Raw genomic sequence first — 57,671 nt, 5'->3', positions numbered from 1 at the left:
GGCAAATACCTGTTGACAGCCTCTATGAGAGCGGACGGCTCATCAAAATTCGGTTCTAACAATCGATGGGGTTATTTTCCATCAGTATCAGCAGGATGGAGATTATCGGACGAAAACTTCGTCAAAGCGATCGATTTTATTTCCGATCTGAAATTGAGAGCCAGTTATGGTCTGACGGGTAATTTCAAAATTCCGAATTATGGCGCATTGGGTTCCTTATCATACTATGCTTATGTTTTTGGTGGTGCCACGCCGGGCGCAACAAACGGAGCAGCTCCAAGCAGTCAGCCTAATCCCGACTTAAGCTGGGAAAAAACGGCTCAGATCAATTTAGGTGTAGATGGTACAATTTTCGGTAACAACCTTAACTTCTCGGTTGACTATTATAATAGTAATACAACAGATCTTTTACTGAATGTGCCGGTTCCGCTCTCTACGGGATTCAGCACGCAGTTAGTGAATATTGGAAAAGTAAATAACAGTGGATTTGAAATAAACCTCGGCACACAGCAAAGGTTTGGAAGCCTTATCTGGAATGCATCGGCAAACTTCTCAACCAATAAAAATGAAGTGATCGAACTGGGACCTGGCAATGCAGACATTATCAATACGGGTTCGGTGGCCAACGCATATTTCATCACAAAGGTTGGTGAAGAAATCGGTTCTTATTATTTGCCACAGCAGGCTGGTGTTTTCAAAACCCAGGCCGAAGTAGATGGATACCCGCATTTTGTAGATGCAGCAAGTAATTTTGACCTGGCAACAACCAAACCTGGGGACTTCAAATTCGTGGATGCAGACGGAGACAAAGTTATTGATCTCACAAAAGATCGCGTGATCGTTGGAAGCTATCAGCCAAAATTTACATATGGTTTCTCAACAGATTTCCAGTTTAAAGGTTTTGATCTTTCAGCCTCTTTACAGGGAGTATATGGCAATGAAATTCTAAACCTTGGGCGTCGTTATTTTTATAATCACGAAGGTAATATGAACAATTATGCAGGTGCAGCAAACAGATGGAAATCTGAATCTGATCCCGGTAGTGGAGAAAATGTAAGGGCAAACAGGGTTGGTAAAGGTCAGAATGGTATCACCAGTTCCTGGCATGTGGAAAGCGGAAGCTACCTTAGAATCCGGAATATAACATTTGGTTATTCTTTGAGCGGAAGTGTAATGGAGAAAACAGGTTTTACCAAAGCAAGATTTTATGTAACCGCACAGAACCCGTTTATTTTTACCGGGTATGAAGGATATAATCCGGAAGTTAGCAACCGAACAGCTACTACAACCAATGGGGAAGATTATGGCGTTTACCCGACATCAAAAACCATTTCAGTAGGCATTAATGTCACCTTCTAAACTACCTGGCAATGAAAAATTATAAATACCAAATATACTTTTCAATAGTTGCGATCCTTGCGCTCAGCTCTTGCAAAAAATTCCTCGATCTTAAACCTATCGATTCTCCGACAGAGGATAATTTTTATGTGGATGAGAAAGGTTTGCAGGGTGGCCTCGTCAGTTGCTATGATGCCTTGCAGGACAATGGCCTTTATGGCAACACTTTTCTTTCGCTCACCGAAATCCGGAGCGATAATATGGAAGACAATGACCAGGGTGCCAGTGGCGGTGTTCGCTACCAGATCGAATCTTTTGCAGAAAGGCCGGACAATACCCTTGTTACTGAAGCCTGGCTTGCATCATTCAAAGCTATCTACCGCTGTAATGTAATCCTGAGCAGGGCTCCGGAAATTACAATGGATAGTGTGAGAAAAAAACAGATTATCGGGGAAGCATCTTTTCTACGTGGACTGAATTATTTTAACACCACCAGGTTATGGGGCAAACTTCCATTAATCACCACACCGCAAAAAAGTGAAGAGGCCAGGAATAACACGAGAGCGGATACTGCGGCTATTTATGCCCAGATCATTACAGATCTTACTACTGCAGTGAATAACCTGCCGGAAAGCTGGCCTGACCCACAAAGAGGCCGTGCGACCATCCATGCAGCAAGGGGCCTGTTAGCAAAAGTATACCTGTATCAGAAGAAATACGACCTGGTTTTGTCTACCCTACTACCACTTATCAATTCGATAAACATGAGACAAGGTGTAGGTCTGGTTTCGCAACCGGCCACATTTCCAAATGCAACAAAAACAAGCCTCGACATCATCTTCTCTGCAAGATTTCTCCTCGGTGGCATCGGGGAATCGGCGAGTCAGAATAATCGGCTTCGGAATGTTGGTGGCAATAATGCAGTGATCCTACCGCCGGCTTTGTTTGAACCTAATGATAACAGGCGCGCATTGGCTGCCCCCACAAGTGCCGGTGGTGAACGTCCCGGAAAATACAACGGACCACAGGTGAACAATGAAACAAGTGCGGACATTCCGATTCTGCGTGCTGCCGAAGTGATGCTTATATATGCAGAGGCCCTGAATGAAATTGCTTATGGAAACGCAACAGCTTTCACTGCGCTGAATGCAGTGCGTGTCAATGCAGGTATCACACCACTCACTGCCGCTACGCTGACAAACCAGGCCAGCTTTCGCACCGCTGTTTATAAAGAGCGGAGACTTGAGCTTGCGCTGGAATGTGATCGTTGGTTCGACATAGTACGTACCGGTCAGATGCAATCAATTTTTCCTTTAGTTGCTCCGTTTAGAAAAGTATACCCTGTACCACAAACAGAAATACAAAATATTACAAACCAGTCTGGCTGGCAGAACGAAGGATACTGAAAGAGAGATATGAATTATGAGTTATGAGTTATGAAAGGAGTTATGAGATATGAATTGTTGCTTTTTAATTAAAATTTTTCACTTTGCCATCTTCGATTCGAAACATTATTTTGGTGGCATAGCGCCAGTTTAGGGCTTCAATAATATACATTATGATGAGTTTAAGATAAGCGCCATGTTACATGCTGAATGACAATTCAAAATTTATTAGTTGTTGTATTTAGCTAACCATTTGGCTTTTATTTCAGCCCTTGCATTGATAAATTCAACATCTGTTCCTTCAGCAATTGCATCTAAGGGTAAACGTAATGGCCGGGTACCTTTTTGCATATTAATCAGTTTGAGTACCCCATCTGCTATAGTCTGGGGATCCATCTTAAACGCTGCCATCTTACCAAACAAAGCACCGCCTATAGCATTGAATTTATCTGTAGCAGCCTCTCCGTATTCTGCCGCAATGGCTGCTTTATCACCACTGAATCCAGTCTTGCTTCCATTATTCATTTCTGTCGGATAAACACCGGGTTGTATACTAACATTCTCAATACCATAGTCGCTCAGTTCATCCTGCAAACCTTCAGTAATACTTTCGACTCCAAATTTTGAAGCCAGGTAAGGAATCATAAATGGCAATGTGTGGCCACTTGCTCCCGAAGTAAGATTGATGATAAGGCCATCCTTATTTTTTCGCATGGAAGGAAGTACTGCCTGGTAAGTCCGTATCACACCATAAAAATTCACTTCGAATAGATTCCTGATCTGGTCCAGAGAATATGATTCCAGTAAACCAAAACCTGAAACGCCGGCATTGTTTACCAGAACATCAATTTTTTTATGTTTCGCCAATACTATGTTGACTGCTTGCTGTACGGATGCGTCATTTGTTACATCCATTTCTATCACTTCAACTCCTGGCAAGGCAGCCAGTTCTTTAGCAGCGGCTTGATTTTTACTTGTAACACCGCGCATTCCTGCAATCACGGTATGACCTGCTTTCGATAGTGTGGCGACCATTAATTTTCCAAAACCGGTGCTTGTTCCTGTAATTAAAATTTTCTTTGACATTTTGTATCGTTTTTCTGTAAATAAATTTGAGATACAAAACTACTTTGGTTCAACGCACTACCCCATTGACATTTGATACAATGTTTCTTGATAAATGTCAAAAGGCGTAAATCAATTGCATCATGTAAAATGACTGCACAAGTAAATAAAACAGCTAAGTCATCACTTATGGGTTGAAAATGGATGAAGAAAAGCAAAAGGAATTTGTATTAATGCGCTCTTTACAAAATGCGCTCTTTACATAGCAAGGTTTATTTGCCGGTTATTTGTTTTCTTACCCTACTGAGTGTTTCAGGAGTTATACCAAGATAGGAAGCCAGCATATGGCGTGGTATACGGTTGGCAAGATTGGGAAATGAATTTAAGAATTGCAGGTATTTTTCTTCCGCAGTAAGGCTGATAGCCGAATGGATTCTTTCCTGCGAAGCATTGAGACTTCTGGACAGGATATCATTGATAAAATTATTAAACAATGGTATGTTAATAAGTAATCTTTCGAAATCATCTTTCCTGATAAGTATTACAATAGTATCTTCAATGGCATCTATATTGTATTTGGAAGGGGTGCTGTTCATAAGGCTTTCCCTGTCACCTGCCCACCAGTTTTCAACTGAAAATTGAATAATATGTTCAATTCCTTTTTCATCTACGCGGTATCTTCTGACACAGCCCTGGCAAATAAAAGCATGATAACGCCAAATCTCGCCTTCCTGCAACAGAAATTGATGCCTGCGTAGTTTCTTTATAACGCAAACCTGCTCAATTTTTTCCCAATCGGCAGAAGTAAGATTGATTTTCGCAGCAATATATTTTTCAAAAATTTCAATCATTAACGAACGCAAAATATGCATTTAATTTAACTCGTTTAATATCGCCCATAAATCTAAAATACATGCCAGCCAGATTATTCCGCCGCCCGCAAACTTTTCACAGGATTTGCCGCTGCAGCCCTGATAGCCTGAAAACTTATAGTCAGTTGTGCTATGCACAAAACAATAATGCCACATAAAGCAAATAGCCACCAGGCAGTATCTGCGCGGTAAGCAAAGTTTTGCTTCCAACGATTTATGACCAGTAATGAAACCGGGATTGCCGCAACAATACCCATCAGGACCAGTTTGAGAAAATCACCGGATAATAAAAATAAAATGCTATGGGCTGTCGCACCGAATACTTTTCTTACTCCTATTTCTTTCACTCTTCGTTCTATGTTAAATGCCGCGATCCCGATGATGCCAAGGCAGGCAACGACAAGTGACAAAGCCGTAAAAACAACAGCATACTGGCTTATCTGCTTATCAGATTGATATAGGTTTTCTAATTGTTCGTCGAGGTAATTGTATGAGAATTGCTGGTTCGGCAGAAACTCCTTCCACACTCGCTGAAGGCCTTCAATCACTTTCCTTTTTCGCGTCTGGTCCAGGCGAATTGACAGATCAGAGAAATAATATTCATTTTGATACGTGATACAAGCCGGCTCTACTTTTTGATGAAGTGAATTAAAGTTAAAATCCCGCACGACTCCTACAATCGTTCCCATTGAGTCATCAAAATTATAACGTATAGGCTTACCAATGAGATTTGAGTAAGAACTACCGGAGTCGGAAGCATTCTCCATAAGTCTATGCGCCAACGATTCATTGATCACAAAAGACATACGGTTACGATCATTGGCAAAAGCAGGCGAAAGGTCGCGGCCGGCAAGAATAGGAATCTGGTAGAAAGCGCAATAATTGAAATCCACAAAGAGATTGGTACAGGATATTTCGCGATTTCCTTGTTCACTATAAAATACTATACTGTTGCGATCCAGATTGTTGTTTCCCAGTCTTCTCAGGGAACCAGTAAGGTCCTGAACACCCGGGACCATTTTCATATCACGCATCATAATTTGCTCCCTTTGCATTTCTGTATAACTAACGGGCAAAACAATCACAGCCTCTTTATTGAAACCCATATCATAGTCACTTATGAAATTTAGTTGACGAATAACATGTAGCGTAACCATCGATAAAGTAGTGGAAATCGCAAATTGCAGAACCACGAGGATGCTCCTGATCTGCGATCGGTGTGTTGTAAATATTTTTCCTTTTAATGCATTTACGGGTTTAAGATTTGCCAATGAAATCGCCGGAAAAATTCCGGATAACAAGCCGGTAAATAAAGTCAGACCAATAAAGGCCGGGACCAAAATTGGTTGATCAAGTGGGTTGAAATCCATATTCCGATTCGTTACCCGGCTAAATAAAGGAGTAAACAACAACGCAATGGCGAAACTGATAATAAAAGCCACGAAAGAGAAACAAATAGTTTCAATTAGAAACTGTATAACTATCTGAAAGCGGCCCGCGCCGATTGATTTCCGTACTGCAACTTCCCTGGCCCGTGTAAAGGAACGCGCAGTACTCAGGTTGATATAATTGATAATCGCCAATGCGAGCACGAATAGCGCTATAGCAATCAATACCGGAAGATAGCTACCATTGAACTTTTTTTTGTTCAACGCATCTCGGGTTATATCACCTGAATTAAGATGGGTTTCATGAAGCGGTTGTAAAAAAAGGGCTATCCCATTTTCCGGAACCCTGGCCATATGTTTGTCAAGAAAAGAGGGAAGCCTGGATTCAAATTCGGATACCCGGGAATCCTTTGCCAGTTCAACATAGGTAAAGAGCCAGTCCATTTCCCAGTCACTGATTGTGTCGAGTCCTACATGCGTACTCATGGAGTACAAAGCATCGAACTGCAGGTGTGATTGTTCGGATACATCTTCCATTATCCCCGTGACCATGTATTCTGTAGTATCCCGCCCTTCATGTCTGATCCATCTCCCCAAAGAATTGACCGAACCAAAGAGCGATTTGGACAGTGCCTGAGTCACAACGATACTATTGGGCTGCTTCAGGGCAGTAGCAATATCACCAACTACTAGAGGAAAATCGAATACCTGGAAAAATGTGGAATCTGCACCATATAATGTTGCCATCACAACAGCCCTACCCTTTGATTGTAAGGGAATTTTGTCTGCTGAAATGATTCTCGTAAAATTCCTGACCTGGGGAAATTCGGATTTAAGTGCCGGGCCAACCGGAGATGCCGTTTGCGCTACTTTTCTGGTAACTGCTTCTCCTTTTTCCTGTTTTAGTTCGAGTACCCGGTAAATATTCTTCGAATGAAGTTTATCGAAACCTTTTTCATAGTTAATAAATATGAAAACTTGCAGACAAACTGTAATTCCTACTGTAAGACCTACCAGGTTGATAAAAGCAAACCATTTATGACGTCTGACGTTTCGAATAAATATAGAAAAATAATTTCTGAACATAGTTTATAATTAGTATCAATCCGTACTAAATATAAATTTGTCAAAACTTAAAAGAAATGATGAATTCTTTACACCAGATTATAATAATCCTTGACAAACTACGATGATCTACTTCTCCAGGAGCTTTTTTAGACTGTCAAGCATCAAATTCCAATTTTGTTCGGCTTCTTTTTTGCTTTTTTCGGAGCCATTTTTATCTTGTGTCAGTTTTATAACAGTCTGATCTTTTTCAGCCTTCAGCGTGATGTCAACAGTATGATAGTTTTCCGGTTTGTCAGGCTGTCCCGATAATGGACTAAAATGACTGTATTTTAATTCCTTTTCGGGAATAACCTCAAGGATTTCCCCCTTGTCTTCATACTTTTTGCCCTTCATCTCTCCTTTCCATGTTATGGAGCTTCCTTTTGTCCAATCCGAAATGACTGTTGTACCAAACATATAGTCTTTAATCAAGGCAGGGTCAATCAGTGCTTTCCAGACAGTGTCAATAGAAACTTCAATAGTTCTTTCTGCTTCTGCAATTAAATTTTGAGTACTCATAGTTTTAAATTTAAGCTTCTGTTATAAAACCAATAATATAACCATCCGGGTCAGCGATATAAAACTCCTTTCCATAGGGCATGTTGCGTAGCGGTTGGAGAATCTCTATGTTCTTATTTGAAAGTTCCTGATATAAATCTTCAATACCATCAACTGAAAATACCAGGTCAAGATCTTCCTTATTGTTCCTGTTTTTTCTTTCTTCTATTGAAGAACTTCCAGATTTAAGATGAATCGAACAATTGCCCTGTGACATCCCGGCATAAAATTGTTCATATTGGAAATCCAGGTCGAAATTCAGGATTTTCTTATAAAATTCAATGGAATTCTTAATGTCAGCTACAAGCAGTTGGGGACTCATTTTTTTGACCTTATATTTTGCGTATGTGGCCATATGCTTATTTTGATTTTGTAAGGCTGTTTTGCCATTTTTACTAATTCGAAAAAGCGAATCACTTCCCCTTCGGTGTCTTGCTGAAACTCCACCTTAAGATTGTCGAACAACAATCTACGCAATGATCTGTACAAATCGATTGCCTATTCGTTTCGCCGATCAATAATTTCAGTTGTTTCTTCAATTAACGACTGCATCAGTTCCCATGCTTTTGTATGATGGAGTATCGGTGCGATCTGTCCGCTCCAGAAAAGGATCATGTTCCAATTCTGTTGATCTATGGCGGCTTTCCTTAAGGATGACATAAAATTGGCCTGCAAGGGAAAAGGTAATAATTGTTTTTCTTTACCAACCAGGTCAGTAGCGAGAGTTGTTGTGATGCCACGGCCAAGCCTGCCAGTAAAGACCCGGGATAAGCTGGTATATTTTGAAGCATCTGATAACAACATGCGCCTATGTACCGGTAAGGCCCCGGACTCATCGCAGGCTAAAAAAGCAGTGCCTACCTGGACTGCATCGGCGCCCAGCGTAAATGCAGCTGCTATACCCCGGCCATTGGCTATACCACCTGCAGCTATAACAGGTGTCTTCACTTTATCTTTTATCAATTGCAATAACACAAAAGTACCTATAGTGGATTGTTCTGCAGCTGCTAAAAATGATGGACGATGCCCCCCGGCTTCAAAACCGGAAGCAATGATCATATCCACACCAGCTTCATCAAGGGCTATCGCTTCATCCAGGGTTGTAGCGGCCCCGGCTGTTCTGATTCCAGATTTCCTGCATTGCTCCAAAATATCCGCGGATGGTATACCGAATACAAAACTGAATAGCCTGGGACGAATATCCAATATTGTCTGAACCTGGTTTTCGAATCTTGATCTGAAAGGTCCCGGTTTTCCAGGCATTTCAATACCCGCCCGATCAAAATAGGGTTCGAATATCTTTTTGACTCCTTCGTATTGATCATTGGTTACGGTCCCATCCAGGGTATCGGAATCCGAAACCCATAGATTGATATTATAAGGTTTATCGGTTGAAGCCCTGATCCTGGTATCTAGTTCAACAATTTCGTCGGGACTCAAAGTATAAGCCCCATAGCCGCCCAGCCCCCCGGCGTTCGATACTGTTGCCACCAGTTCGACAGAAGAAAGATTGCCACCAAAAGGACCCTGCAGGATCGGGTAATCGATACCCAGTAATTTTGTGACCTTCGTATTGTACCACATGATTTTTGAAGTTATTAATTTAGATCACAAATCATTTATTTAAATCACTCATCATTTTATTTACTATCACCCACCTGCCCTCAAACTTATGGAAAGAAAGGAACTCATGATAGTAAAAATCGTACATCGAGACTTTTAGTTCAGCAATTGCAATTGAGTTTACCATCCTGATGGAAATAATTTCTCCCTTAAAAGGTTTTCCTGAATCTTTCGGACTTTGCCGGTTTTTAACAGCATGGAAATACTGGTCAAGCGTTCTGAAATATGGCTCACCTTTCACATCTCCAAAAAGCAAAGTGCCGGGATAATAAATATGGGTTAGCAATTCTAAATCGCCTTCATAAATTCCTTTGAAATAATAATCTTCCAGCACCTGCGAAATGACAGCTGAATTTGTATCTATCGTTTCCATATCTTGTGTTTTTTGCCTGCTTCCTCACGATAGAAGTCAGCAAAGCTATTAATGACTGTTTTGAAAATATCAATTAAGGTTATAGCCGGCTGCCAAACCACCATCTACATTTATAATAGCACCGGTTATGAACCTGCTTTTTGCTACAGCAAAGACCATTTCGGCCACATCTTCCACTTCACCTACCCGATTAACAAGATGCAGCCCGGCGCTCTTATCAACTTCAACACCATGCATTGGCGTGCGGATAGTTCCCGGGGCAATTGTATTCACCCTTATATTATCCCGGCCAAACTCAGCTGCCAGTTGTATTGTTAAGGAATGAACAGCTCCCTTGCTTGACATCGCCGCTGTAATTGGAATACCACCAAAACCCTGGTTAACCAAAGGGGTACCAATATTAATGACTACTCCATCCTGCTGTTTTATCATTTGGGGAAGGACAGCCTGCGTTGTAAAGAAAGTCCCTTTCAGATTTGTGTTCAAAAAGCGGTCAAGGTAAACCTCGTCCACTTCAAGAAAGGGTTTCGTTTCAAATATGCCGGCATTATTAACTAAAACATCGGCAGATCCGAATTTTTCAATTGCTATTGATATAAGCTGTTCACCGGTGCTCCTGTCTCTTATGTCGCCCGCTACCATGGCCAGGTTTGGCCCTGCTCCCAGTTCGTAATATACCTTTTCCAACTTTTCCGCAGTAGTTGAATTTATCACGACATTATCGCCGTTTTTAAGAAAATGTTTTGCTACTTCTTTACCAATTCCCGAAGAAGCCCCGGTTATAATTATAGTTTGCTTTTTCATTTTATTATTTTTTATCAGCAGTTATCCCATGTTCACGCAATACAGATACCTGTTCTCCTGCATAGCCCCAATCATCCAGGTTTATCTCTTGTATAACAACATGCGTCAGGTGCGGATCTTTGTTTAGTACGTCCGTGATCAGGTCGGTAACTCCTTTTATTAATTGTTGTTTTTGTTCGCGGGTAACACCTTCGCGGGTCAACTCAATTTTTACGTATGGCATTGTATTAATTTTTGAGCCAAAACTGACTATGCAGCTTTGGCGGTGATGTTTACATTAAGATCAAAATCATTGTAGATAAGCGTATCTCCGAGGTTTTTGAAGAAATTTCCTGAGCGAAACTTTATACCATATTTAGTACGATCCACCACGATCACACCTGAGGCATTTAAGATTTCGTCCCCGATGTTAACGCTGGCATCGAATCCAATTGGATGCGTAATTCCTTTGATGGTTAGATTTCCCTCGATGTGATTGTTGTTTACCTCCGTAATTTCAAATGTAGCTTCAGGATATTGCGCTGTCCCAAAAAAGTCTTCCGAGGCAAGGTGATCCGCAAACTGCGCACTTGTACCCGGATCAGCCAGGTCAAGAATTTTAATCGAAGCAATATCAATAATAAATCTGCCTCCAGTTAGTTTGCCGTCATCTACAGTGAATTTGCCATGTTTAAGGGATATTGTTCCGAAATGGGCCCCGGTTATTTTGCGGCCTGTCCATTCAATGTTGCTTTGAGCAACTGCGATTTCAAAATTTTGCCTTTTCATTTTAATATGTTTTTATTACATCACAAAGATGTATAGGAAATGAGGAGTCATTACGTGACCTATATCACATTTAAAAAGAAGGATTGCTTTTGTGATCTATGTCACTTTTCAGGAGTATAAAGACGGCTTAGCGTTTCCCTGGAAACCCCCAGGTAAGCCGCGATCAGATGTTTGGGAACGATATTGTACAATTCGGGGTATAGAAGGATGAGTTCTTCATAACGATGTTTCGCATCGCTGTTCATAAATGACAATAGCCTTTTCTGTAAAGCCACAAAACCTTTATTGGTGCGCCATCTGAAGAAGTATTCCGCTTCATGAATTTCTTTACACAATTTTTCCCGGTCAATACCGGAAAGACCTAATACTTCAGCATCAGTAATACAGTCGACATTAATCGTTGCCCGGTTGCCATTATATAGGGCATTATAATCGGAGGTCCACCAGGTTGGCATTGCAAATTGAAGAATGAACATTTTTGCCTCGTCATTTATATAAAATGATTTGAGGCAACCGCTCAATACAAAATACTCATAATCCACCTTATCACCTTCGGATATAAGAGCCTGCCCTTTCGTGAAAGACAGAAGTTTGAAATGCGAAAAAAAATATTCGAATTGTTCCCCTGGGAAGGTTGTGGTTTTAGAAATATGCAATCTCAATACTTCCGCTGCGTTCATCGTAGTATAATTTCGGGTGGTTAATGCTGTTATTACGAAATTACGAAAGGCCGCGGCTATTGTGCACACTATCTTCCCTGTAAGTGGATAAACAGGCGCAGCTACCGCAGACCCTTTATTTATTCAGGATCTATTCAAAAAAAACAGCAACACAGGAGAATACAACTGCATTGCTGAGACTATATAAATGTGAAACCGGCCTGGTTTGAAATTAGCTAATTATTTCGTCATGACTAAAAGTGGCTTTCCTTTTTCTACCACATAAGTAGCGAGCTCTGCCGCGTTACCTGTGCCGACGTTCTTTGCAGAATGTATTGTTCCAGCCGGAATAAATAAAACTTCGCCCGCCTTAAGTGTCACAGGTGGCTTGCCCGCTACCTGGTATTCAAATACGCCTTCAATAACATATATAATTTCTTCACCAGGGTGAGAGTGTTTGCCGAACGCAGTTCCTGCATCGAAGTCAACCCGAACCTGCACCACCTCCCGGCCAGGAGCACTAAGATCATAACGCTGCAGGTCGATACGTTTGATTCCGGGTTGCTGTGCCAACCCTAAACCCGGAATCGAAACCGCGACTAAAGTTATCGCAAGAACATAGTTGATGAAACCTTTAAACTTTATCATTTTTATTCATTAAGATCTGAAAAAATATTTATTAGTTTATTTTCTTTAAAGCGGAGATCAGGTGTTTAAAATTTTCCATTATTGAAATTTTATTTCGTCAGATTAAGACTTCCTAAATCCCGACATTTTTATATTTGAGACTTCGAAAAAAAAACCGGACTTTTTTATGCCCGGTTAATATTCTACACCAGGTTAATCTCAACCTTGACGTTCCCTGAAATCGCTTTTGAATACGGACATGTTTGATGTGCCTTTTCTACAATTTGCTGTGCTATTTCTCTATCCAACCCGGGCAGACTTATATTGAGGCGTGCCTGCAGCACATACCCTCCATTTTCTAAACAGAGATCAACCTCCGCATCAATTGCGGTATCTACTGGAATTGTTGTCCGCATTTTGCGTGCAGCAATATCCATTGCTCCTTCAAAACAGGCCGACCATCCGGCGGCAAATAACTGTTCAGGATTGGTTCCGCTTTTACCTGAGCCTGGAGGTGCTAATTTAATTTCCAGGCTGCCATCTGAGCTTTTTGCAACACCATTTTCACGCCCCCCGGTTGTATGTGTTTTTGCAGTATATAATACTTTGGTTGATTGCTTAACGGTGTCCATTGTGTTATTTTTTATTGATTAATATTTATGATAAAGTCTGAAGCGATGATTAACTGCTTTATTTTCTCAGTTAATAAAATTTTTAGGGTACGGATTAGCCTTTGTGTTTATTGTCCTTGTAAATACTTATGATGCTTCCACCCTATCATCGTACTAACGTAGAGACTTAAACGCAGCACGTAATTCTGAAGCAAAAAGATCCGGGTACTCCCACATTGCAAAGTGGCCACCACGTTCGGCTTCGCGAAAGTAAATGAGATTGGGAAAAGCCTTCCTTGCCCATGACTCCTGTGCCCGGATAACCTCATCAGGAAAAACGGTGATCGCAACTGGTATCCTGATCTCGTTTGTTTTTTGATCAGCTGCGCTTATTAAGTTTTTGCCGCGATTTTCCCAGTATATTCTTGATGATGAAGCCAGGGTGTTCGTGAGCCAATACAATGAAAAATTGTCGAGCACATCATCGATCGAAGGGGATTGCTTAGGATCCTTGCCAAATGTCCATTTATCGAAACCACCATGTACCAGCATCCATCCTGCGAGCCCGGCTGGTGAGTCAGTAAGTCCGTAGCCAACAGCCTGCGGCCGCGCGCCCATCATCACCAGGTAGGATAAGCCACCGTTTTGGAGAAAATTTCCGAGGTCACCAATAGCTGCGCGTTCTTTCTCTGTGAACTCCGCAGGAACGGGTGCACCACCGAGAACCGCACCGACTTCGTTGGTTATTGCTGCCGGTAAGTTTGTATGGATACCAAGTAATCCGGCCGGAGCCTGACGACCCATCGCCTCTACAACCCCCGCACCCCAGTCGCCGCCTTGTGCAACATAACGTGAATAACCAATGCGCTTCATAAGAACATCCCAGGTACGGCCAATACGTTCAAGACCCCAGCCTGCCTCGATTGGCCGGCCTGAGAATCCAAAACCCGGAAGGGATGGGATCACAACATCGAAGGCGTCTTCTGCACTACCGCCATATTTAACTGGATCTGTCAGGGGATCAATGAGCTTGATTTGCTCGAAAACCGAGCCAGGCCAGCCGTGGGTTATGATCAGTGGCAGTGCATTAGCATGGCGCGACTTAACATGTATGAAGTGAATATCCACCCCATCAATCTTTGTCATGAACTGGGGGAAAGCATTGAGTTTTGCTTCACCTTTGCGCCAGTCGTATTCGTTTCCCCAATAGCGTACCAGTTCCTGGAGCTTGGCCAGCTGTACTCCCTGCGATTGATCAGCTACAGTTTCTTTGTCGGGCCATCGTGTAGTTTGAATACGCCTCCGAAGATCCTTTAGGTCTGTTTTCGGTATCTCGACATGAAAGGGACGGATAGTCTCCACAGAAGGCATACTCGTATGTGATACGCCCTGGGCGTTGCCGATTGTACCTTGAAAAGCCAGTGCACTACTGAGCATGCTACTGGCAAGAATGTTTGAAGTTTTTTTCATTGTTGATAATTTTTTATTTCAGATATTAAAATTATCACAGTACAGACCCTATCTCCAAGCACCAAACAGTCTGCCGGTCAAACAAGGCATTAAAATGGACATTATAGTTCCCGAAAAGTTTATTTCAACTTAAATCCATACACGCAGTGCCTGCAGCCATTATTACAACAATGGCCCCTCAGTATATGATATAACTCCGTGAATATCCAGCATCCGTTTTCTTTGTAGTAATGCAGGCCTTCGATCAACAACTCCTTTTGGCCCGGAAAACTATGTCCTTTCGCGACTTTTACCTGGTTGTTAATTTGGTCCAGGCAATTCCGGCAAAGACAATCATAAAATGTTTTTTCCAAAAAAGACCGCGCTTCTACTGTAAGGTCAACAGTGTTGCATTGACATTGCTGGATGTCTCCGATCTTGCAAGTGAAGCTGGCATTGCAACGAGGGCAATATTTTTCTTCATGTTTTGAATTCATCGTTCAATTCCTGGTATTGAATTTTTAAAATGGACAGCGCAGGGCTGTTATTAAAGCCCCTGCGATTTGCAGGGGCTTTTCTTTTGCATAATCCGTGGAAACCAAATCCCGAAGAATTGGCTGCATGTATTTTTATGAAATCATTATTAAGCAACCGGAACTTTCACCGCCTCACGCAATTCTTTTGCGGCATTTACCATCTCCATTAACGCTTTTTTTGTTTCGTCCCAATGTCTTGTCTTCAACCCGCAATCGGGGTTTATCCAAAGCTGATCTGCAGGCACTACAGCCTTTGCTTTTTCCATCAGAGCTATCATTTCTGCCTTTGATGGAACTCTTGGTGAATGGATATCATACACGCCAGGGCCAATTTCATTTGGATATTTGAAGTCGGCAAAAGCATCCAATAATTCCATTTGCGACCGGCTGCATTCTATGGTAATAACATCAGCGTCCATATCGGCAATGTTTTGGATGATGTCATTGAATTCAGAATAACACATGTGTGTATGAATCTGTGTATCATCTGTTACACCGCTGGCAGATATTTTAAAGGCACGAACCGCCCATTGCAAATACTCCTGCCAATTCTCTTTACGAAGGGGCAAACCTTCGCGGATAGCAGGCTCATCAATCTGTATAATTTTTATACCTGCTTTTTCCAGATCAACCACCTCATCACGAATAGCCAATGCAATCTGGGTGCAGGTTTCGCTGCGTGGCTGGTCGTTGCGGACGAAGCTCCATTGTAGGATGGTAACCGGCCCGGTCAGCATTCCTTTTACCCATTGTTTGGTAAGTGATTGTGCAAAAGAAGTCCAACGTAATGTCATCGGTGCCGACCTGCTGACATCGCCAAAAATGATTGGGGGTTTTACGCAGCGGCTGCCGTAACTCTGTACCCAGCCATTCTTAGAAAATGTAAATCCCTCCAGTTGTTCACCAAAATATTCAACCATATCGTTACGTTCAAACTCACCATGTACCAAAACGTCGATGCCTGTTTCTTCCTGCCAGCGGATTGCCTTTATCGTTTCTTTTGCAATCAGCTCATCGTACTGCTCTTGTGTAAGTTCACCCTTTTTTAAGTTAGCTCTCCAGCTTCTAACCTCGGTTGTTTGTGGAAACGAACCTATTGTGGTTGTTGGAAACAAGGGTAAACGAAGTGCTTTATGTTGAGCTATTTTTCTTATCGAAAAATCGTTTGTACGCTTTGTATCATTTTCAGTGATTGCGGCAACACGTTGCTTTACCTCCTGGTTATGAATAAGGGTGGAAGTTTTCCGGCTTTCATTTGCTTTTAGATTTTCCCGCCATTTGATATTCGCCGCTTCAGTATTTTCTTTATTTGCCAGTTGTTTCAGTGTTACCACCTCGTCAATTTTTTGTTTAGCAAATGCAAGCCATTGTTTTATTTCCGGGGTCAGCGTTTCGTTGTTTGTTTCCAGATCCAGGTCGCAAGGCGAATGAATCAGTGAACAAGACGGAGCTATCCAAACTCTGGCAGAACCTATTTTTTCAACTGCTTTATCAATAAATGTAAGGGATTGTTGAAAATTATTTTTCCAGATATTTCTACCATCAACAACACCTAATGAAAGATTTGTTTTTGTCTTTACAAAATCAGTCGCTAAGATATCGTCTAACTGTGATGGACAGCGTACCAGGTCAAGATGGATGGTTTGTACGGGAAGGCCCAATACTGTTTGCAGATTGTTGCCATAACATTCAAAATAACTAGCTAAAATGATGTGCAGGTGAGGAAACTTATTTTTAATTTCCTGATATGTTTTGACAATTACCGTTCTTTCAGCTTCGCTTAAATCCAATGATAAACAGGGCTCATCAAACTGCACATAATGAACATTCGTTTCATCCAGATTTTTCAGTATTTCCAGGTAAACGGGCAATAAATTTTTAATCAATTCAAGTCTGTGAAAACCGCTTTCTTTTTCTTTACCAAGCAGCAAATACGATATTGGTCCCAACAACACAGGTTTTGCATTAATCTCATTTTGTTTTGCTTCTAAAAATTCTGACCGTATTTTGTTTGAATACAAGGTAAATTTCTGATTGGCAGTAAATTCAGGAACTATATAATGATAATTGGTATCGAACCATTTTGTCATTTCCATAGCGGTGATATCAAAGCCATCTTTTTGATAGCCTCTTGCCATCGCAAAGAGCAAATCGATATCGTTCAATTGCTTTGCTTCAACCAATGAATGATACCTTTCCGGGATTGCACCAACCATAATACTTGTATCAAGCACCTGGTCGTAATAAGAAAAATCGTTGCAAGGTACCAGGTCAATGCCTGCGTCTTTTTGTAATAGCCAATTCTGCAGGCGGATTGTCTTGCCCGTCTGTAATAATTGTTGTAAAGGAATTTTGCCCGACCAATAGAGTTCAGATGCTTTTTTTAATTCCCTTTGGCTGCCTATCCTCGGGTAGCCTAAGTTGTGCGTTTGCATGTTTTGCTTTTAAAATGAAAAAATCAGTTTAAAGCTCTTTTGCTAAACCTCGCAATGTTTTATGTCAGGAAGGTGAATCGAATCAGGCACACATAAAAAGGCACAAGAATGCCTGGATAATTATATGTACATCAATTGACATCCCGCTTCATTCCACGAAAGCATTGTCAATACGAAAAGGCAGGTCTCCTGACTTGTAACATTTTTACCGTCCTTCCCACACCGGTTAACCGGGCAGTGGACAACAAGGATAAAAATTGTTTGTGTTACTTACAGTTGCGGGACAGCTTGTGATTCGCACACAATTCCCTATTAATTTACATTAAGTAAAACCTTATCCGCATGATGAAGAAATATAGTAAAGAACTTATTCAAGGCAAATTTACATGATTATTAAACACAGATTGTAACAAGTTTTTCGCTATGATGACTCAAGCTTCTCACAAAAATCTAATTCCTCAATACTCAACCCTAAATTAAGCATAGCCGGGAGCGGACATTTTTGTATCAGAAACGAACAGGTTCCAATCTAACTAATCTGCAAGTCATTAACTATCAAATGATCCCTTTTCGGTGCCAATTTTGTTGCTCAATTAAAACCTTGTTTAATTTATCACCAGGTATTTATATATAAAGCCCATGTTATGTTTCATAATTATTTAAAGATCGCATTGAGAACCCTTTCACGTTCAAAAGGATACTCATTCATTAATATAGGTGGCCTTGCCGCAGGTATGGCCATCGCCATTCTTATTGGTTTATGGATGTACGATGAGCTGTCCTTTAACCAGCACTATAAGAACTACAACAAGATTGCGCAGGTAATGAATAAAGGGCGTTTTGCTGGCCGTGGATTTGCATCGGCAGCGTTGCCACGACCTTTGGAGGCAGAACTACGCAACAAGTATGGCCGGGATTTTAAATACATAGTCATGTCCCGGTGGAATGAATCTCATGTTCTTTCAGCAGCTGAAGTCGCAATCTCCAGGGTGGCAGGTTTATGCAGCCGGATGCCCCTGATATGCTTTCTTTGGAAATGCTTAGCGGCACCCGTTCCGGACTCAGGGATCCATCCTCAATACTTCTCTCCGCCTCTACTGCAAAAGCATTGTTTGGTGACGCCGATCCTTTGAACAGGATGATGCGAATAGACAACCAGATGGATGTAAAAGTAACTGGCGTTTATAAGGACCTGCCTCATAATACGGAATTCAGTAGCATGAAGTTTCTTTCATCGTGGGATCTTCTTTTGTCGCATAACAAGTGGATGATGGATGGAACAGATTGGGGAAACAGTTCGTTTCTTATATATGTGCAGCTACAGCCAAATGCCGGTTTCGCGGAGGTCTCTGAAAGAATAAAAAATGCTACCTATGACAATGCTGTTATTGATAAAAAGTTTAATATCCGGACATTTCTAAATCCTATGAGCCGCTGGCATTTGTATTCAGACTGGAAGGAAGATATAAATGTGGGCGGACGCATACAGATTGTGTGGCTATTCTGCATTATCGGTGTCTTTGTGTTATTACTTGCCTGCATCAATTTTATAAATCTCAGCACCGCACGTAGTGAAAAACGGGCCAAAGAAGTCGGGATCCGGAAAGCCGTGGGATCTATGCGAGCAGAATTGATCGTTCAATTCCTGGCTGAATCTTTTGTTGTTGTATCTCTCGCATTTTTCATTGCGCTCGTCCTGGTTACTATCTCACTACCCTGGTTTAATGCATTGGCTGATAAACAAATAACGATGTTTTGGTCAAAACCATTTTTTTGGGCACTTAGCCTGGCTTTCATTGTGATAACGAGTGCCATAGCCGGAAGTTATCCTGCTTTCTACCTATCTTCTTTTAATCCTGTTACTGCATTAAAAGGCACTTACCGGGCGGGGCGCTTTGCAGCATTACCCCGCAAAGCCCTGGTTGTGGTGCAATTTACAGTATCCATCATCCTGATCATGGGCACTGTTATAGTGTACCGTCAAATTCAGTTCGCTAAAAACCGGCCGGTAGGTTATGACCGCGGCGGCCTATTAATGGTGCAAATAAAATCTGCAGACCTAAGGGATAAACTGAACGTCTTAAACAATGAATTAAAAGTAAAAGGTATTGCCGCCGATGTCGGCTGCTCGTCCGGACCTGTTACAGGCGTATGGTCAAAAAGTAGTGCCTTCGAATGGAAAGACAAAGATCCAAACAAGACTGAAAGCTTTGCTATTAACTGGACAACCTTTGATTATGGAAAGACTGTAGGATGGAAGATCAAAGAAGGCAGAGATTTTTCAACAGCTTTTGTAACAGATTCTGTAAGCTCGCATAGCAAACCAGGTCTGGTCTATCATTTGCTGATAAATGAAGCTGCAGTGAAATATATGCAATTGAAGAATCCCGTTGGTGAGATAATTAAGTGGGATAATCAGCCATTTCGAATAATAGGCGTAGTGAAGGACATGATTATGGAGTCACCGTTTGAAGCAGTGCGGCCAGCGATTTTTGGCATTAATTATGAAGAGGCAACCGCATATATCAATATTCGCATAAGTCCGGCGCTCAGCGCAGCAGAAGCGATATCTAAAACGGAAGCTGTCTTCAAAAAACTTGTACCTTCTGTACCATTCGATTACCAATTTGCCGATACTGAATTCAGTCAGAAGTTTTCAAATGAAGAACGAATTGGAAAACTGGCAGCCGTATTCTCGACACTGGCTATTTTTATTTCATGTCTTGGATTGTTTGGACTTGCGGCTTTTATGGCTGAAAGAAGAACCAAAGAAATCGGTGTACGCAAGGTACAAGGGGCAACTGTTTATAGCCTTTGGAAATTATTATCGGCAGATTTTGTACGGCTGGTAATTCTCGCATGCCTGATCGCAGTCCCACTAGCGAATCATCTTCTACAAAAATGGTTACAAAAATATGATTACCATACGGAAATCAACTGGTGGATTTTTGCTATAGTCATCGCAGGAGCGCTACTGATCACTCTGTGTACAGTCAGCTACCAGGCCATCAAGGCGGCCACAAAGAATCCGATCAAAAGTTTGAGAACGGAATAACATAATTCATTTTGGAATATAACAAAAAAGACATACATCATTGTACATGGAGAAATATACAGACGATAAACTTTTTAAACCTTTGGGCATTTCCCGGTATAAATGGAAGTATACACCAACAGCCTATGGCACGACAATTGGATCGATCCACTCTTTGTATCCTTTATAAATAAAACTATGGCTGATACCCATGTTGAGGATGATTTCCTGGTGCCTTTAATCTGCTTTTGTTCTTTAAATATTCTGGAACAAGTACCATGTGGATCGTTTGATTCTATAGTCGAGAAACACCCACTATCAATGCAACATATAAAATCGGATTTTTTCTTAGTTCCAATTTTTTATACCTTAGTAATCTAAAATAAAACTCCATGGGCTATCAACTCGTTACTGGTAGGCCGGATTCATCCGATCACCTGGTTTTCACAACCACTTTCATGCATAAGGATATTTTCTACAAAGCCGCTATTGCTGAAACCATTTCCTGGGACGGTGCACTAACCGGCACCTATGATGTGCTGCTTCAATCGGGAAGAGGTACTAATCGCCTGACACTTTTAAGAAATGGGGAACAATGGAGAACAGGAGATGAAATAGAGCAGATTGGCCTCATTCAGCAAGACGTCGTTGATTTGCTTGGTTCTGTTATTACCCAGGTGCGCTCGTGATCCGCCACTTAATGCATTTGCACAACGCAAAAGCTAACTAACATAAATTGCATTAATAGGTTCAGGCCATAGCTTTGGACTGGATTCCTAATTAAGCAACTTAGCTTACTTAGCTTACATAAAACACGTTTCTTGAACATTTGGGAGCATTACATTTTTTGGTTCATCAAGCGACTTTTTCTCAAATAGTATAAGCTATATAAGGACGACATAAGGTGTATCAATAGCGGACAAATGGTGTAATGCAAACGTACGCTACCATGCACGCCTCTGCAACAACTGCCTGTCAATCTTCGCTTTAAATATCTGGCATATTTTTCCCGTTATAAACCTGGGAACTGAACCCTATACCCGCACCCGCGTTCGTCATTTGCCCCATCCTGCACCAATACTAACAACAACCTCATGCTTAAGAATTATTATAAGATAGTACTGCGGAATTTATGGCGTTATAAATCTTATACCCTGATCAATATTGTTGGAATGGCCATTGGTATCGCAGCGATGGTATGGGGTTACCAGACTTATCGCTACTCTTTTAGCTATGATAATTTTCATCCGGACAGGGATAATGTTTACCGGGCATTGACGAGGAAAGAAGGAGCAGATGGCATCAAAGGGATCTTTCCAATGGCCGCAATACAGGCCGCAAAAAATGATTTTGCAGGTATTCAACAGGTACTGCGTTACGACAGCAGAGGATTAAATGCAAAATCGGATACCGGTGAAGTATTTACAGAACAGGTTCATTTTACAGATGCATCTTTTTTTGATTTTTTTAATTTTCCCATTGTTTCAGGTGTTAAGGATCTAAAGAATAAGGGTGGTATATTGATAACCGAGACAATAGCACGGAAGTATTTTGGAAATCAAAATCCGGTAGGCAAGATCATCACCCTTTATGAAGGCGAGCCCTTTGCTTTGCCAGTTACAGTAACAGGTGTATTGAAGGATATTCCATTCAACTCAACCATCCAATTTGGCATGCTGACAAATTTTGAAAACCAATTCAAGCCGGATGGAAAAAAAATTGATCAGGACGATTGGGGATGGTTTGTTGATGCTGCGTATTTTAAAATTCCAAATTCTGCCGATGCGCAATCGTTACCGGAAAGGCTGAAAAAATACAAGTCAATTCAAAACAAGGCAAGGGAAGACTGGAAAGTTTCGGGATTTGAATTGATGTCTCTCAGAGATGGTGCTGTTCAAAGCAACCTTATCAGCAATAACAGCCTCGTCCAAAGGCCGGAAGATTCTGCAGCTTATGGACCCTTTGTATTTGCTTTTCTTATCCTGCTTTCGGCTTGTCTGAATTTTTCCAATACCACCATTGCACGCGCGAACTCAAGACTGAAAGAAATCGGAATGCGCAAAGTAATGGGAAGCACCTTTCGACAATTAGTTATGCAAATGCTCCTCGAGTGTTCAGTAATTGTCTTTGCCGCGATTTGTTTATCTGTATTGATTAATTCATGGTGGCTTCCTTTTTTTAACCAGATGTTTTCTTTTGTAAAGGTTGAAGCGAACTATTTACGCGACGGTAATTTATTGATATATCTGCTGGTGATACTTATACTCGCCACATTAATGGCCGGTGCTTACCCGGCGTTTTATATCAGCAGGTTCAATCCTTCCTCCATATTCCGTGGTAGTGTTAAATTCGGCGGGTCCAATTTGTTTTCAAGGCTGATGTTGGGTTTGCAGATATCGATTTCCATCCTCACCGTCATTGCGGGAGTAGCTTTCGCAAGAAACGCGGAATTTCAGCGAAATTTTGACTTTGGTTATAGTCTTGATAACACCCTCGGTATCCTTGTTCCGGACCATAATACATTTACGGTACTCAACAATGAAATAAAAAATATTCCTGAAATCACCGGGGTTGCAGGAACAAGAAATCACATTGGCTTTAGTTACCGGAGTATTGTAGCCGAAGCTGAAGCCCAAAAAAAGGAGACAAACTATTTCGAGGTCGGCCCGGACTACCTCCGTTTGATGCAACTACAGATGGCAGCCGGGCGGACATTTGATGTTCAAATGGAATCTGACTACACAAAGGCTATACTCATTACTGAAAAAACAGCTGCTATTTTTGGATGGAAAGACCAGGAAGCCTTGGGTAAACAATTACAGCTTGATACCGCCACTTATTCTGTTGTTGGGATATTAAAAGATTTTCATGCGGAGGATTTTTTTGAGCCTTTGGAACCGGGGATAATGAAACTTGTAAAAGAAGACAAATTTCAATACCTGATTTTGCAGGGTGATCCGAAAAACCTGGCAACTATTCATGATGGTGCAAAGAAGTTATGGCAAAAGTTATTTCCACTGAAACCCTTTAATAGTTTTTATCAAAACGAAATCACAGCTGAGGCTCACAAAGTAAACGCCAGCATCGCAACAATCTTTGCCTGGTTCGCAGTGATTTCTGTTTTGCTGACTGCCACGGGATTACTGGCTCTTGTTTCTTTGCGCACATTAAAAAAGATGAAAGAGATTGCATTAAGGAAATTAGTGGGAGCATCTGCCATGAATATCCTTGTCCTTATTAACAAAAGCTATGTTGGAATATTTTTCATTGCTGCTTTGATCGGTTGTTACGGTGGAATGGCTTTAACAAAAACGCTGATGGATATGATATTCAAAGTGAATGTGGGTGTTGATAGCCTGACAATGATCTTTGCTGTTGTTTTATTGTTTGTAATTACTGCGTGTATTACCGGGTTCAAGGTGTGGCAGGCAGTAACAACAAAACTTGCAAGCAGTTTGCGAACATAGCAGGTGTACGCTATAAGTTACTTAGAAGTTTGTCTTGATATAAACTCCCGAAGTTGTCGGGTTTGAAGATCATCCTCCAATTCCTTTAATCGCACTGAATACTTTTTGTTATTGCGTGTTTTGATGGTCATGACCTTGGATCTCAAAAAAGATTGGTAAACAAGAAAACCTAATCCAAGTGCAATTACAATTACTGCTAAAACAGGCCGGCTAACCACAATCAGGAAACCCGCGGCAGTATTTGCTTTAAGCAAGTTCGAGATAAAATCGGACTGAAGCAAAAATATAACTAGCAGACAGATTGCCCCTGAACTTAAAATTAAAATCGTGTTCCTGTTTTTGATAAGATAGTCCTCTTGAATGCTAACTTCCCGGATCTCGCTAAACCTGATATGTTTGTAAGGAAACCTGCTACGGGTCAGGTCAATCCCCTTTTCGGAGATCGTAACGTAGTTATTGGAGAAGACCGGGTTTCTAGCCATATCAATAAGGTTTAGCGCATTAAGCACACAGATTTTGTTGGATCATTTTGAGATAAGACCCAAAAATACAAGGATGACTTCAACAAAACCCCACAGACCTTTTCGCGGGTTGGTGTCTCCTGATTTTCTGAAGAACACTCCTTTTCTAAGTTTTTTGTCATCTGTGTCGTTATTTGCTGAAACAGATGTTGTTGATAATTTAGACATAGCGACCAGTTGATTAAAGAATTAGTTAATCCTAATATACAACATTTTTGCGAGGTGGAACCTGTTCAGCTTTCCAGTTGTGCTCTTACAATGTCTTTTTTTGTTTGGGATACTGGTATGCGGGTATCGTCGTCCAGTAAAAGATAACCGTTATCCTGCCGTAGCAGACTTTTGACATAACGCCGGTTTACGAGATGTGACTGGTGGCAGCGGATAAATCCATATGAATTTAATAACTCTTCATATTCGTAGATCGGTTTAGACACCAGTATTTTTTCTCCGCCGCTTATAAAAAAAGTTGTGTAATTGTTCGAGGATTCCAACCGGATGATTTCCGCGGTCGGTACAAACCGTGTTTCTTTCAGGGAAGGTAGAGCCAGGCGGTGCTAATCCTTTCCCTGGATGTTGGTCATTAATTCCACCAGGTTTTCGAGTTTCCGGTTCTGCTTTTTTTCGCTGGCACGATAGCCTGCTTTTTGAACTACGGTTTTCAGTTCTACTGTTTTAACCGGTTTAAGCAGGTAATCAAGTGCCGAGAATTTAATTGCCTCAATGCCATATTGGTCATAGGCGGTTATAAAAATAAGTTCGAAGCTTCGATCAGGAATTTGTTTCAACATATCAAAACCATTTTCACCGGGCATCTGAATATCCAGGAATACGATGTCCGGTTGTTCTTTACCAATCAGCTTAATGCCCTCATCAGCACTCATTGCCTTACCTGAAACAGTTATCTGCGGGCAATGCTGTTTAAGCATTAGCTCAAGGTTCCGGATATTATTCTTCTCATCATCTATAATCACTGCGCTTATCATACTTGTAACCAGTTTCGAAAATTCAAATGTACGTCAGTTCCGCTTTTAGTGCTCTTCACCTCAAGATGAATATGCCGGGGATTTATTAGCTGGTTAAGTAACAATATTCTTTCTGTGGTCAACCTCATGCCGTGTCCTTCTCCCTTAATGGTATTGGTGTCGAAGCCAGGTCCATTATCTGTTACTGAGATGAGCAGATCATGATGTACTGACCTTAAAGTGATTCCGATCTTACCTTCTTCTCCCAGGGGCCCGGCGGCATGTTTGATGGCGTTTTCAATCACTGGCTGAAGCAGCAACGAAGGAATCTCTAAAGACGAACTGTTTATGCTATCATCTACATGGAGGGCGTAGGTAAAAGAAAACCGTAATTGCTCCAGGGAAAGATAAGTTTCCAGCAGTTGCAGTTCCTGCTGAAGCGGTATCATTTCCTTATCGCTGTTGCGTAAACGATTGACGCAGCAGATCACTGAATGCCGAGAGATAATGATTTGCTCCGTCGATGTCTTTATTGTTGATGAGGCTTTGAATGGACGACAATGCATTGAAAATAAAATGCGGATTCAGTTGCGCACGAATGGATTGAAGATTGGTCTGCAACGATCTTCCTTTTTTCTTTTCTGTTCTCAGCCCTATGCTATATCTGAAAAGAAAAAAAGTCAGCACCAGTAAAGCAAGGGAAGAAGCAAGAATCCAGTAGAACCCTGCCGTCTGATACCGAGCAGGACTGGTATAGAAAGTATTTACTTTGATGAATGAAGGGTTTTCCCGATAGCGCACCAGCAGCTGGTAACGTTTACCGCTTTCGAGCTGCGGAAGTATAAGTAAATGACCGGTTGAAGTCCAGGAAGTGTCCTTTGCTTTACCCGCCAGCATAGCATATTCTATAGAATTATCTGGATAGTCGTGTGAGGGTTTTCTATAATACAATGCCAGTTTGGATGCTGGAAAGTAATGATCGTTTTTGAACGCTCCGCCATGTGGTTAATACGATACACGTCACCGTAAATACCAGTAACAAATTTTTTTTCATTGTGATTCGTTTTACGGTGGTAAAACTATTCCTATGGCTCAAATATGCTAATAGTGATTGTGAGACCGACTGACCTGGCTGTGAATTGAGTTATGAGAGTCTAATATTCAGAAACTACAATTTCAACATTCTCGGGTAGATTTCCTTATGAATAAAATCATTTGCAAGATCCTGAGACAATTCGCCGCCTGACTTCCAGTATCGAACGATGCCGCTCTTATCTTCAATAGCATTAACAGGGCAACCTGAAATTTGAAATAATTTTCGAAACTCATTTTTGGAAACTGACAGCATTGTAAAATTTATATCATGCTCATTTTTTATTCTTAGAATTGTCTCATGAGTTTCATATGTAATTGAAATCAGCTGGAATTTTGTTGAGTCTAATCTTTTGTTTAGTTGATTAAGTGCATTGCATTCCAGCAAACAAGGTTTGCAAGCTGCAAACAAAAAATTCACCAAGGTTATTTTCTCCAAGAATTTTTGTTCAGTAAATGTATTCGAATCTGAGACAAATGATGGAAACTTCGTCCCGGGACAAACACCGTACCAGGCAGAAGTTTATACAGTATTTCAGCCTGTTGGCTCCAGTACCCACGGAGACATGATGATATACCATTATTCATCAAATACACAGGGGCAAATTATGGTGAGGATTTTTACCTCAATATGTATACAACATTTTAGTTAGCTGTAAGCTTTACAGATGTCAGGTACACTGTGCCATCTTTTTCTTTCATAGAGATGCAAATCCTGGGATCGGTTTCATTTCCGAAAGCATATTTAATAGAATTTGTTACACTTTCATTTATAATCAGAGCAACCGGTATTGCCTGTCGCAGATTCAGACATATCGATAACCTGCAAGTTTTCATTTTGATAAAGCTTCTGATGAATTAGTGACATGGCATAAATTCGATGCTGACTCTTTTCAATTGCCTGCAGGGCATCTTTTTCAAGATACGTTGCCTGGGACTCGAGTAGGCAGATGATCGTATGAAAATTGTTCTTTACCCGGTGATGAACTTCCTTCAACCACCATTCTTTTTCAGCAATCATGTCCTTCAATTGTTCGTTTACCCGGGAAATCAAAAGAAGATAAAAGCATTCGTCCTGAGATACAGGAGAAAATGTACCAGAGATCGAATACCAGGGTAACAAAGGTGAAAGGAATCCATGCTGTTTACATTTCCCAGCCTGAAGCAATTGCAAAAATCATTATTGATGCTGCTGAAAATGCATCAAAGATTGCAAAAATTAGTTTTTACTTTTTGCTTTAAAGGATTTTGAATTTACAAGATTTGCTCTTCCCTCTTTAGAGTGACTTCTTTCATTTATGAAAATGTCCGGATGGAAAACCATTCGGTCCACTTCGAAAAATAGTCCTTTGACTTTGGCGGAGAGTGGAGATAGATTTACGAAGACATTTTTCATTTTTCATTGCAAAAAATACAAAATATGCAAAAAACTACAAGTGATACTGCCGACACAAACGTTGCGGGAGCTGTTGCTTCACAAGGGATATTAACAAATGCCGGGACCGGATTATCGGTGGATACGGTATCCAATGAAGCAATTCGTCCCTTCGGGAAGATCAATTTTCCCGAAAGCGATTTAGTTGATCTCAAACGCAGGATCTTAGCTACGAGGTGGCCTGAAAAGGAGCCTGTCAATGATCAATCGCAGGGCGTCCCACTCTCAACCATGAAAGCACTGGCAGACTATTGGGCTACGGAATATGACTGGCGCAAAGTAGAAGCACAACTCAATTCACTGCCCCAGTTTATTACTGAAATAGATGGACTGGATATTCATTTTATACATGTACGTTCAAAACATGCGAATGCATTACCAATCATAGTTACACATGGATGGCCCGGTTCGCCCATTGAACAATTAAAGATTATAGGTCCTCTCACAGATCCCCTATCCTATGGCGGAAAAGCCCAGGATGCTTTTGATGTTGTGATCCCATCTATACCCGGTTATGGGTTTTCGGGAAAGCCGGGCACTACTGGTTGGGGCCCATCCAAAATTGCATATGCGTGGGTAACACTGATGAAACGTCTTGGATACGAGAAGTTTTTTGCACAAGGTGGCGATTGGGGTGGGCTCATTACAGACGTGATGTCTGTACAGTCACCCGAAAGCTTATTGGGTATGGCCACAAATTTTCCGGTCGCAGTTCCACCTGATATCGACAAGGCGGCCTTTGCCGGATTAGCTGCTCCAGCTGACCTTACCCCTGAGGAAAAGAAGGCTTATGACCAACTGAGCTTTTCATACAAGCATGTATCCTACGCCTTCATCATGGGAACGCGTCCACAGAGCCTGCTTGCAACAGCGGATTCACCGATTGGACTCGCCACGATATTCCTGGATCACGATCAACCCAGCCTGGCAATGATCTCGAGAGTCTTTGAAGGAAAGTCAGAAGGACTTACACGTGATGATGTTCTTGACAACATCACACTTACATGGTTGACGAACACTGCGGTTTCGGGATACCGGATATACTGGGAAAATAAGTACGGATTTTTTAATCCACAAGGCGTTAAAATCCCTGTTGTCGTGAGCGCTTTTCCTGACGAACTCTACCAGGCGCCCCGGAACTGGGCTGAGAAAGCATATCCTAATATGGTCTATTACAAGAAACACAATAAGGGTGGTCACTTCGCTGCCTGGGAACAACCCGAATTACTTGTTGAAGACATCCGCGAAGGATTCAAATCGTTGCGCTGATGCCAGATGGTGGTTAACGGCGTACACCATGTACGCCGTATTTTTTTCGATAATAATTCTTCAAATGAATAATACCGGTTTAATCTTTATTCCTGACATCAGCGGGTTTACCAAATTTGTGAATAGTGTTGAACTCCAACATAGCCAGCACATTATTCGCGAATTGCTGGAAATCATTATTGATGCCAACCAGATGGACTTAAATGTATCAGAAGTAGAAGGAGATGCAATACTTTTTTATAAGCTGGGAGAATTGCCTGATTTAGATATTACTTACAAGCAGGTTGAAAAAATATTCCTGTCTTTTCACAAACAGCTTGAGCTTTACGAAAGCCAGCGAACATGCCACTGCAATGCCTGCAATACTGCGATTCACTTATCGTTAAAAATAATAACGCACTATGGAGAGTTTACTGAAAACAGAATAAAAAATTTTCTTCAACTGATCGGGAAAGACATAATTATTGCTCATCAACTTTTGAAGAACGACATACCGCAACATGAATACTGGTTAATTACAACCCATTTATCCGGAGGTAAAATCCCTGAAAATTTCACTCCATGGATACAGTGGGATTATGGCACCAAGCAAGTAAATGAAAATGAAATCTCCTTTCATTTTGCGCAATTGAGGCACTTAATAATGAAACAGAATTAATTTTCTAACTACATCTTGCGTGAAATACCAAGTCTCGCCATCTTAGCTTCCAGTGTAGTAGGTTTTAGATTGAGGATTTCTGCTGCGCCCCCCTGACCACGTATTCGGTAGTGGGCCTGCTCAAGCGCTGCTAAAATATTCTCCCGCTCCGCTTGTTCAAATGGCTTTACTGCCAATAGTGGAAGAATACCTGCGGGCGGTACTTCCAGGTCGTTTAATAGCGGTTCCACAATGGAAATCGTGGGCGAGGTGGTCATTATTGCTGCGCGCTCAAGTACGTGCTCCAGTTCTCTTATATTTCCAGGCCAGTGATATCTATGCATCTCGTGCAGAGACTCTTCCGAAATTCCCGTCAAGTTCTTACCCAGTTTTTTGACAATCTTCTGCAAGAAGTAATTCACCAGGGTAAGCAGGTCATCCTTTCTTTCCCTTAGAGGAGGCAATCGAATTGGAAACACGTTAAGCCGGTAAAACAGGTCGGTGCGAAAACGCCCCTGGGTTATCTCCAGTTGCAGGTTCCGGTTTGTGGCAGCAATAATCCGCACATCGCAGGAGAAAGCGCCTTTGCCTCCAATACGTTCGATTTCTTTTTCCTGCAATACACGTAACAACTTCGGCTGGAGCTCCAGGGGCAATTCTCCAATTTCATCCAGGAATATAGTGCCTCTATCCGCAAGCTCAAACTTACCGATACGTTTTTCGGTAGCACCAGTGAAGCTGCCTTTTTCGTGTCCGAACAACTCGCTTTCGATAAGCTGTGCAGGCAGTGAAGCGCAGTTAACTTTAATAAGAGGTTTTTCGCGTCGGTTAGAACGGTTATGAACTGCACGCGCGATAAGTTCTTTGCCCGTACCTGTCTCACCCAGGATCAAGACTGCATAATCAGTCGGAGCCACCTGGCTGACGCTGGTAAAGACCTGCAATAATGCCGGGTTACTACCTTTGATGTCCTCAAAGTTCGCTCCTTTTTGCACCTCCTCCTGGAGGTAACTGTTCTCCCGGCGTAACTGTTCACTAAGACGCTCTATTTCATCAAAAGCCATAAGGCGCTCAATGGTCACCGTTAGTGATGGCTGAATGCGCTCCAGCAAATGCAGATGCCGGGAAAAATAGGTATTCTCCTGCCGGCTGTAAAAAGATAAAAAGAAAGTTCCGTTTTTTTCAATCCTGAATGGGAGTAGAAGATGTGACTGTAAGTGAAAGGTCCTGGCAATAATTCCTTTCAAAGGATTTCGCCGGCACTCCGCTTTAAATTCATCATTGTTATAAATTGCTTTCCCATCAATGCTTACATGCTCCCTGATGTCCTGGTACCTCTTCGAAGTCAGACCGGTCATTTGTAAGAAGTTCTCAGGCTTTATCACCTGGTATTCTTCTTTTGCTACACGAAAGAAGCTACAGGAACCAAAAGTATCCAATGCTTGCTCTCTCTCAATCCCTATTGCCAGGTAGTCGAATGGAATATGAGATTGGAGAAGCCGCGTAACCTTCAGCAAACGTTGCTCCCAGTCTCCTGGTTCGGAAAGGGCAGCGATCATGGCAATTTGCAGCGCTTGTTCATGACTTATCCGAACTTCAACACTGTGAGCATGGCGGTAATGAGCAATCTCTAATGCTACCAGTACATCCCTCTCGCGAAACGGCTTTACAATAAAACCATAAGGCTCCGTGGTTTTAACATCCTCAAGCAAACTTGTGTCGGTGTTGGCAGATACAAATACAAAGGGGATATTCACTTCGCCCAGTTTCCGTGCGAGGTCAATACCTGTTTCTGAGCCATTAAGATGGATATCAAGCAATACTAAATCAGGGAGTTCCTGTTCGATAGACTCAAGCGCTTTTACTACGTTAAAAGCAATCCCGCTAACCCTGTAACCAGCTTTTTGCAGGATGGAACGCAAATCATTAGCCACAGCAAATTCATCTTCCACTATCAGGATTGATTTTTGAGCAGGCGGCTGAATATTGGTTCTATTAAGCATACCAGTAGAAGTATGAATTATTGTTATGCCCTTATTTATTGTAATTCGGAAAAATTTTCAGTAATTCGGGGTGATAATTATTGATGCAATTTAGTAGCTTTTGTCTGACCATTCACCGCTTTTTCTGACCTTACAGAGATCGCTCTTGATTAAGATGTTAGTTGCTTGCTGTATAGTTCATACCCACAGATGTATGAATTGGACTGTTTTGCTGCTCAACAAATATCAAACTAACGGATACGCCCGAAACACTGGTAATTGTTAATTCACCTCCTAACTGGCTGCCGAATCCGTGCATCAGCGTCATACCGAGCGTAGGACTTTCAGAAGGATCAAAACCTTCATGCAGCCCTACTCCATCATCCTCGATAATAAGCTGGTATGTGTTCTCTGTCTGTCTAATTAACTTCAGGGATATTGTTCCTGGACGTTCATCCGGAAAGGCATACTTGAAAGCATTTGTAATCGCCTCATTGATGATAAGACCTAAAGGTACTGCCAATGTTACATCCAGGTGAATCGGTTCGACATACAAATTCAGGCGGATAAGTTGCGGAAGGCTGTATGACTCATGCAGGTAAGCGGCTACTTCATTAATGTAGGAACTCATATCGATACGAGCCAAGCTTTGATTCTGATAAAGTTTCTGGTGGATAAGGGCCATAGCCTGAACCCGATGCTGACTTTCCTGGATTGCAGCCAGGGCAGACTTATTCTGAATTGAGCTGGCCTGCGAATTTAATAAACTCATTACCACCTGCAAATTATTTTTGATGCGGTGATGAATTTCCTTCAACAGCAATTCCTTTTCGATCAACAGCCGGTCCTTCTCTTCCAGAAGAATATCTTTTTGAAGCAGTAAAAGATCTTTCTCGGTAAGAACCTCAGATAGATATTCATTTTTTTGTTTGATCTGTTGCTGCTGTAGATTCAGGGACTTTTGCTGAGATTTTAGTTGCCGGTTTACACGTTGTTTCAGGCGGTATCGATTAAACCCGAGTGCAAGTATCGCCGCCAGTAATCCAGTTCCTATAATAAGCGCATTACGTTGATTTTGTTGCAACCTATTTTGCTTTTTGAGGAGCTCGATGTCCTTCCCTTTAATTTTTATATCCTGTTCTTTTTTTGCTGTTTCGTATTGAATACTCAACTGCGCTATTTGCCTGCTTTTTGTTTCGTTATAAACTGAATCCTGAAGTGCTTTGTACCGCTGGTAGTGCCCGATAGCTTCCTTGTAGTTCTGGCTGGCAGAATCCACTTTAAACCACATCAGGTAGACTTCGATTAAATAATTTGGAAGTAATTGCTGGCGGGAAGCATTTAGCAACTGCTGCAGGTATGGCTTCGCTTTTGAGTACTGACCGTTCGTAACATAAAACTGGCTAATCCCCTGGCAGGCTACAAACTGGAAGGTGAGCGGAGATTCTTTACTCCATGCTACACTTTCAAGATAATATTTCTCTGCTCTCGAAAATTGTTTAAGCGCATTATAACAGGATCCTAGGCTTTGAGCTATATACATTTTATCTTCAAGACTGCACAATAGGTTTTTGCTTACAAAGTCCTGTAATAGTAGCAATGCTTCTTTAATCTTTCCCTGTTTGATTAATGCAACGGTCATTCTTCTGGCTATGCCTATCTCTATAAACTCACCTTTTTGATTACTGATCGCCGCTGATTGCCTATGATACTCCATGCTTTTGTCAAACAGGCCTAACTCCCAGTAGGCATTGCCAAGGCGGAAATAGGTATAGTCAAATTCCCCGGGCATCCCACTACTCTCAACATTGTCAACAACTTTGAGGATGTAAAACAGTTTTTGATTTAAATCTCCTTTGATCTGGCTTAAGTCCGACAGCAGATAATAGGCATTGGACAAATATCCGTAGTCGCTCTGGGAGTAATAAACGCTTTGTTCAGCCAAAGCTTTGTAGGCATGGCAAATCGCCGGATAGCCTATGGCGTTTTGAATGTTTAACGCCGCTATAGCATCTTCTTCTGCCTGCCTGGCGTTGCCGTCATTTAAATGTTTATAACCAATAATCAACCGGATTAGCGCCTCCTGGGACTGATCACCAATTTGCCGGGAAAGTTCCAACGCGCGGTTTAAGGCGATAATATTTTCTTCGCAGTTATCACAAAAGACTGTAGTTGCCATTCTGAGCAGCGCGTTAAGTTCTCCGGCCCTATCTCCTGCTTTTTGACGAGCTTCAATAACATGTGTAAAATAATTCTTCCCCTCGTACCAATCACCATTAAGGAGATAAACAATGCCAATTAAACACTGGCTTTCTTCCTTCAATTCCTGGTTACCAATTCCATCGCACAGTCTCCCGGCTTTCTGAAATAAAATTATTGAACTATCCCTATTACCCTTTTGCAAGTAGGTTGTCCTAAGCATACTTTTTCCTAATTCCAACAACAGTTTTATACTATTCTTACTGCTCACATCCGCAAGCATCTGTTGCAGCTTAACTGTGTTTTGTTGTCCTATAAAAATCCTGCCTTTCAAAAAAACGGCATCTTCTTTCCCACTGGCAAACTTAAGCCGGTGAGCAAGGCTTAAAGCCTGACTAGCGAGCACCAGGGCACTATCCATATCAGCGACAGGGTCAAGGGTTCTATTAACATAATAGGCACTTAATCTTAGCAGCATTTGGACTCTTGGAGTATCAGCTATACCGGACCGGAGTTGCTGTATTATGTTATTCGCCTCTGTTGTCCCGGTGTGCTGGCCTTTTGCGGTCGGTAACAAGAAGATTTCAGATATAGAGAGTAGGAAGGGAATGATCGGGAGGTGTCTCATAAAATAAAGAATAAACAAGAAACTTCTTATATCACCATTCAGTAGTCAGGGGCAAATCCAAAGGTAAAAGAAGCTAAGCTCACAGACAAATAACCAGTTGTTCTTATTTGTCTTGATGGCAGAAGCTACTTATCCATTCAACGGCCTCCATTAATTTGGAGTAAGACAATAGGAATCTCCATCTGGCCGGAGGTAGCTCATCAGGTACATATTTCATGGAATAAGTACAAATACCAAATAGAAGTGCTGATTTTCATCATGCTATGCCTATGTTTCTTACCCAAGAAGATAAACGGAAATATTGGCACTTCATTAGTAAGTATTTATTACCCCTGCACTATTTCTTATAAAACTTATAATCATGAACAAAGCGCCCAAAATTCCTTTGCTAATGCACATTCAACAAAACTACTAAATACAGAACAACATGAAAACCGAGCTTCATCACACAGAGGCACCACCTCAGTCTAACAAATTTTTGACCGGTAACTATGGTCAATATCAAACGGGAATCATTATTCCGGATGATCCAATTGCTCCTTTCGCTACAGCTATCAGTAAAAGAAGTTTTCTTGTATTCAGCCAGAATAAATATGTAGCAGTGCCTGTTGAAAACATTGCTTTTTTTTATTCTAAAAATGCGTGCACGAACCTGGTAAGCATAAATCAAAAACAATATCCCATCCATTATTCCCTGGACCAGATTCAACAACTTCTTACCGTTAAACAGTTTTTTCGGGTTAACCGTCAATACCTTATTAATTTTCGCATGATCAGGGAGGTGGAACATTATTTCGCCCGGAAGTTGTTGGTTAGAATGACAATTGAGACCGCAGTTCCCTTGTTGGTTCCTAAGGAAAAAGTCCGCCTGTTTCTGCAATGGATGGAGAATGGATAATGTTATAAAAAAAGGCGCCAATACCGGCGCCTATGTTTGTTTGGTTTTTAATGTTGAGATATTTAAGCTTCTAATAATCCTTGTTACTCTGTTCTTACTGTCTTAACTTCTGCTTTTTTCAGGGAAACCGAGTTGATACAAAAACGTAACCCTGTGGGAATAGGACCATCCGAAAAAACATGTCCCAGGTGGGCATCGCACACATTACACAATACTTCTACTCCGTGCATACCGTAACCATTATCTCTTTTATACCTGACAACATTATCCTTTACCGGTGAGTTGAACGAAGGCCATCCTGTACCGGAGTCGAATTTTACGGTAGAATCAAAAAGCTCTGTTCCGCAACAGAGGCAGTAGTAGATACCGGGAGAATAAGCTTCGCAGTATTCACCGCTAAAAGGGCGTTCTGTGCCATGCAACCGGGTTACACGATATTGCTCTGGTGTAAGGATCTGCTTCCATTCTTCGTTAGTTTTTTCTACCCGTCTCGGAGCAGGAAGGATATTCTTAATCAGTTGGTGCAAATCATTCCATTTCATTATGTTCATTTTTTAAAATTAGCAAAGACACATTTTTATTTTCTCTGTGTCATCTTACCTGGTGATAATCTATGTCATCTTACCTAATGATAAATTAGGATCAGGCTAAACAGGGACGTGTTGCCAGAATCACATCCCTTACCTGCAATGACAATTCTGAAGTCGCTTAATGGAATGATTTAAACCCTTCCCGCATTTCTTCAACCAGGAAAGCAGGTTGTTCCCAGGCGGCGAAATGTCCGCCTTTTTGAAGTTTATTGTAATGGATAAGTTTGGGATAGGCTTGCTCTGCCCAACTTCTTGGCGCCTGATAGAGTTCATCGGGGAAAGCACTTGCAACCACAGGAACCTTCACACCTTTCGGCACGAAAAAGGCCAGCTTATTTTCCCAATATAAACGTGCGGCGGAAACACCGGTGTTAGTCAACCAGAATAGCGTGATATTGTCCAGCACATCGTCCGGCGTTAATCCTTCCCTGACGCCACTGAAGCTGCGTGCAATCAGTTCAAGACTTCGTGCATCATGGTCGATCATGAACGTGGCCAGCCCTATTGGTGAATCTGAGAAAGCTGTCAACGTTTGTGGCCGTGTTCCCATAAAGAATGCGTAGTAAACATCTTTGTAAAAAGCTACAAGCTGCTGGTAAGCATGTTTTTCCTCCGCTGAAAGTTCAGCAGGCACCGGTTTACCTGCAAGTGCCGCAGCGTCTATCGCAGCTGGTACAACGTTAGGCATATTAGTATGAATGGCGAGCAGACCTGTGGGTGCCTGCGCCCCCATCACTTCGACGATCACTGCACCCCAGTCACCACCCTGTGCCACATAGTTTTTATATCCGAGACGCTTCATCAACAAATCCCAGGCACGGGCGATGCGTTCAGGACCCCAACCGGTAGAAGTTGGTTTACCCGAAAATCCATAACCTGGTATAGATGGTATCACCACATCAAAAGCATCTGCTGCCTTGCCACCATATGCAGTAGGGTTGGTCAGTGGATCAATAATTTTGAGCTGCTCGATGACCGAGCCGGGCCAGCCATGAGTAATAATAATTGGCAAAGCATTTTTGTGTTTTGAACGAACATGAATGAAATGAATATCCAGCCCGTCGATGTTGCTTAAGAAATTTGGATAAGAATTCAGTTTGGCTTCCACTTTACGCCAGTCATATTTTGTTGCCCAATACTTTGCCAATGCCTGACTGGTGGCCAGGGGAACGCCCTGGGTATAATCGCTGACTGTTTCTTTTTCAGGAAACCGGGCCGCAAGAATGCGGCGTTTTAAATCATCCAATTCGGCTTCTGTAGCCTTAAATTGAAAAGGACGCAAACCGGGGGTAGCTTCTATTGCGGGGGCAATAGTGTCTTGAGTAACTTCCATGGTTTTATTGTTTAAATGATGAAATACACCATTGCACGCCACCGGTTTGTTATTCCGCGGGCATTAAGCAGGATGACGATGATGTTTTTGTAAATTTATAGATGGTGCCACCCAAAGACAAGCGCCATCTTATGGAATGGACGAAATGATTTTTAATCTTGACATTTTTGGAAATGAAGGGGAACAGGATGACCCGGAATATTTATTCACTGATCTCGCCAATAAAAAATCAGATGGCTTTGAAACTGAAATAAATCAAAAGATTTACTAAATTAATAGTTATGAATACTTCCGACACACACAACCAGCGAATCGCAAAGATGATCTTTGCCTCAGTCTATCCAATGTATGTTGAAAAAGTTGAGAAGAAAGGCAGAACAAAAGAAGAGTTGCACCAGGTCATCAGGTGGTTAACAGGATTCAATGACAAGAAGCTGCAGGAATTAATAAAAGAAAAAGTAACTTTTGAGACTTTCTTCCAGCAAGCTTCGTTAAACCCAAATGCAAAACTTATCACCGGGGTAATCTGTGGTTACCGGGTAGAAGATCTGGAGAATCCACTGACACAACAGGCCCGGTATTTGGATAAGTTGGTGGATGAGTTGGCCAAGGGCCGAAAGATGGAAAAGATTTTGCGCAGCTCTTAAAATTAGTCCCTTTCAATACCAAGCTTTTTTATTCTCGAGTTCAGGGTATTGACGTTGATATCCAGAATTTCGGCAGCACCTCCCCTTCCTGCTGTTTTCCGTTTACAGCTTTTTAGTACGGCCAGGATATGATCCCTTTCATTTTCTGTGATGGTTTTTGAATCCGCCATTGCGACTATCCGGTAGATTTGCTACCTTTTTTGAAAATTGTATTTCAAGGGATTTAATAATAAGCGATCAGGCTTTCGTGCCTCCATTTCTGCATTAATAGCCATAATAAATAGCATCAGAGGCAATTCTATTTCCTTATTTCAATAAGCAATGGATAGGTAACAATCTATTGACGCCTAATGAGCAAGCTCTTCGGCCCTTTCAGGATTACCCTGCAAAGTCCGAACGACCTGGAAAACTGTATCGACATGCAACAATGCGATGTCTGACTTGTCTTTCATGAAAATAGGCGCTGCTCTATGTTCTATAATTATTTCAAGACTGCCTTTCGGAATTTAGTACAGAACCCGGTTTTGAGTTTTATAACCATCTTTGGATTTTCGTTCGGGTTGGGATTTGTAATCCTCATCAGTATTTTCATCAGCAATGAATTAAGTTATGATCAGTTTCATAGCAATAAGAGCTGCCTGTACCGTATCACAGGAATAGGCACCGATGACAAAGGAAATGTATTCAAAGCAGGGAATACCAAAGCCATGATTGCGCCATTATTTACCGGAGGAATTGCAGCCATAAAAAGATATTGCAGGATTGACGGGAATACGTTGCTGATCAAAAAGAATAACGATGTTATCAGCGCAACAGTCACAGAGGCCGACAGTACTTTTTTCGATATGTTCAGTTTTCATATGCTGCAAGGCAACAAATCGAATGTTCTTCGCTCACCTGACGAAGCCATCATCACCGACGAAACAGCCTTGAAAATCTACGGCTCCTTGAATGTAATGGGTAAGATAGTTGAATTAGAAAAGGGAAATGATTTTATTCCATTTAGGATAACCGGGGTAGTCAAAAAGGCACCCAATAACTCAACAATCTTTTTTGATTTGTTGATCCCTCTTCACCATACAGGGTCGGACCAATCTACGGAAGCATTGGCATTGTCCTGGGTAAATACTTTTGTGCAGGCAAATGAGAAAGTGAATACCAGGGCGGTTGAAGAGGTTCTGACAAAAAGATATAATGAATATATGGCTAAAGGGCAGCAGGCCGCAGCCCTGATCAGATTCACCTATCACCTGCAGCCGATAAGCGATATGCATTTAAATGAAGAGTTTTACGTGAATACAGGGTTAAGAAATGGGAGTAGCAAAACATATTCTTATGTACTGGGTGGTATAGCGATCTTCATCCTGCTTATCGCCTGTATTAACTTCATCAATCTCGCAATGGTACGCGCCATGAAAAGATCGAAGGAAATAGGTATACGTAAAGTCGTAGGGAGTACAAGGGCTCAACTGATCCTCCAGTTTTTAAACGAGTCGCTGCTGATCGGGATTTTCTCGCTGGTCCCTGCCATTTTGATTATCATCATGCTGTTACCATATCTTTCTGCCTTTGTAAAAATGGAAATCGACATGACTGTTGTCCTGGACAATTTTACAATCATGCTTGTTATCGGGCTAACGCTGCTAACCGGGCTAGCAGCAGGCGCCTACCCCGCGCTTGTATTATCTTCCTTCAAACCCATCCAGGCCCTCGCAGGAAGAATAAAACTATCCGGTAAAAATCTTTTCAACAAAGGTCTTATCGTGTTTCAGTTTACGCTGGCGGTACTCCTGATCATCTGTACACTAACCATGCATAGCCAGTTCGTCTATCTCTCTGACCGGAATCTCGGTTATAATACCAGTGATATCATGGCTGTAGAGTTGCCGCGAAAAACACAGAAGAAAGTATTGCCTTTGATGCAAAATGAATTGAATCATGTGACCGGTATAAGCAAAACAACCATTACCGATTGGGGTATGAACAGGACAAAATTTACTATTGATGGAAATAACACAGACTGGTGTTACTATCAGTCAGTCGATGAACATTTCACAGAACTATTCAATATCCGGGTCGTCCAGGGCAGAAACTTTTTTGCTGCCAGTACTGCCGACAGTTCGAATTGTCTCGTCAACCAGGCTTTTGCGCGGGCAATTGGCGCAGATAACGTGATTGGGAAACAGGTAGGTTATAAAAACAGAATGCTTACAATTATCGGAGTTACTGCTGATTATCATCTTGCATCCCTCCAACACGAAGTAAGCCCCGTGGTATTGATGAAACGAGACAGCTCACAATTCGGGCAGTTATACATACAACACGAGTCTGGTCAATTTACAAATATCCGTGCTTCTATAACTTCAGCTTTGAAAAAAATTGATCCTTGGCACAAGCCAGAGATCAGGCAACTACGCGATTTGAATGCCGAAAAATATTCCGACGAAAAGAACTGGGCGACTGTCATTAATTTTTCGTCGGTAACCTGTATCATAATTTGCTGCCTGGGGTTATTTGCACTATCCAGTTTCAATATCATTCAACGGATGAAAGAGATCGGTATCCGGAAGATGCTCGGCGCAAATGCCGGAAACATCATGATACTGATGACAAAAGAATTCTTGAAACTCGTTGTAATAGCCTCTATCATCGCTGCCCCTATTGGATGGTGGGTGATGAATGAGTGGTTACAAAATTTTGCTTACCGTATTGAAATACAATGGTGGCTTTTTGCAGCTGCTGGATTTATGGCACTGATGATCGCTGCCCTCACCATAAGTTTTCAAACTATACGTGCAGCAATAATTAACCCGGTCCGGAATATGCAATAGCTTTAAAACATCAAATCTTCCGCAAAATGATTTTGTTCCCTTCGTTTATTATTTCAACCTGGCTATTTATCTGGGTTGAATTATTAGCCATATCCACTGTGCTGTAACACCAATGTGCTTAAATCATGATTGCGTTTCACTCGTACAAAGATTGTAAAAATACCAATTGGTCTGATACTTTTCAGCACCTATCATAAATCAGCTTCTTTACAGACAGCGACTACGCATTGCAAAATTGGTGACTATGTATGCATTCAACTTCCATTCGTAGTTTTTATTTCCGGGAATTGGTAACATAACTCTCCATCCAAATCTATAATTTTCCGTTTGTCCTATTTTGAAATTTATGTTGCAGAAGTAATACCAAACTCAATACATTCATTCTATGCTAACGCTAAAAAATGTCAGGAAATTCTTCAGCAGAAATATGGTCCTGGATATTCCGTCTCTTGAACTAAACAACGATTTATATTGGGTAAAAGGTGGAAATGGATCTGGGAAATCTACCCTGTTGCGATTAGTGGGGGGCTTATTACCATTTGAAGGCCATATAAGTTTTAAAGGCATGGATTTGAGAAGGCAGCCCGTCGCTTACAGACGATATATCTCCTGGGCTGATGCAGAGCCACTTTTTCCTGCATATATGACTGGTGGAGAGCTGATGGAATTTTACCGGGACATCCGTGGATCGACAACCGCAGAAGCCGAGGCACTAACATCGATTTTTGGGATGCGGCAATATATTAATTTGAAAACAGGTACATACTCAAGCGGAACATTGAAAAAGTTATCGCTGATGATGGCATTCCTCGGGAACCCTTCACTTATATTGCTGGATGAACCGCTGATCACCTTAGATACAGCATCGGTAGAGATTGTGTGTAATTTGGTTCGGGAAAGGCAAGAGTCCGGCAGTCTGTTTTTATTGAGTTCACACCAGGAACATGACGCGCCCCTGATTTTTTCCGGCAAACAATTACTGGTCAGCAACCATAGCGTTCAATTAATATGAATTCCCCTTTGAAAGTTTTGTTGCGTTCGTTTGTAGTTCCTTTTTTTCGTGAGAACGCAGGAGCGTTTATTTTTTTTTATACGATAATGCTCTTGGCAGTTGGTCGGTTAAAAAGTGCCGGTACAGTTGAATATCACTACTCGCTGATTATGGGGACACTGAAAAGCAACAGCATGTTCATCCTTGTATGTTCTGCATGGTTGTTATATATGCTTAAGTGCCTGGTATTCATTCTACGCACTATTCGGAAACCCGAGTATCAGTTCCTGCATATTTTTAGTTGCCTCTCCGTTATCAGACGTATTAGTTTGATTTTTTTGGTGATCATCCTGCTGTTTGCGCCTATAGGTTGGTATGGTTTGTTGATTCTTGGTGTGGCCTGGTATCACCATTATTATACTACAGGAATGGTGCTTTTAGGCTATTTGGTTTTGATATCTGTTACACCAGCAGCTTTAGTCGTGAATAAACTGAGGTACCCTGGAATCAAATTATACAAAGCTTCTAAATTTTCAGCCCTGTTATCCAGTTATCCGGGTTTACTTATCCGGTTTATTGCTGCGGAACAAAAAGTTATTTTTATAACAATAAAGTTGTTTACATGCTTGATGCTGTATGGCTTTGCCCGGATCAATTCTTCTTATTACTATGAGCCACAATTCCCTTTTTTATTTTTCAGTTTTGGGATACTTGCAAATGGGGCAGTTATTCACCGGATCAGAACTTTTGAAGAAATTTTTATGTTGTTTTACAGGGGTGCAGCTATTTCATTAACCCGCCGTTTTATAGGATATCTCATTGTCTATGGTATTTTACTGGTTCCGGAATTTATTACAATATTATTGCTGACACCGGTTCATCTTCACTATGATGATGCGCTATGTTATGCACTTTGTGGTTTTGGATTGATCATGTTGCTAAACAGCATTACTTTCCTGGAAGATTTTACAATGAAAGATTATTTGTGGGTGATACTTTTAGTCCTGTGTATACAGTATTTTTTTGTGTTGTCCGATTCATTAACAGCGCTGTATATTGTTTATTTTACTTTAGCTGCTGTGATTTTTTATTTAAGTTACTTTCGGTTCGAAAAGAGACCTAATATCAGGACTTGAATGAGAATCAATATTGAAAAGGGTTCCTTTACCTTGTCTCTGAGACATATGTTGAAAGCGAGGAACATTGAAGTCATTGAATTAATGCCGCCGGCTCTGAATACTGATCTCGGGGGAAAAGGAATACATGAAGGACAACCGGCAGTGATTGATTTCGTTGAATCGACCTCGATGTCGTAGGGAATAGATTTATCGGACACAATAGTATGGCTTTTGAAAAACAGCAGCCGTTCTTCAGCAGGATCTGGTTGCTCAATTCCCGACGCCCGCTGAATACTTTTTGAGTGAAAGTATTGTTGAAGGTGAAGGCGGGTATAGCTTGCATTTTCTATTTGCCATGGTGCACCGCCCGCTTTGCTATGTCTGGCGCCGCTATTCGGTTATTTTACTAACACCTTTTCCTCTATCACGTAGTAACCAAAAAAACCTTTTGAAAGGCTCACATCAAGTTTGGTATACAACGATATTGATTTTTCGAAGCGACATGGAAATGGAATTTCTTTACTCAGCTCTCCGAAGTTTACAACGACATACGGTGTTTTACATGCACTTTTGCGTCGGGTTCGGTTGCCCGTGGATTGGATGTCCAGTTGCTTCAGAATGATTTTATTTTCTCGGAAGTAATAGTTTGTTGCAGAGAGAAAAAAGGACATGACTGCTCCCCCCGCTAGAATACCAAAAGATATCAGAACTCCACCACCCACTCGTTGTCTGCTCCAGAATCGCGAAATACAAATAGCTATCAATAACCCAAAAACTAGTGACGGAACTATAACAATTGAAGCCTTCACAAATGTGAGATCAACGAGGAGAAAACTCCAAATCAAAAGTGTACCAGCTACGAGGATAATCGACAAACAAATGATTTGCCATTTCTCGCTCACTTTTGGTCGATTAATACGTTTTTCCCGCGTAAATTTCTTATTTCTGCTTTTTCTTCCCAAGGATGTTGCATTTATGACGCCTTATGGAAAAGTATTGACGAAAGCGGGTAAAGTTTGATAATTTATTTCAAAGCATACCGGCCAACCGCTTTTGATACCATGTTGTACGTTCCCCGGCCTTAGTGTAGGGTTACCTCCAGTCATGCGTGTCTCTATGTCTTCCGAGATTGAGAGCCTCAAACTCATCGCCATGACTTTTCTTCGAAATTCCTAGACTCTTAAGAGCAAAGTTTATAGCGTTATGCTTGTCCATATATATTTCGGACCTTCGCCCATTCGCCCAAACTACAGCGGACTGCGAACCGTTCCCACCAAAATAATCCGCCTCAACATATGCTATTTCTCCTACTGGAAACAATTTTAAAATCTGCATCTCGGCACCGACTGTCATTAGCACAAAACCTGGAAGATCCTCAGTCAACCCACACAAATTTATTTCATCAAATAATGCTTCGGTCATCGGTACCAAGCCCAGTTCCTGGCTCAATGAAACGACTTGAGCAGCGGGATATTGAGCTGATAAAGTCTCAAGTTGACTATGTTTTGCGACAAATACCTTTATAATATATCCCAAGTTAGGAGGCTAATTAGGTGAACGGCTTTCGGCTTGGAGATGTGGCGAATTTATGGCAATATGTTCATTAGAATTCCAAATATTTGTTTAAGCACAAATGTTTCATAGTAGGTCTTCAGCCGCCATATTGCCAAGAGGTTGGCTTATGTTATTTTCTATTTTTGAATTATCAAATCTAATATTGATCATATTGTAATTGCTGTCAAGAAAAAAGTCAGTTACTTCTGCGTTACAGTTTTTACAATTTTCTGCCATCGTTTATTTCAAATTTCGCTCTTTTAAAAGATTTTCTAATTCTTTACTATCATATTTTGAATTATTAATCAATTTATAAGCAAAAAACAAAGGGACTAGTGTAAAAAATCCTAAACTGTTTTTCATAATGCTGTAAAATACAATTCCTATCAGAAATCCAATTAATACAGCATTAGTTATGGGAGTTGATTTCATTTTTTTTGCTTCTTGTAACAATTCCTGGTCTGTTAATTCTGTTAGTTTTTTTTGTTTCATTTGTTATATTTCGGATATTATATTATTTTGTTGATGTGGTCTTTCATAATAGCGGCCAACGGAAAAGTATTGGCGAAGGCGGCCATAGCTTGATATTTTATTCGACAGGTAACAGGCCGCCCGCTTTTGCCAGGCATCTATGTTGTAGGCAGCTATTCTAGTAGTGATGATTGCTCGATAAGCAGGATTCTGCATAGTCAAGCACCTCACTTTCCTGCAGCTCTATCAATCGTTGCTTAACTGGTTGATAATCTAGTTTCGAAGGGACCTCCATAGCAAAGTATCGATCATTCAGCTTTTCAGACATACAGCCCAGCTCAGAAAATCCATCTCGAATCGTGTTTATATCCGTAGCCGCGTTCATCAATACGACCTGGATTGTCGAATTACCAGAATATTCAATTGTGTCAGTATAAACCAGCATTTGCTCATTCTCGTCGTATTCGGCAAAAATGATATCGTCCGACGCTACGGAAGCATAAAATGGAATGCTATCAATTTTATATATTCCTTTATCATTATCAATCACTTCAGCCCACATAGTTTCCTTTGTCCACTCGTCCAACACATTACTATAAAAACTGAATAAAATTTTTACCGGGTTTTGTATTTCCTCTGACATTGGTTGCTTGTTACCTTAAGTTGCCTACAACGGCCAGGGTATTGCCGAAGGCAGGGCTTTTTAACACTAGTTAGCGGTTCGTCGTTTTTCCGTTTGTCGGCTCATAGTAAAGCGTTACTGCACCCCCACTAAAGGTTTTAGTCTTTATGAGTTTGAGAATAGTTCTGTCGTTTATATTTTCAAATAGTGGCAAACCGCTTCCTGCAACAACAGGGTGAACACAAAGTTGGTATTCATCAATCAACTTAAGTTGCATTAGCTGTATAATTATACTCCGACTGCCAACTAAAATGTCTCTGCCTGGTTGTTGCTTGAGTTCTAAAACTTCTTCTTCAATGGCCCGGTTTGCTAACTTTGCACTTTCCCATTCTACATTTTTCAACGTTTGGGAAAAAACTATTTTTGGAATTTTATCTATCGCCATTGCAAAGTCGTCCATTGTTTTTTCACCTGAAGGATTTTTCACCAGAGGTTGCCAATATTCCATAAGTTGATATGTTATTCTACCGTATAGAATTGCATCTCCCTCATTTAATAGTTCCGTATAATGTTGATGTATTTCTTCATCTGGAATACCTGCTGTATGGTCGCAAAACCCGTCAAGTGTCATATTGATTGCTGCAATTACTTTTCTCATATTTCTAAGTTTATGTCAATCCAAATTCGTGTGTCGTTTTTACAATTACCGCTAACGGGAAAGTATTGGCGAAGGCGGGCATAGTTTAAGGATGTCATCCGAATGATGCCGGCAGCCCGCTTTTGCCAAACATCTATGTTAGCGGTAGTTTAATTTGGTTGAAATGTACCTATAGTTCGCGCACCGTCCCTCAGCAATTCTGCTTCGATTCCATAAGGTATCATGTTGACGCCAAGAGGTCCAATCATTTGGAAGAACTGAGTTTTAGTTTCCACTGTGTATGTTTCTTGCGCTTTTCTCAATCTAGACTTAGTTGTATCAGCGCGGGCGACTTCAATCATTTGGCTGTAAGTGAGAATGGGTTCTACATCGAAGATCTCCCGGTCTCTTCCGCACGACTTGTTTGTGCAAAGTCGCTCCAAATTATTCTATCACCAAGATCTCAAATCTTTGCAGTAATCGCTCCACAACCGATACCACCGCAAGCTGCACAGATATACAACTCGAGTCTATTATCTATTAATGAGGACTCCTGTTGCATTCGGAATTTTTGTAGTGACACCTTTTCGATTTCGCTGTTACGAAACCAAGCAAACGGCGTAACGTCACCGCTTTTTGGTACTTGCAAATACTGCTTTAGAGTTTGTCCCGAAACAAGATACTCCCAGTATTGGCCTTCAGCCGCCATATTGCCAAACCGATGTTATAGGCTGTGTTTCTTTCCTTTGTCATTGTTCAACTTTCGAAGGATTTCATTTTTCACATATTTCTTTTAACTTGTCGAGTGCCTTTGGGTAGGTCTGGTTCATATAATCTACAAAATCTTCTGTAGTATCTAAGTCAACTGTAACCATAGTAATTTCGTTATTTTCTTCAAACGTATAATTTTCAAATCCGTTTGCCCACTTTTCCACTTCTGGTCCATCAGTGATTTCTACATTAGCTTGTAACAGTCCGTAATGACGAATTGAAATAAAACGGTTGGGAATATTGTCAGCTATTTCTGAAACCATTCCACCTTTTTCTCCCTTCTCATTAATTCCTATGAATAGCATTTTGCTACCTTTATTCCAACTCCCCTCATAGGTGGACGTTGGATTGAACAAAGCAGTCCATTGCTCATAAGTTGATTTATTATTAATTCCCAGCATTACATCATATACCTTTTTTGCCGGTGCATTAATGCTTACATTGAATTTTATTTTTTTCATAATTATTATTTAGTTTATATTTCAAATTTACGTCTTAAAAATTTTCCATTCTGCTAATTCATCCTGTCAATTTTCTTAGTGAGCAGGTCATAAATTTCTTTGTCAATTGCTTTATTTAATTTCTTCGTTCATTTTTCCACTGAATGTTATCGTGTTTTGCTGTCGTTTAACATAGCCTATAACACGGTAGGATACCATGTTGGTTGTAGTTCTGTTTTACGCGATCTGGTTTTTATATGATCTTATATTCTATGATTTTGTCAAAACCTCACAATCCTTCTTTTATAGAAACTTTTACGCTGTCAGCTGAGGCTACATTCTTTGTATCCGAATGCCTGAAGACCAACTCCTTCGCAAAACCGAAATACTGAATGGTCACTACAGGTTGTCTCTGAGTTCGACGCCCTCTCGACCCCGGTAGTGAAGATTTTTTTTCTATGACAAAATTGAAGGTCTGTACATTACCATCGGCCCAATAATAATTGGTCGCGACAAAAAGATAACACGCGATAAAACCCCATGAAAACGTGCTTTGCGTAAAGATAGAAAGGAAACCCCACTTGGGAAATATCTGTCGGTAGTGCCGTTTGGTGACAAAAAAAGTGAAAATGCCTACAAAAAGCATTACCAACAAAGGAACATAATATGGAATTATGGTTTTCCTGAAAAGTTGAACCAAAAAGATTGAAACAACCAACCCGACCATAGCAGTTATAAAATAATACGCTTTCCATCTAAAAATAGCTGTTTCAATTTTCTTTTCCATACACGGTCTCTTTGAATTACAGCCAACTTGGAAGTATTGGCGAAGGCGGGCATCGCATGGTGTTCAATCACCAGGGTATTGATGCCCGCTTTTGCCAAGCATGTTGTACGTAGCCGTTGAAGATTTAGTTGTCTAGCCTATCTTGCTACATTTTTTTTGCTGAATTTATCATTCGTATAGCGGCGGTTGCTAACCCGCTACCAGGAAATTCCTGTAATGTTCGTAAGTAATATTCTTCTGCTAAACCTCCTTGTCCTATTTGGCTATAGCAAAAGGCTATGTTATTTAGGGCCATTTCTCTGTATGATATTCTTGATGAACTTAATATCACATATCTATACTTGTCTAGCCAATTGTGCGTCTGAAAAAAATCGTAACTTCTTTGAAAATGAGGTATCGCCTCAGCGAGGTTCCCTTTTTTAACCTTTGACATCCCCTTCCTATGGCTTCTAAGAACTATTGATCTACAGACGAAGGATAACACGAGGTACGTCCAGGCGCCATAAACGATATAAGAGCCTGTTCCAATCAAGTAATATATTAAGATAAATACACCCACAAAAGCGAACTGAGGCAATAGCGATATCCATGCAATTTGTCTAACCGTTGGTGTTTTAGAGGTCATTTTGCGAGTTTAAAATTTGCTTAGGGTCTGTGTCAGGTTATGTACAACGTGGAAGTATTGGTGAAGGCGGGCATAGCGTGGTGTTTTATTCCACATGACACTGGCTGCCCGCTTTTGCCAAGCATGTTGTACGCAGCGTCACGGAGTTGCGAAACGTTTGCAGTTTCGAGTCCAGTATTGCTCTTTTAGAGAACAGGTTTACGATTTTTTCTTTGCCTTCAATATGCCAATGAGGAAGACAAACTGGCCCAGCAGAAATAGAAAATAGGGAGCAATCTTCACGATTCTTCCCGCATAATAATTTTCAAAAAATGCATAGGCACTGTCGACGAATACAAACAACGACAAAATTATGTGCAGCAGGAAAAGGTTTCGATTCACGACTTTTCCTTTCCTATCAATAAAATAATAAATTGCTGAAGTCACTCCAAGCCATAAAATCTGAAATACCGAAGCAAGAAACCATGGAGGATAAATGACTGTATGCCAGCCCGGAACGACGGATGTAGCCAGATCAAGACGAAGGACAGATAAGGTTCCAATGACAAAAACAATAAGAAATACAAAAGAGAATCTAACCATAAATGTTCAGTTACTGACCGCCCGCTTTTGCCAAGCATCTATGTAAAAGCGATCACTTAAGCTGCCTGTTTTTGATGTGGTATAACGCTTTAAATTATCCACTAAATTTTAAGTTATGCAGTCTCAAATGATCGCTACACCGAAGTTATTTATTGGTATAGACGTACACAAAAAAAGTTGGCAGGCACATCTTCGAACTGATATTTCCGACCACAAGAGTTTCAGTCTGCCACCTGATCCGGATATTCTTGCTAATTACGTCTTTAAACATTTCCCCGATCACCAGGTGGCCGTTACCTATGAAGCTTCCTGCTGTGGCTTTTCGGCCGCCCGTGCTTTTCTAAATCTTGGATGGTCTGTAACCGTTGTGAATCCCGCTGACATTCCCACGATTAATAAACACCAATATCAAAAGACAGATAAGATCGATTCTCGCAACCTAGCCAAACAGTTGGAGATTGGCCAGCTTAAACCAATCTACATTCCAACAGAAACCCAGGAGCAACTGCGAAGCCTGTTAAGGCAGCGTAATCAACTCGTCAAACAGGTTCGTAGAGTAAAATCGCAGATCAAAGGGTTGTTACTTTTTCATGGCATCTGCATCCCCACCGAATTTGATAATTCCAATTGGAGCAAAGATTTCCAACGCTGGATCTATCAACTTCCCTGGACACATGTCACCGGTATGCAATGCCTGCACAGCAAACTGCGGGTATTTCAACTCCTTGACCGGGAAGAACGCCAGGTAAGCAATGAACTGCGGGCATATTGTAGAAAGATGCATCATACCGATTACTATCTGCTCAAGTCCATCCCTGGCATTGGTGGCATTCTCGCTACCGCCATCATAGCTGAATTAGGCGATATCCGCCGTTTTGATAACGAGCGTCAGTTGGCTAACTATATTGGACTCGTGGCCGGTATTCATCAAAGCAGTGAGACCGACACCCTATGGGTGTAATACCAAGATGCAAGGCACTGCTGAGAACCTACCTGATTGAAGCTGCCTGGGTCGCCATCCGGCTGGATCCTGGTATCCAGGCTTACTACCGGAAACATATCGGTAAAAATGAAAAATCAGTTATCGTTAAAGTCGCACACAAAATGTGCCGTCGTATCCTTAGTGTGATTAGATCTGGTCAACCCTATCAAATTGGCTTTAGCCGCTAACAAATTATGCTCTTTAACGCTCAACACTTTCGTGGGTTGACTACAAAACATGGTAGGTAGATTGAAGAATACTACATCGCCAAGCAGGTAGCGGCTCATTTTCTTTCAAACCAAACAGATGAAGGTAGTGCTGGATAACAGTAACTACACATAGGAGTCGGAGCTTAAAGAAAACATCAGACAAATATATTCCGCGATCCCTTTTATTGATTTTGAAGCGATGGAACACAGAATCCACTGCGTCAGAAAATCCATAAAAGTGCCGCGTTTTTTAATTTTTACTATGTAGTACCTTTAACAGCATATCATTTATTAGGCAACCCCTTTACATAGGATGCCATGTTAGCCGCCGTGTTGCTGTGTTAGAGTATCTCTGATCGTATAACCCTTACTTCTCCGAAGCGGATTGACAATAATATCTCATCAACGGCAGCAGGACTCTCCATTGTCAGTTCAACGGTTTTATGGAGCAAATTTGAAATGCTTAAAAGGTAATTCATCAAGGTTCTATGGTCATCGATCGTTTGGATATCTTTTGGAGATAGATCCAGCTCCAATTCTGTCTCATCACCTAAATGAATTTGGAGGAGAATATCCCCTAATGTAAGGCTTGCTGAAGGAAACGCACTCTCAGACTTACCCCAATATTTTGATACGGCAGAGAAGTCTATTTTATCTGCTATATGGACTCCGTCCAGTCTGAACTGTACGATATAAATTGAATTACTATGTTCAATCCACCTTCGCCAGTCGTCGATGGCCATTCTTCTCACATAGATATCACGAAGAGAGCCATCTTGAAAGTAAACATGCGTTTTAAGATCTGTCCAGTTCATTATGTCGATAATGTCCGCGAGAGCTAACCTGGAAGCATTGGCGAAGGCGGGCATCACTTGGTGTTTTAATTGCCATGGTATTTCCAGCCCGCTTTTGCCAATCATGTTAGCGGCAGGCGTTGGAGTTCAGGCTCTATCGCTCTTGCCTAACTTTCTTAGATATGCTTTTTCAAGGTTCTCATAATAATTTTTGTAAGCTGTATAGCCTTGCAGTACTTTAGGTCCCATATGTACTACAACGAGATCCATACTCCTCCACGCTTCACCAAGCAAAAGCGTTTCAAAGTACGATACATCTAATGCATTTCGCAGATATTGGTCCATGCGATTCATTCTTTGCTCTTGGAACTCAAAACAGGATCGAAGATCGTCCCAATTCATCGAAATTATCTGCTTGACTGTATAACTAGCGAAACACTCCATTTTTATATGAACAAAGGTTTCGTCCTCTTCAAGGATTTCGGATTCCAAGTCAGGAAAAGATTGAATCAATTCAGTAAAATATTCAATGGGTGTTAATGTGGGGCTTATCGAATTCATCACTTTGGTCGAATAATTTTGGACTCTTATTTAAATTTTCGCTGTGAGCTTGCAGCTAACAGGGAAGTATTGGCGAAGGCGGGCATAGCTTGGCGTTGTGTTCGACGGGATACCGGCCGCCCGCTTTTGCCATACCATATTAGCTGCAGTGCTATTCAATAAACAATGCAGCATCATTTTCAACCACAGTTTGGTAACCGGATTTGAATTCGAGATCAATACTGATCCTAATTTTATGAAAGGTTACTTTGCAATATGCCGATGGATAGTTTCCCTGTGACTCGAATTTAAGAAAAACCCGGAATCGTTCTTGAAATGTAGATGTAAGCAGCTGTAACAGTTCTTTACTAAATTGTAATCCAGTAGTTAGGCAATTTTTATCAGAAGGCTCGTGAATATAGAATTCAATCTCTACTGAATTTAAGAAAAGTTCATAGTCATTTTTTGTAGTGTCTAATTCGAGTGAACCGGGACCGTAATATTCCGTGTTAAGAAATAAAATACAGCCTTCTTCAATTCGAAAGCCGTCTTGCAACTGCGCCTTAAGTGACAAAGGAATTTCTGATGTACTCTCTAAAGAAATCCCTTCTTTGAACAAAGTGGCTTTCATTGAGTCAGTGTACCAATACTTCACATTTCATAATTTTAATATGCAGTGCAGCCAACGTGGTAGTATTGGCGAAGACGGGCATAGCTTGGTATTCTGTTCGACGCGTAACTTCATGCCCGCTTTTGCCATGTTGTACGTTCGTTTTATTTCGTTAAACGTAAATGTTCGATAAGCAACTTTTCTAGATCAGCAAAAGTGATATTGTCAAATTCACCGGCAGGAGTAAATCGCATTTTGTCATCTGAAGGGGGATTTTCCAAAGACAAGAAATATGTGCCATCTTCTTTTCTATACGTAGAGATATAGCCTAGATATTGCCTTGTCTTGTCTGTTAAACCAATAGCTTCCCTGTCTCCCTCCCAATGATCATTGATAACGATGTTTGTTCTTCCATATTTATTTTCGAGTGACTCTAAAACATTAAATATTTTCTTGCTTTTATGAAGTTTTCGCTCTTTCAACTTATGAATGTATTCAGATTCGCTACCGTCCCAAGCGCACTTGATACATCTACCGTTTTCGAAATGATGGGGGCAGTTTTTGTAGCCATATAAAATATGGGAACACTCCGGGCACAAATCAGTCATCTCTGAAGTAACTGTGTTGTACTCACTGTCACACTCTGCACAAGCACTTATTTTCTTTGAAGCATCTTCATCCATAATACAAGGTTCTAGTAATGACGTACAACGGAAAAGTATTGGCGAAGGCGGGCACAGCTTGATGTTTTATTACATGTACCTGGCCCGCCCGCTTTTGCCAAGCATGTTGAGTGTAGTGCTTTTTAGTTTACGGCGGCACCTAGGAAGTGGTCCCAGTTGCAGATAAGGTGCTTAAATAATTCGATCCTGGAACTTCTAAAAAGTTCAAGCTCATTTTGTTGTCTTTTGGGTAGCTTAGACACAAAATGTATTGGCAAGCTGCTTTGAAGTCTGCGTAGAATTCCTCAACTTTTAAGTTTAGTCGGCCGTTGTCCTCAAGTAAATGTGCCATTTCATTTTTAGATGAAAGAGTAATTTTGTATTTAGGCGAAATCGAATGTGCAAGTCCACATCGAAAAGAACCATACAAATCATGTGAAGCTAAATATGGAACATACTTTTGCAGAGAAGGGATTGTATTGATAGCGGATTTAAAGTCGCGTTTTGAGCGCTTATCAACGTGCCAATCTACTAGGGAAGAATCCGCACATTTACCTAAAAATTCGATTCCAATGCCCATTACTATAAACGATATGTAAGGATGTCGGTCAATTAATGACCCTATCTCTTCGATAAGAACCGACTGAATAAAATCTTTGGCGCTTAATTCTGGCATATGTTTGTTAATTATGAGTTTTTACGCATTACACACAACGTGGAAGTATTGGTGAAGGCGGGCAACAATTTGGTGCTTTATTCAACATGTCACTGGCCGCCCGCTTTTGCCAAGCATCTATGTTGTGCGTCGCTTTTTCTCGCAGCAAAAAGGTTGTCTCAGTGAGTCCAGATCATCCCTTGCGGATTAATCTCCCAATGATACTTTTGAGCTTCACCAAAGCTTGAAAAGTCCATTCGTTGCTCTAGCACAATTTCTTTGTAGGCTTGAAACATCTGCCGCGCGGCTATCATGGGTTGCATTCGGCCCACTCCTGTACAAAGTCCAGGGATAGCGATAGACGATATCCGTGGTTCACCCTTTGCTTTGATTAATATCGCATTCATTGCCAAATATGCATTGACCGAAGTATCTATATTGAAATTTGTCGGAATACGCATGGTTGGCGCTGAGATCAAGTATGGAACGTCTACATCATTTGTTTCTATGATTATTGCCTGTCCTATTAACAACTCTCCTTCTGGTAAATTTTTGATCTGGTGCTGCAATCTTTTTTCCAAGTCCCATCCAAACCGCTCGGACAACGCATAATCCAACCCGCCATCCATAAATCCAAAGGAATTTGCGGGGCTTACTACAGCATCGCATTTGATTGTGGTTATATCACTTTCCACAATCGAAACATCTTGCTCTGATTCGAAAAAGGTTCTCCAGGCACTGACAAGTTTAGGCTCTATGGCTGTAAGTATTATTTTCATTATTTGGGTGTTTCGAAAAAGTGACGCACAACGTGATAGTATTGGTGAAGGTGGGCATAGCTTGATATTCATGTTTCCATGGTATTGACGCCCGTTTTTGTCAATGTTGTGCGCAGTCAATTGCGGCTACGAAATATCAGCTTGAACAGATTATCAAGCCGTTTAGTATCAATACTGTACTCCTTCCATTCGCAGATCGAACGATACGTAGCTGTCTTCATAAATTGTTCGTTATATATAACAGTAACTTTAAGATATCCAAAATAATCGGTGCAGAAGGGACCTCTGGAAGTACCGTTATCGATTAATGACTCAGATATATTGAAAAGTGAGTCTTTATCCTGCATCTTCACTGGGAACGAAAAAATTGAATCGGTTGTTGTTATTGAGGCGGAATCAATGTAATGCCTTAAAAATTCAGGTGAACATTTTAAAATCAAGCTATCCTCCCCGTCTTGTAAAGAAATCTCTGCATCTCTATCAATGTTTATAGTAATGCGATGACGATAGTCGCCATTATTCTTCTTGGCTGAAGTTTGCGGCTTGTGGTCAGAGCAGCTAATGCAGATCAGTAAAAAAGCAATAAAAACCTTATGCATATCGCGTCTCAGATTGCGCACAACGTGGCAGTATTGGCGAAGGCGGGCATAGCTTGGTATTCTGTTGGCCATGGTATTTGCCGCCCGCTTTTGCCAATACCGCCATGTTGTGCGCTGCGGTCACTCAACAGATTCACTATTGAATATCTCGAGGCTCAATTGCAAAATCATATGGGCAAGTAGGGAAAATCTTCCATCCATTAGCAGGGATATTTGACCTTGTAAAACATTTTGGGACTTCCTTACCTTCAACCAACAACCAAACACTTGGCTGCACGGTTGAAATTTCAAGTAAAACAAGAGAATCGTTTTTTCTTCGAAGGTCAGAAAAATTTGCAGGGTACCATGCATCCTGGTATCGGTATTCGCATTTATATGAAAACCCGTTCTCCAACCAATCAACCTCTTTAATTATTGCAGCTACAAAGACCTTATCATTTTTGATTAAATTCTCTTTGTGGATTCTTACAATCAGCAGAATTACCATAATAGCTATCACTACAAAAATGAAATTCAAATCCCTTCTAGGAATACTCATATGCTACCGATGATTTCGGACTGTAGGAGATCAATATTTATACGTTTCCCATAAAGTTGCGCACAACGTAACGCGACTATAAGAAGAAAGAGAATTTTAAAAAACAAAAAGCCCAAGAAACTTCTTACCGTTGACTAAAGATAAAATGCCAGTCCATATTCTCCTGCCCTTATTTCTTATAGCCGATGTTGTGCGAAGCTATTTGCGTTTGAATGAAGTCAGTATATACTCAAAGTCCTTAATAAGATCTTGCTCAGCTGGATTTACTATTGTGACGAAGGTATAGTAGCTATTATCTGAAAACAAGATTGACTGTACCGCTTTCATAGGTCGCCTCTGATCTTTGACCACAATGTTAGCAGTAATTTGATATCCAGACATGCCATCTTGGGTTATTTCTTTGGAATGGATCAATCCAACATATTCTATTGATGTAATTGCTTTTAGTGCGTTAATCGACGATCCTTTTTTATCCGAAGCACTCAAAGGTCTAATTGATTTAGCAATAATTAGAAACTCCTTTTTGGGGCCTTCAAGCATCAGACTTCCGCTGATGGATTTCGTATGTTTAAAAGAAGACTTACTTAGATCTACGCTAAAGTCTAATGATGAAAATGCATTCACTTCAATCGAGCTGTCATTAAATACGGATAATAATGATATCTTAATCAAATTCATCATCCTCTCCTTTTGCTCCTCAGGAACGTTAGAGTTTATTAACAAAGTTTTACTGTTGTTTAGCTTCAAGATTAAAGTTGATTTAAAAAAGCTGTAACCGTGTGCAACCGAAAACTGCTGGGAATTCATCATCACCGCTGGTGAATTGTTAATTAGATATTCTTCAGCATTCAAAAACTCCATTCCCTTTTTAGACATATTTTCTTTAGAAAAACCATCTTTGACCTGTTTGTAAGGAGCGGGCAACTCGTTAACAATTATACTAGAACCACTATTATTATCTTGATAGCCTATAAAATTAATTCCTTTTTCAAAACCAGGTGGAGGAACAATAAATACACCTGTACCATTTATTAGCAAATGGTTTTCAGATTTCTCGTTAGAAACTTTTACTTGCGAAAAGCTTTTTAGAGCTGATAACAAACAAACTAGTAAGCAGATGTTTTTAATTTTCATTCTTATAGATTTTAGGAGGTACAGGTTTCGCACAACGTTAGGGCTTGGCGATGTGGCGGTATTTGAAAAACATCAGCCCGTAATTGTTGCTAAATTTATAACTAAAAGTTCATTGTTTATTCTATTGCTCGGTGTCATTCGTCGGCAGGAACTGCAGCCGATTAGCGAACAAAAAGCTGAGCATATATTCGTCGCCCCCGCTATATTGCCAAACCGCTTGTTCTCGGCTGGCTATCTCATATTGTTAACTAAGAAATCTATTATTAAATCAAAATGCTTAGCAGGTTCAACATGATTGCCGTCAACAGGAATATGCTGATAAAAGTATTGGAAATTGTTTTTCTTCAGCCTTTCAATCATTTGTTCCGCCATCAAAGTTGAAGGCCAAACTTCATCTCTTTTTGCAGATATAAAAAGAATCGGACAATCAATTTTTTCTGTTTGAATA

At 41.0% G+C, this 57,671-nt stretch carries 62 protein-coding genes, 1 pseudogene and 1 riboswitch (1 of these 64 running past the window's edge); of the genes and pseudogenes, 16 read left to right on the top strand and 47 right to left on the bottom strand.

Features of this window, described 5'->3' with window-relative positions:
• Positions 1-1,359, top strand: the 3' end of a protein-coding gene (locus VK664_RS15095; protein WP_461399510.1) for a SusC/RagA family TonB-linked outer membrane protein. 1,938 nt of this gene lie to the left of the window's left edge; the window shows 1,359 of its 3,297 coding nt (coding positions 1,939-3,297); its start codon lies beyond the left edge, outside the window; its stop codon occupies positions 1,357-1,359.
• An 11-nt stretch (positions 1,360-1,370) separates the two neighbouring features.
• The gene (locus VK664_RS15090) at positions 1,371-2,744 is read left to right on the top strand and encodes a RagB/SusD family nutrient uptake outer membrane protein (protein ID WP_461399509.1); all 1,374 of its coding nucleotides are present in this window, start codon (positions 1,371-1,373) and stop codon (positions 2,742-2,744) included.
• Positions 2,745-2,951: 207 nt separating this feature from the next.
• On the opposite strand, the gene VK664_RS15085 is transcribed toward VK664_RS15090, so the two are convergent.
• The 16 genes from VK664_RS15085 to metE all read right to left on the bottom strand — a co-directional run bounded on the left by VK664_RS15085 (position 2,952) and on the right by metE (position 17,598).
• Complete coding sequence (locus VK664_RS15085) at positions 2,952-3,809, bottom strand: SDR family oxidoreductase (protein WP_461399508.1); 858 nt, start codon at positions 3,807-3,809, stop codon at positions 2,952-2,954.
• A 251-nt stretch (positions 3,810-4,060) separates the two neighbouring features.
• Positions 4,061-4,651 carry a Crp/Fnr family transcriptional regulator gene (locus tag VK664_RS15080; RefSeq protein ID WP_461399507.1) on the bottom strand — a complete coding sequence of 197 codons (591 nt, stop codon included), beginning with the start codon at positions 4,649-4,651 and terminating at the stop codon, positions 4,061-4,063.
• A gap of 62 nt (positions 4,652-4,713) precedes the next feature.
• Positions 4,714-7,134, bottom strand: a complete 2,421-nt coding sequence (locus VK664_RS15075; protein WP_461399506.1) for an FtsX-like permease family protein — start codon at positions 7,132-7,134, stop codon at positions 4,714-4,716.
• Positions 7,135-7,242: 108 nt separating this feature from the next.
• Positions 7,243-7,674 (bottom strand): SRPBCC family protein, encoded by a 432-nt coding sequence (locus VK664_RS15070; RefSeq protein WP_461399505.1) that lies wholly within the window; start codon positions 7,672-7,674, stop codon positions 7,243-7,245.
• A gap of 10 nt (positions 7,675-7,684) precedes the next feature.
• Entirely contained in the window at positions 7,685-8,068 is a 384-nt protein-coding gene (locus tag VK664_RS15065) for a VOC family protein (protein ID WP_461399504.1), read from the bottom strand.
• A 143-nt stretch (positions 8,069-8,211) separates the two neighbouring features.
• The gene (locus VK664_RS15060) at positions 8,212-9,297 is read right to left on the bottom strand and encodes an NAD(P)H-dependent flavin oxidoreductase (RefSeq protein WP_461399503.1); all 1,086 of its coding nucleotides are present in this window, start codon (positions 9,295-9,297) and stop codon (positions 8,212-8,214) included.
• A gap of 31 nt (positions 9,298-9,328) precedes the next feature.
• Entirely contained in the window at positions 9,329-9,709 is a 381-nt protein-coding gene (locus tag VK664_RS15055; RefSeq protein WP_461399502.1) for a nuclear transport factor 2 family protein, read from the bottom strand.
• 69 nt (positions 9,710-9,778) lie between these two features.
• Complete coding sequence (locus tag VK664_RS15050) at positions 9,779-10,513, bottom strand: SDR family NAD(P)-dependent oxidoreductase (protein WP_461399501.1); 735 nt, start codon at positions 10,511-10,513, stop codon at positions 9,779-9,781.
• A 4-nt stretch (positions 10,514-10,517) separates the two neighbouring features.
• Positions 10,518-10,736 (bottom strand): tautomerase family protein, encoded by a 219-nt coding sequence (locus VK664_RS15045; RefSeq protein ID WP_461399500.1) that lies wholly within the window; start codon positions 10,734-10,736, stop codon positions 10,518-10,520.
• Positions 10,737-10,762: 26 nt separating this feature from the next.
• Complete coding sequence (locus VK664_RS15040) at positions 10,763-11,281, bottom strand: YceI family protein (protein WP_461399499.1); 519 nt, start codon at positions 11,279-11,281, stop codon at positions 10,763-10,765.
• A 101-nt stretch (positions 11,282-11,382) separates the two neighbouring features.
• Positions 11,383-11,961 carry a Crp/Fnr family transcriptional regulator gene (locus VK664_RS15035; protein WP_461399498.1) on the bottom strand — a complete coding sequence of 193 codons (579 nt, stop codon included), beginning with the start codon at positions 11,959-11,961 and terminating at the stop codon, positions 11,383-11,385.
• 219 nt (positions 11,962-12,180) lie between these two features.
• On the bottom strand, positions 12,181-12,588 hold the full coding sequence (locus VK664_RS15030) for a cupin domain-containing protein (protein WP_461399497.1): 408 nt from the start codon (positions 12,586-12,588) through the stop codon (positions 12,181-12,183).
• Positions 12,589-12,770: 182 nt separating this feature from the next.
• Positions 12,771-13,199, bottom strand: coding sequence for an organic hydroperoxide resistance protein (locus VK664_RS15025; protein WP_461399496.1), 429 nt, complete (start codon positions 13,197-13,199; stop codon positions 12,771-12,773).
• A gap of 153 nt (positions 13,200-13,352) precedes the next feature.
• Entirely contained in the window at positions 13,353-14,648 is a 1,296-nt protein-coding gene (locus VK664_RS15020; RefSeq protein WP_461399495.1) for an epoxide hydrolase family protein, read from the bottom strand.
• A 119-nt stretch (positions 14,649-14,767) separates the two neighbouring features.
• The gene (locus tag VK664_RS15015; RefSeq protein ID WP_461399564.1) at positions 14,768-15,055 is read right to left on the bottom strand and encodes a DUF5522 domain-containing protein; all 288 of its coding nucleotides are present in this window, start codon (positions 15,053-15,055) and stop codon (positions 14,768-14,770) included.
• Between the two features lie 215 nt (positions 15,056-15,270).
• On the bottom strand, positions 15,271-17,598 hold the full coding sequence (metE, locus tag VK664_RS15010; RefSeq protein ID WP_461399494.1) for a 5-methyltetrahydropteroyltriglutamate--homocysteine S-methyltransferase: 2,328 nt from the start codon (positions 17,596-17,598) through the stop codon (positions 15,271-15,273).
• Between the two features lie 162 nt (positions 17,599-17,760).
• Positions 17,761-17,950: riboswitch (cobalamin riboswitch) on the bottom strand.
• A gap of 292 nt (positions 17,951-18,242) precedes the next feature.
• On the opposite strand from metE, the gene VK664_RS15005 reads away from it, so the two are divergent.
• The 4 genes from VK664_RS15005 (at position 18,243) to VK664_RS14990 (ending at position 24,099) form a co-directional block, all read left to right on the top strand.
• The gene (locus VK664_RS15005) at positions 18,243-18,731 is read left to right on the top strand and encodes a hypothetical protein (RefSeq protein ID WP_461399493.1); all 489 of its coding nucleotides are present in this window, start codon (positions 18,243-18,245) and stop codon (positions 18,729-18,731) included.
• Entirely contained in the window at positions 18,635-20,653 is a 2,019-nt protein-coding gene (locus VK664_RS15000; protein ID WP_461399563.1) for an ABC transporter permease, read from the top strand. The genes VK664_RS15005 and VK664_RS15000 overlap by 97 nt, the downstream gene beginning before the upstream one ends.
• 371 nt (positions 20,654-21,024) lie before the next feature.
• A complete protein-coding gene (locus VK664_RS14995; RefSeq protein WP_461399492.1) occupies positions 21,025-21,321 on the top strand; it encodes a hypothetical protein in 297 nt (98 codons plus the stop codon).
• A 405-nt stretch (positions 21,322-21,726) separates the two neighbouring features.
• Complete coding sequence (locus tag VK664_RS14990; protein WP_461399491.1) at positions 21,727-24,099, top strand: ABC transporter permease; 2,373 nt, start codon at positions 21,727-21,729, stop codon at positions 24,097-24,099.
• A gap of 17 nt (positions 24,100-24,116) precedes the next feature.
• Here VK664_RS14990 and VK664_RS14985 read toward each other — a convergent pair whose 3' ends face one another.
• The 8 genes and pseudogenes from VK664_RS14985 to VK664_RS14950 all read right to left on the bottom strand — a co-directional run bounded on the left by VK664_RS14985 (position 24,117) and on the right by VK664_RS14950 (position 27,848).
• Positions 24,117-24,581: a hypothetical protein gene (locus VK664_RS14985; protein ID WP_461399490.1), complete on the bottom strand. Its 465-nt coding sequence runs from the start codon at positions 24,579-24,581 to the stop codon at positions 24,117-24,119.
• A 42-nt stretch (positions 24,582-24,623) separates the two neighbouring features.
• Positions 24,624-24,788 carry a hypothetical protein gene (locus tag VK664_RS14980; protein ID WP_461399489.1) on the bottom strand — a complete coding sequence of 55 codons (165 nt, stop codon included), beginning with the start codon at positions 24,786-24,788 and terminating at the stop codon, positions 24,624-24,626.
• A gap of 65 nt (positions 24,789-24,853) precedes the next feature.
• Complete coding sequence (locus VK664_RS14975; RefSeq protein WP_461399562.1) at positions 24,854-25,153, bottom strand: LytR/AlgR family response regulator transcription factor; 300 nt, start codon at positions 25,151-25,153, stop codon at positions 24,854-24,856.
• A gap of 21 nt (positions 25,154-25,174) precedes the next feature.
• Positions 25,175-25,603 (bottom strand): LytR/AlgR family response regulator transcription factor, encoded by a 429-nt coding sequence (locus VK664_RS14970; protein WP_461399488.1) that lies wholly within the window; start codon positions 25,601-25,603, stop codon positions 25,175-25,177.
• Entirely contained in the window at positions 25,600-26,031 is a 432-nt protein-coding gene (locus VK664_RS14965; protein ID WP_461399487.1) for an ATP-binding protein, read from the bottom strand. Before VK664_RS14965 ends, VK664_RS14970 begins: the two co-directional genes overlap by 4 nt.
• 4 nt (positions 26,032-26,035) lie before the next feature.
• Positions 26,036-26,533, bottom strand: coding sequence for a histidine kinase (locus VK664_RS14960; protein ID WP_461399486.1), 498 nt, complete (start codon positions 26,531-26,533; stop codon positions 26,036-26,038).
• 217 nt (positions 26,534-26,750) lie between these two features.
• Positions 26,751-27,158 (bottom strand): annotated as a pseudogene (locus VK664_RS14955) (peroxiredoxin family protein); the annotation flags it as partial.
• Between the two features lie 282 nt (positions 27,159-27,440).
• Positions 27,441-27,848, bottom strand: a complete 408-nt coding sequence (locus tag VK664_RS14950; RefSeq protein ID WP_461399485.1) for a histidine kinase dimerization/phosphoacceptor domain -containing protein — start codon at positions 27,846-27,848, stop codon at positions 27,441-27,443.
• A gap of 246 nt (positions 27,849-28,094) precedes the next feature.
• Between VK664_RS14950 and VK664_RS14945 the strand changes: the two genes are divergently transcribed.
• Entirely contained in the window at positions 28,095-29,378 is a 1,284-nt protein-coding gene (locus VK664_RS14945) for an epoxide hydrolase family protein (RefSeq protein WP_461399484.1), read from the top strand.
• A gap of 64 nt (positions 29,379-29,442) precedes the next feature.
• Complete coding sequence (locus VK664_RS14940; protein WP_461399483.1) at positions 29,443-30,036, top strand: DUF2652 domain-containing protein; 594 nt, start codon at positions 29,443-29,445, stop codon at positions 30,034-30,036.
• Between the two features lie 8 nt (positions 30,037-30,044).
• On the opposite strand, the gene VK664_RS14935 is transcribed toward VK664_RS14940, so the two are convergent.
• A complete protein-coding gene (locus VK664_RS14935) occupies positions 30,045-32,018 on the bottom strand; it encodes a sigma 54-interacting transcriptional regulator (RefSeq protein ID WP_461399482.1) in 1,974 nt (657 codons plus the stop codon).
• A gap of 157 nt (positions 32,019-32,175) precedes the next feature.
• Complete coding sequence (locus VK664_RS14930) at positions 32,176-34,824, bottom strand: tetratricopeptide repeat-containing sensor histidine kinase (RefSeq protein ID WP_461399481.1); 2,649 nt, start codon at positions 34,822-34,824, stop codon at positions 32,176-32,178.
• A gap of 427 nt (positions 34,825-35,251) precedes the next feature.
• On the opposite strand from VK664_RS14930, the gene VK664_RS14925 reads away from it, so the two are divergent.
• A complete protein-coding gene (locus VK664_RS14925; protein ID WP_461399480.1) occupies positions 35,252-35,722 on the top strand; it encodes a LytR/AlgR family response regulator transcription factor in 471 nt (156 codons plus the stop codon).
• Positions 35,723-35,805: 83 nt separating this feature from the next.
• Here the strand turns inward: VK664_RS14925 and msrB are convergent, their stop codons facing one another.
• A complete protein-coding gene (gene msrB / locus VK664_RS14920) occupies positions 35,806-36,264 on the bottom strand; it encodes a peptide-methionine (R)-S-oxide reductase MsrB (protein ID WP_461399479.1) in 459 nt (152 codons plus the stop codon).
• Between the two features lie 166 nt (positions 36,265-36,430).
• Entirely contained in the window at positions 36,431-37,645 is a 1,215-nt protein-coding gene (locus VK664_RS14915) for an epoxide hydrolase family protein (RefSeq protein ID WP_461399478.1), read from the bottom strand.
• Between the two features lie 281 nt (positions 37,646-37,926).
• Between VK664_RS14915 and VK664_RS14910 the strand changes: the two genes are divergently transcribed.
• A complete protein-coding gene (locus tag VK664_RS14910) occupies positions 37,927-38,292 on the top strand; it encodes a DUF2200 domain-containing protein (RefSeq protein ID WP_461399477.1) in 366 nt (121 codons plus the stop codon).
• Positions 38,293-38,294: 2 nt separating this feature from the next.
• Here the strand turns inward: VK664_RS14910 and VK664_RS14905 are convergent, their stop codons facing one another.
• Positions 38,295-38,462 (bottom strand): hypothetical protein, encoded by a 168-nt coding sequence (locus tag VK664_RS14905; protein ID WP_461399476.1) that lies wholly within the window; start codon positions 38,460-38,462, stop codon positions 38,295-38,297.
• Between the two features lie 300 nt (positions 38,463-38,762).
• Here VK664_RS14905 and VK664_RS14900 point away from each other — a divergent pair, with 300 nt between their 5' ends.
• The 4 genes from VK664_RS14900 to VK664_RS14885 all read left to right on the top strand — a co-directional run bounded on the left by VK664_RS14900 (position 38,763) and on the right by VK664_RS14885 (position 43,430).
• A complete protein-coding gene (locus VK664_RS14900) occupies positions 38,763-41,123 on the top strand; it encodes an ABC transporter permease (protein ID WP_461399475.1) in 2,361 nt (786 codons plus the stop codon).
• A 385-nt stretch (positions 41,124-41,508) separates the two neighbouring features.
• A complete protein-coding gene (locus VK664_RS14895; protein ID WP_461399474.1) occupies positions 41,509-42,135 on the top strand; it encodes an ABC transporter ATP-binding protein in 627 nt (208 codons plus the stop codon).
• Positions 42,132-43,250: a hypothetical protein gene (locus tag VK664_RS14890; RefSeq protein WP_461399473.1), complete on the top strand. Its 1,119-nt coding sequence runs from the start codon at positions 42,132-42,134 to the stop codon at positions 43,248-43,250. The genes VK664_RS14895 and VK664_RS14890 overlap by 4 nt, the downstream gene beginning before the upstream one ends.
• Complete coding sequence (locus tag VK664_RS14885) at positions 43,251-43,430, top strand: hypothetical protein (protein WP_461399472.1); 180 nt, start codon at positions 43,251-43,253, stop codon at positions 43,428-43,430.
• A gap of 200 nt (positions 43,431-43,630) precedes the next feature.
• Here VK664_RS14885 and VK664_RS14880 read toward each other — a convergent pair whose 3' ends face one another.
• The 8 genes from VK664_RS14880 to VK664_RS14845 all read right to left on the bottom strand — a co-directional run bounded on the left by VK664_RS14880 (position 43,631) and on the right by VK664_RS14845 (position 49,721).
• Positions 43,631-44,194, bottom strand: coding sequence for a hypothetical protein (locus tag VK664_RS14880; protein WP_461399471.1), 564 nt, complete (start codon positions 44,192-44,194; stop codon positions 43,631-43,633).
• 130 nt (positions 44,195-44,324) lie between these two features.
• Complete coding sequence (locus tag VK664_RS14875; protein ID WP_461399470.1) at positions 44,325-44,768, bottom strand: hypothetical protein; 444 nt, start codon at positions 44,766-44,768, stop codon at positions 44,325-44,327.
• A 258-nt stretch (positions 44,769-45,026) separates the two neighbouring features.
• On the bottom strand, positions 45,027-45,278 hold the full coding sequence (locus tag VK664_RS14870) for a hypothetical protein (protein WP_461399469.1): 252 nt from the start codon (positions 45,276-45,278) through the stop codon (positions 45,027-45,029).
• 157 nt (positions 45,279-45,435) lie between these two features.
• Positions 45,436-45,900 (bottom strand): DUF4265 domain-containing protein, encoded by a 465-nt coding sequence (locus tag VK664_RS14865; protein WP_461399468.1) that lies wholly within the window; start codon positions 45,898-45,900, stop codon positions 45,436-45,438.
• A gap of 70 nt (positions 45,901-45,970) precedes the next feature.
• Complete coding sequence (locus tag VK664_RS14860) at positions 45,971-46,537, bottom strand: dihydrofolate reductase family protein (RefSeq protein ID WP_461399467.1); 567 nt, start codon at positions 46,535-46,537, stop codon at positions 45,971-45,973.
• Positions 46,538-47,289: 752 nt separating this feature from the next.
• On the bottom strand, positions 47,290-47,748 hold the full coding sequence (locus VK664_RS14855; protein WP_461399466.1) for an SRPBCC family protein: 459 nt from the start codon (positions 47,746-47,748) through the stop codon (positions 47,290-47,292).
• Between the two features lie 268 nt (positions 47,749-48,016).
• Positions 48,017-48,514 carry a hypothetical protein gene (locus VK664_RS14850; RefSeq protein ID WP_461399465.1) on the bottom strand — a complete coding sequence of 166 codons (498 nt, stop codon included), beginning with the start codon at positions 48,512-48,514 and terminating at the stop codon, positions 48,017-48,019.
• 823 nt (positions 48,515-49,337) lie between these two features.
• Complete coding sequence (locus VK664_RS14845) at positions 49,338-49,721, bottom strand: hypothetical protein (protein ID WP_461399464.1); 384 nt, start codon at positions 49,719-49,721, stop codon at positions 49,338-49,340.
• 115 nt (positions 49,722-49,836) lie between these two features.
• Between VK664_RS14845 and VK664_RS14840 the strand changes: the two genes are divergently transcribed.
• Positions 49,837-50,682: an IS110 family RNA-guided transposase gene (locus tag VK664_RS14840; RefSeq protein ID WP_461399463.1), complete on the top strand. Its 846-nt coding sequence runs from the start codon at positions 49,837-49,839 to the stop codon at positions 50,680-50,682.
• Positions 50,673-50,891 carry a hypothetical protein gene (locus VK664_RS14835; protein ID WP_461399462.1) on the top strand — a complete coding sequence of 73 codons (219 nt, stop codon included), beginning with the start codon at positions 50,673-50,675 and terminating at the stop codon, positions 50,889-50,891. Before VK664_RS14840 ends, VK664_RS14835 begins: the two co-directional genes overlap by 10 nt.
• A gap of 362 nt (positions 50,892-51,253) precedes the next feature.
• On the opposite strand, the gene VK664_RS14830 is transcribed toward VK664_RS14835, so the two are convergent.
• The 10 genes from VK664_RS14830 to VK664_RS14785 form a co-directional block, all read right to left on the bottom strand.
• Positions 51,254-51,781, bottom strand: a complete 528-nt coding sequence (locus VK664_RS14830; protein WP_461399461.1) for a hypothetical protein — start codon at positions 51,779-51,781, stop codon at positions 51,254-51,256.
• 72 nt (positions 51,782-51,853) lie between these two features.
• The gene (locus VK664_RS14825; protein WP_461399460.1) at positions 51,854-52,267 is read right to left on the bottom strand and encodes a DUF7674 family protein; all 414 of its coding nucleotides are present in this window, start codon (positions 52,265-52,267) and stop codon (positions 51,854-51,856) included.
• Between the two features lie 151 nt (positions 52,268-52,418).
• On the bottom strand, positions 52,419-52,901 hold the full coding sequence (locus VK664_RS14820) for a hypothetical protein (protein WP_461399459.1): 483 nt from the start codon (positions 52,899-52,901) through the stop codon (positions 52,419-52,421).
• Positions 52,902-53,020: 119 nt separating this feature from the next.
• Positions 53,021-53,539 carry a hypothetical protein gene (locus VK664_RS14815; protein ID WP_461399458.1) on the bottom strand — a complete coding sequence of 173 codons (519 nt, stop codon included), beginning with the start codon at positions 53,537-53,539 and terminating at the stop codon, positions 53,021-53,023.
• A gap of 139 nt (positions 53,540-53,678) precedes the next feature.
• Positions 53,679-54,194, bottom strand: coding sequence for a hypothetical protein (locus VK664_RS14810; protein WP_461399457.1), 516 nt, complete (start codon positions 54,192-54,194; stop codon positions 53,679-53,681).
• 158 nt (positions 54,195-54,352) lie between these two features.
• Positions 54,353-54,952: a macro domain-containing protein gene (locus VK664_RS14805; protein ID WP_461399456.1), complete on the bottom strand. Its 600-nt coding sequence runs from the start codon at positions 54,950-54,952 to the stop codon at positions 54,353-54,355.
• Positions 54,953-55,068: 116 nt separating this feature from the next.
• On the bottom strand, positions 55,069-55,623 hold the full coding sequence (locus tag VK664_RS14800) for a hypothetical protein (RefSeq protein ID WP_461399455.1): 555 nt from the start codon (positions 55,621-55,623) through the stop codon (positions 55,069-55,071).
• Positions 55,624-55,687: 64 nt separating this feature from the next.
• Positions 55,688-56,089: a hypothetical protein gene (locus VK664_RS14795; RefSeq protein WP_461399454.1), complete on the bottom strand. Its 402-nt coding sequence runs from the start codon at positions 56,087-56,089 to the stop codon at positions 55,688-55,690.
• Positions 56,090-56,287: 198 nt separating this feature from the next.
• Positions 56,288-57,223, bottom strand: a complete 936-nt coding sequence (locus tag VK664_RS14790; RefSeq protein WP_461399453.1) for a hypothetical protein — start codon at positions 57,221-57,223, stop codon at positions 56,288-56,290.
• A gap of 231 nt (positions 57,224-57,454) precedes the next feature.
• Positions 57,455-57,671 (bottom strand): acyl-CoA thioester hydrolase/BAAT C-terminal domain-containing protein (locus VK664_RS14785; RefSeq protein ID WP_461399452.1); only part of this gene is annotated, 217 nt, incomplete at its 5' end.

The sequence above is a fragment of the Flavitalea sp. genome (assembly GCF_035489435.1).
Classification (GTDB): domain Bacteria; phylum Bacteroidota; class Bacteroidia; order Chitinophagales; family Chitinophagaceae; genus DATHKG01.
The sequence above is the reverse complement of the archived record's forward strand: the minus strand, read 5'-3'. Positions and strand labels throughout refer to the sequence as shown.

Coding starts and splice junctions, on each gene's coding strand:
- VK664_RS15090 (WP_461399509.1), top strand. CDS start 1,371: ATGAAAAATTATAAATACCAAATATACTTTTCAATAGTTGCGATCCTT.
- VK664_RS15085 (WP_461399508.1), bottom strand. CDS start 3,809: ATGTCAAAGAAAATTTTAATTACAGGAACAAGCACCGGTTTTGGAAAA.
- VK664_RS15075 (WP_461399506.1), bottom strand. CDS start 7,134: ATGTTCAGAAATTATTTTTCTATATTTATTCGAAACGTCAGACGTCAT.
- VK664_RS15070 (WP_461399505.1), bottom strand. CDS start 7,674: ATGAGTACTCAAAATTTAATTGCAGAAGCAGAAAGAACTATTGAAGTT.
- VK664_RS15065 (WP_461399504.1), bottom strand. CDS start 8,068: ATGGCCACATACGCAAAATATAAGGTCAAAAAAATGAGTCCCCAACTG.
- VK664_RS15060 (WP_461399503.1), bottom strand. CDS start 9,297: ATGTGGTACAATACGAAGGTCACAAAATTACTGGGTATCGATTACCCG.
- VK664_RS15055 (WP_461399502.1), bottom strand. CDS start 9,709: ATGGAAACGATAGATACAAATTCAGCTGTCATTTCGCAGGTGCTGGAA.
- VK664_RS15050 (WP_461399501.1), bottom strand. CDS start 10,513: ATGAAAAAGCAAACTATAATTATAACCGGGGCTTCTTCGGGAATTGGT.
- VK664_RS15045 (WP_461399500.1), bottom strand. CDS start 10,736: ATGCCATACGTAAAAATTGAGTTGACCCGCGAAGGTGTTACCCGCGAA.
- VK664_RS15040 (WP_461399499.1), bottom strand. CDS start 11,281: ATGAAAAGGCAAAATTTTGAAATCGCAGTTGCTCAAAGCAACATTGAA.
- VK664_RS15035 (WP_461399498.1), bottom strand. CDS start 11,961: ATGAACGCAGCGGAAGTATTGAGATTGCATATTTCTAAAACCACAACC.
- VK664_RS15030 (WP_461399497.1), bottom strand. CDS start 12,588: ATGATAAAGTTTAAAGGTTTCATCAACTATGTTCTTGCGATAACTTTA.
- VK664_RS15025 (WP_461399496.1), bottom strand. CDS start 13,199: ATGGACACCGTTAAGCAATCAACCAAAGTATTATATACTGCAAAAACA.
- VK664_RS15020 (WP_461399495.1), bottom strand. CDS start 14,648: ATGAAAAAAACTTCAAACATTCTTGCCAGTAGCATGCTCAGTAGTGCA.
- metE (WP_461399494.1), bottom strand. CDS start 17,598: ATGCAAACGCACAACTTAGGCTACCCGAGGATAGGCAGCCAAAGGGAA.
- VK664_RS15005 (WP_461399493.1), top strand. CDS start 18,243: ATGTTTCATAATTATTTAAAGATCGCATTGAGAACCCTTTCACGTTCA.
- VK664_RS15000 (WP_461399563.1), top strand. CDS start 18,635: ATGCTTAGCGGCACCCGTTCCGGACTCAGGGATCCATCCTCAATACTT.
- VK664_RS14995 (WP_461399492.1), top strand. CDS start 21,025: ATGGGCTATCAACTCGTTACTGGTAGGCCGGATTCATCCGATCACCTG.
- VK664_RS14990 (WP_461399491.1), top strand. CDS start 21,727: ATGCTTAAGAATTATTATAAGATAGTACTGCGGAATTTATGGCGTTAT.
- VK664_RS14985 (WP_461399490.1), bottom strand. CDS start 24,581: ATGGCTAGAAACCCGGTCTTCTCCAATAACTACGTTACGATCTCCGAA.
- VK664_RS14980 (WP_461399489.1), bottom strand. CDS start 24,788: ATGTCTAAATTATCAACAACATCTGTTTCAGCAAATAACGACACAGAT.
- VK664_RS14970 (WP_461399488.1), bottom strand. CDS start 25,603: ATGATAAGCGCAGTGATTATAGATGATGAGAAGAATAATATCCGGAAC.
- VK664_RS14965 (WP_461399487.1), bottom strand. CDS start 26,031: ATGATACCGCTTCAGCAGGAACTGCAACTGCTGGAAACTTATCTTTCC.
- VK664_RS14945 (WP_461399484.1), top strand. CDS start 28,095: ATGCAAAAAACTACAAGTGATACTGCCGACACAAACGTTGCGGGAGCT.
- VK664_RS14940 (WP_461399483.1), top strand. CDS start 29,443: ATGAATAATACCGGTTTAATCTTTATTCCTGACATCAGCGGGTTTACC.
- VK664_RS14935 (WP_461399482.1), bottom strand. CDS start 32,018: ATGCTTAATAGAACCAATATTCAGCCGCCTGCTCAAAAATCAATCCTG.
- VK664_RS14930 (WP_461399481.1), bottom strand. CDS start 34,824: ATGAGACACCTCCCGATCATTCCCTTCCTACTCTCTATATCTGAAATC.
- VK664_RS14925 (WP_461399480.1), top strand. CDS start 35,252: ATGAAAACCGAGCTTCATCACACAGAGGCACCACCTCAGTCTAACAAA.
- msrB (WP_461399479.1), bottom strand. CDS start 36,264: ATGAAATGGAATGATTTGCACCAACTGATTAAGAATATCCTTCCTGCT.
- VK664_RS14915 (WP_461399478.1), bottom strand. CDS start 37,645: ATGGAAGTTACTCAAGACACTATTGCCCCCGCAATAGAAGCTACCCCC.
- VK664_RS14910 (WP_461399477.1), top strand. CDS start 37,927: ATGAATACTTCCGACACACACAACCAGCGAATCGCAAAGATGATCTTT.
- VK664_RS14905 (WP_461399476.1), bottom strand. CDS start 38,462: ATGGCGGATTCAAAAACCATCACAGAAAATGAAAGGGATCATATCCTG.
- VK664_RS14900 (WP_461399475.1), top strand. CDS start 38,763: ATGTTCTATAATTATTTCAAGACTGCCTTTCGGAATTTAGTACAGAAC.
- VK664_RS14895 (WP_461399474.1), top strand. CDS start 41,509: ATGCTAACGCTAAAAAATGTCAGGAAATTCTTCAGCAGAAATATGGTC.
- VK664_RS14890 (WP_461399473.1), top strand. CDS start 42,132: ATGAATTCCCCTTTGAAAGTTTTGTTGCGTTCGTTTGTAGTTCCTTTT.
- VK664_RS14885 (WP_461399472.1), top strand. CDS start 43,251: ATGAGAATCAATATTGAAAAGGGTTCCTTTACCTTGTCTCTGAGACAT.
- VK664_RS14870 (WP_461399469.1), bottom strand. CDS start 45,278: ATGAAACAAAAAAAACTAACAGAATTAACAGACCAGGAATTGTTACAA.
- VK664_RS14865 (WP_461399468.1), bottom strand. CDS start 45,900: ATGTCAGAGGAAATACAAAACCCGGTAAAAATTTTATTCAGTTTTTAT.
- VK664_RS14860 (WP_461399467.1), bottom strand. CDS start 46,537: ATGAGAAAAGTAATTGCAGCAATCAATATGACACTTGACGGGTTTTGC.
- VK664_RS14855 (WP_461399466.1), bottom strand. CDS start 47,748: ATGAAAAAAATAAAATTCAATGTAAGCATTAATGCACCGGCAAAAAAG.
- VK664_RS14850 (WP_461399465.1), bottom strand. CDS start 48,514: ATGGAAAAGAAAATTGAAACAGCTATTTTTAGATGGAAAGCGTATTAT.
- VK664_RS14845 (WP_461399464.1), bottom strand. CDS start 49,721: ATGGTTAGATTCTCTTTTGTATTTCTTATTGTTTTTGTCATTGGAACC.
- VK664_RS14840 (WP_461399463.1), top strand. CDS start 49,837: ATGCAGTCTCAAATGATCGCTACACCGAAGTTATTTATTGGTATAGAC.
- VK664_RS14835 (WP_461399462.1), top strand. CDS start 50,673: ATGGGTGTAATACCAAGATGCAAGGCACTGCTGAGAACCTACCTGATT.
- VK664_RS14830 (WP_461399461.1), bottom strand. CDS start 51,781: ATGCCCGCCTTCGCCAATGCTTCCAGGTTAGCTCTCGCGGACATTATC.
- VK664_RS14825 (WP_461399460.1), bottom strand. CDS start 52,267: ATGAATTCGATAAGCCCCACATTAACACCCATTGAATATTTTACTGAA.
- VK664_RS14815 (WP_461399458.1), bottom strand. CDS start 53,539: ATGGATGAAGATGCTTCAAAGAAAATAAGTGCTTGTGCAGAGTGTGAC.
- VK664_RS14810 (WP_461399457.1), bottom strand. CDS start 54,194: ATGCCAGAATTAAGCGCCAAAGATTTTATTCAGTCGGTTCTTATCGAA.
- VK664_RS14805 (WP_461399456.1), bottom strand. CDS start 54,952: ATGAAAATAATACTTACAGCCATAGAGCCTAAACTTGTCAGTGCCTGG.
- VK664_RS14800 (WP_461399455.1), bottom strand. CDS start 55,623: ATGGCCAACAGAATACCAAGCTATGCCCGCCTTCGCCAATACTGCCAC.
- VK664_RS14795 (WP_461399454.1), bottom strand. CDS start 56,089: ATGAGTATTCCTAGAAGGGATTTGAATTTCATTTTTGTAGTGATAGCT.
- VK664_RS14790 (WP_461399453.1), bottom strand. CDS start 57,223: ATGAAAATTAAAAACATCTGCTTACTAGTTTGTTTGTTATCAGCTCTA.